Source organism: Ruegeria sp. YKSF57 (assembly GCF_059612585.1).
In genome coordinates, this window is sequence record NZ_JBXWQW010000021.1 from 1 (window position 1) to 53,977 (window position 53,977).

Consider the following 53,977-nt stretch of genomic DNA (forward strand, 5'->3'; position numbering starts at 1 on the left):
CAGCACTTCCATCGCGGCCTGGGCCTGCATCGCCGCCAGCGAGACGAAATTGAAATCCATCGCCGAGATCACCGGGAAAAAGATCGGGATCGTCAGCAGGATCATCGACAGGCTGTCCATGAGGCAACCGAAGACGAGGTAGAAACACAGGATCAGCGCCAGGACGACCCAGGGCGAAAAACCCTGACTGACCACGTAATTCGACAGTTCCTGCGGTACCTGCGTGAGGGCGAGGAAACCGTTGTAGAAGCCCGCACCCAACACGATGAAAAAGATCATCGCGGTCGAGCGGGCCGTCACCAGAAAACTGTCCGCCAGAGTCGCAAGCGTCAGGCCGCCGTTGAAAAAGGCGATGACGCCGGTGCCGAATGCGCCGACTGCCGCGCCCTCGGTCGGGGTGAACCAGCCCAGATAGATGCCGCCCACCACCAGCCCAAAGACCAGCAGGACCGGCCAGACCTGGATCAGCGCCGCGAAGCGTTCGGCATAGGGAACCGGCGGGCGGGTGCCCGCGCTTTCGGGATAGAGGCGGACGTAGACCGAGATGGCGATGACATAGCCCACAGCCGCAAGAATACCTGGAATGAAGGCGGCAAGGAACAGCTTGGCGATGTTCTGTTCGGTCAGGATCGCATAGATCACCAGCACCACGGAGGGTGGGATCAGAATGCCCAGCGTACCGCCGGCGGCCAAAGTCGCGGTGGAAAACCCGCCGGCGTAACCGTATTGCTTGAGTTCGGGCAGAGCGACGCGGCCCATGGTGGCCGCCGTTGCCAGAGACGAGCCGCAGATCGCACCGAACCCGGCGCAGGCCCCGATCGCGGCCATGGCAACGCCGCCCTTTTTGTGACCCAGCCAGCCTTCGGCCGCCTTGAACAACGCGTTGGACATGCCGCCCAGCGTTGCAAAATGCCCCATCAGCAGGAACATGGGCACGATGGTCAGCGAATAGCTGGAAAAGGTCGTGTAGGTCTCGTTCTTGAGCCGGGCAAAGGCCACCTGTGTGCCGTCGGTCACGAGAACCAGGCCGACAAACCCCACAAGAAACATCGCCAGCCCGATGGGCACGCGCAGAAAGATCAGCACCATCAGGGCGGGGAAGGAGGCAATTCCGATTTCCAGAGCAGTCAATGCAGTGCCTCCACCCCATCCCGGATCAGGATGCGGCCGGTAAAGAATTCATAGGTACGAACGCCGGCCATGTAGACGCCAACCGCCGCCGCCGCCAGCGCCGCAGCGAAACTGAGCGCATAGGCCCACCAGATCGGGAACTGAAGCAGGAAGGTTGTTTCGTGATACTCTTTCTTGCTGATCATGCCGTCGAACAGTTTCCACGCGATCAGGATCAGAACGGCGGCAAAAATGATCTCGGTCACCATGCGCAGGAAGCGGTTGAAGCCGTTGGAGAAGACGTTGGTGAGAATATCGACCGAAGCATGTCCCGAGGTGATCTGGCACAGGGGCAGAAAGCAGAAAATGGCAAAGGCGACGCCTGCCTCGACCAGTTCGAAATCGCCGTTGACCGGGCCGACGCCCATGCCGATGGCCCAGTCGGACAATCCGGGCGCGAGGCTTTGCATCATGTCGCCGTGGAAAAACCCGTTCAGCAAGCGGCCCAGAATGGACACGCAGGTCAGCAGGATCAGGAGGCTCAGGACGATCCCGCCGATGATGGCCAGCGTTCTGGCCAACCCCTTCATCAGTCTATGCATTGGACCTCGATCTTTTGCGGGGGCCATTGGATCGCGGCGCCGGGGCGCCGCGACCGGTTGCGATGGGCCGGATCAGTTGGAATAGTCCGGCGTGTATTTGTCGATCAGCATCTGCGCTTCGTCGAGCAGGGCCTGACCGTCCTTGCCTTTGGAGGCCATGTCGGCGATCCATTCGTCATAGATCGGCTGCGCCAGGGCGCGCCATTCCTCGACACCGGCCTGGTCGATGGTGATGATGTTGTTGCCCAGGTCCTCAGCGACAAGTCGAGCGGGGCCATCGGCATCAGCCTGCGTGCCACCGGCGAAGACCGAGAATTCGAGACCCGAATTGTCGTCGATCACCTTTTTCAGATCATCCGGCAGGCTGTCATATTTGGCCTTGTTCATCGCCAGAACGAAGGTCAGCGTATACAATGCGCGGCCCTCGAATTCGGTGTGGTTCTCGACCAGTTCCGGCACCTTCAGGGCGGTGGTGACTTCCCATGGGATGGTGGTGCCGTCGATCACGCCTTTGCTGAGCCCCTCGGGCACGGCGGGCACCGGCATGCCGACCGGGGTCGCGCCGAGCTTGGTCAAAAGCGAGTTGACCGAGCGCGAGCCGCCGCGGATCTTCATGCCTTGCAGGTCTTCGGGGCTTTCCACCGGTTCGGAGGTGTGGATCATGCCCGGACCATGCACCCAGGTGGCGAGGATGTGGACATCCTTGAACTCGTCATCCTTCATGTGTTTTTCGAACATTTCCCAATAGGCGCGCGACACGGCGCGTGCATTTGTCATCATGAAGGGCAGTTCGAATACTTCGGTCGAGGGGAAACGGCCCGGCGTATAGCCGACCACGGTCCACACCACATCCGCCACACCGTCGATCGCCTGATCCATCAGCTCCGGCGGCTTGCCGCCCAGCTGCATCGAGGGATAGCGTTCCACCTTGATGCGGCCACCCGAATCCTCTTCGACACTGTCGGCCCAGACATCCAGAACCAGTTTCGGCACGTTGGCCTGCGCCGGCAGGAACTGGTGCAGTTTCAGCGTCACTTCCTGGGCCAGCGCGGTAGAGGCGCTGAAGCCCGTGGCCAGCGCCGCAACGGCCGCGCCGCCGATGACGCCCAAAAGCGTTCTCCGATAGGTCATGTTATCCTCCCTTTGACCCCTCTTTTTAGCAATATAATGCCCATATCTTTGCATAATGCAATATATTGCTCACTCTCTGTTCAGGCGAACACCGCGCCCTCGAGGCCGGTACTGCCGTACAGCCATTCGACCGCATCGTACCACTGGTCGGGGGATCTGGCGCTCATGATCGTGTTTCGCAGCGCCGCGTGTGCCCCGGCGGGGTGATAAATGTGTTCTCCGATTTCCCGAGACTGCAACTGAACGCGGGCTGTACGCAAGCGTCGTCTGTCCTGATAGGTGTTTAATATCCCCTCCACATCGCCCCCCGCCTCGAAAAGCGCGGACAGGCAAACGGCATCCTCCATCGCCATACAGGCGCCCTGGGCGAAGTATTGCAGCATCGGATGCGCGGCGTCGCCGAGCAGGGCAACGCGCCCGTCGGCCCATTCCATGACCGGGTCGCGGTCGCACAGCACCCACAGTTTCCAGTCCCGTCCCTTGTCGATCACCTTTTGCGCCCTGGGGCTGACATGTTCGAATCCCCGGCGCACCTCGTCATGGGCGACCGGTTTGCCCGCGACCGGCTCCGGCGCGTCGTTGTGATAGGTCACCACGAGGTTGAAGCTTTTCCAGCCCGACAGCGGATAGTGCACGATATGGCACTTGGGACCGGCCCACAGCGTCGCGGCGTTCCAGCGCAGATCCTCGGGCATGTCCTCGACCGGGATCACCGACCGATAGGTGGTGTGCCCGGACACGCGCGGCGGCCCGTCGTCGCGCATCTGCGCGCGCACTTTTGACCAAAGACCATCAGCGCCGATCAGCGCCTTGCCTGCGGCGCGGGTTCCGTCATGAAGGATCGCGGTAACCGAAGTACCGTCCTGTTCGTATCCCTGAACCGCGCTGTTGGTGCGCAATTCGACCAGCGGGTGATCCTGACAGGCCCTGAGGAACACGCCGTGCAATTCACCACGATGCACGACCGCATAAGGGTTGCCCATGCGCGTGCGAAAGGCGTCATCCAGCGGGATGCGGGTGATCTCGTCGCCGGTCAGGGCATCCATCAGCCGCAGGTTGTCGATATAGACCGCCATCGCCCGCGCCGCGTCACCGACGCCCAGATAGTCAAAGGCGTGGAAGGCGTTCGGACCCAGCTGGATTCCCGCCCCGATTTCGCCGAACTGACCGGCTTTTTCCAGCACCAGAACCCGCTGCCCCCGCTGGGCGAGGCCAATGGCGGCCGCCAGCCCCCCGATCCCGCCGCCCGCGATGACGATCCGGTCTGACATGGGTCATTCGGCCTCGGTCAGGTTCAATTCGATCGGGTCGAGCCCGTCAATGCTGCCGGTGATCAGGTCGCCGGCGATCACCGGCCCCACGCCCGCCGGCGTGCCGGTCATGATCAGGTCGCCGGGGCGCAGATGATAAAAGCCGGACAGATGGCTGACGATTTCGTCGATCTTCCAGATCAGCTCGGACAGCGTGGCATCCTGACGGGATTCGCCATTCACCTGAAGATGGATGCGTTTGCCGTCATCCGGCGACCAGTCGCCCGCCTTGGTCAGCGGCGCAAAAACGGCGGCGTTTTCCACATCCTTGCCCAGATCCCAGGGGCGCTGTTTGTTGCGTTCGCGGATTTGCAGGTCGCGCCGGGTCATGTCGAGCGCGCAGCCATAGGCATAGACGGCCGCCCAGGCCTCGTCCCGGCTGGCGCGGAACACCGGCCTGCCAATGGCAAATGCAAGTTCCATTTCATAGTGATAGTTCTCGGTCCCCGGCGGATAGGGCACCGACGCGCCTGTCAGGATGGCGTTGGGGGCGGATTTGGTGAAGTAGAACGGCGCTTCGCGATCCACTTCGTTGCCCATCTCGGCCGCGTGCGCGGCATAGTTGCGGCCCACGCAGAAAATCCGCCCGATAGGGTAGGTCGCGGATTCGCCCCTGACCGGGATGCCCGGAACAGGGGGAAGGGTGAACAGGCTGTCGCTCATCTCGGGCGCTCCTCGTAATAGCCAAGCTTGTCCTGCAGGGGACGGTCGTGAATGCGGATCAGGAAGGCCTCGGTCCCGGCCTTGTGGGCAATGTCGGCAAAGACCGGGGCGGTAAACGTGTCTTTCGGCCCCCAGAGGATGGTCTTGCCGTTGATGGTGGTTTCGCCCTCGCCGCCGATGACATGAAAGGCGCAGGAGGCGGAGCGGAAAGGCGGCGCGTGGCGTTCGCCCTTTTTCAGCATCATCGCGGTGAAACCCAGAGTTGGCAGCACGTCGTTGCCGGTTTCAGGGTTGATGTAGTCGAGTTCGGTGACGCCTTCGCCATAGATTGCCATCTGGCGCAAGGCCGCTTCGGTTTCGGACCAGGGATAGCGCATCATCGGGTAACGGCGGGCGGTCTGGCGCGGGCGCCGGGATGGTGCAAGACCCGCAGCGCGGTATTCGACCTGACTGGCATCGGGGCGGTTGCGCTGTGCCTGCAACTCTCCCTCGATGGCGTATGAGCCCTCGAGATAGACGAAAAGCGGCAAGTCCAAAGCGTCGAGCCAGACGACGGGGCCGTCGCCGTCGTGACCGTGGTCGTGCCATTCCCCGCCCGGGGTCAGCACGAGATCACCCGCGTCCATCGGCAGCCGTTCGCCATCGACCACGGTATAACCACCAGTGCCTTCGACCACGATCCTGACGGCAGAGGGGGTGTGGCGGTGCGCTGGCGCCTGTTCTCCGGGCAACAGCAGCTGCAGGCCCAGATAGATGGTCGAGGTCGCCTGCATCGCGCCGACGCCGCGGCCGGGATCGGACAGGACCAGCACCCGGCGCTCGGCCTTTTCGACCGGCGTCAGCTCTCCGGCGCGCAGCAGAAGGGGGCGAACCGTGTCGTAGTTCCAATAGCCCGGGCGGGTGACCGGCTGCGGTTCGCCATGCGGCAGGACGTTGCGCATCATCGGCCACAAGGGGGCGACGCCCGCGCGTTCCATGTCGTCTCGGTAATCCTGCGGCAGGTCTTCCAGCGTTCCCAGTTTCTGTGACAAGACACCCTCCCCCCATGCGCAGTGCACCGGGTTGTATCTTATGGGGCATTTGGTTTGACGCAAGGTTGAGCCGTCAGGAAGGGCCGAGTCGCCGGTTGAATGGAATCACCGGGCTGCACGCGCCAGTTTCTGCCGACAACCGATGGTTGCAGTGGCGCGAATTCGCGCAGATTCGGTTTCGTCCGATTTCCTGTCCGCCGATTGGACGGATTCGGAGTATTGGTGGGACACGTCCCGCTTTGGAGGAAACACCCGGAACAAACGCAAACGTGATCAATGATTTTTCGCGCTGCAGCCTTGGCGGCAAGGATGCGCGCGCTAATTTCAACCTAAAGGTGGAGCCTTGCGGCTTTGTTTCCTGCCATGATGCTCGGTAGGGCAGGAACTGCGCCAGGTCCACCAAGAATTGGGGTAGCAAAACCCAGTCAGACCTTTTTCGGGACATGAAGGAACACGGCCACTCACGCAAGTGACGGCGCAGGAATGCTACAGGGCACACCCACCAGAGAACCCGCACCCAAGCTTCTCTGTGAAATGGGCGGTCTCATTTCAGGCCACGCATGCCTTGTTGCTAAAGGCCGGATGTCCGGTTTCGACCAGGACCTCCCGGCCTGTGGTCAGGTCAAGTAACCTGTATCATCCTGGCCACCCCGCCGGGGATAGCCCCCCTTATTCCCGGCGGGACAATTCGGGGCTGCTGGAGATCGTTCGCGGACGTGTTCCCCGGTCACTCGTCTATGTCATGCAGTTCGTTGAGCAGATCCAGCAGGGTTTCGTAACGCTCGGGTCCCATCTGCGCACGAATGCGCTCGGCGGCGCGGATGCTGGTGCTGAGGTTCCGGCTGATGATCTGGCGACCGCCGTCGCGAATGCTGATGACCTGTTTTCGGCGGTCATGGGCGTCGGGGCGGCGTTCGATCAGTTCCTTTTCCTCGAGCTTTTGCAGAATGCGTGTGAGGCTGGGCAGCAGCAGGCAGGCCCGGTCGGCGATGCGTGTGGGGTCTTGCGGGCCCTCTTCCTGAAGCACCCGCAGCACGCGCCATTGCTGTTCCGTGATACCGACATCGGCCAGCATCGCCCGGATCGGCCCCATCACCCGTTCACGCGCGCGCAGCAGCGCGATGGGAAGGGATCTTGAGGTCAGTGGCAGGTCTTGGCTCATGAAAGAATCTTTGCTCAATTCCTGTTGGTTAGCAACCAGTGAGTGATTGCCGGGGCTGGTCAAATCACCACACTTGATTGACTTGTTAAGTATTTTTTGTGACTGTGGCAACCAGATTGGCACTAAGGTGCGGACGAATACCGGACCCGGCAGAGCGGAGTGGGCGATGAAGTGGCACGAATTCGGCGCATGGGGCCGCAAGGTGGCGGACTGGGCGCAGACCTATCATCTGAGTGTCGCGGATCGCCCGGTGCGCGCCCGGACAGAGCCGGGCGCGGTGTTGGACGCCCTGCCCGCGTCACCGCCGGAAAGCTCAGAACGGATCGAAGCGATCTTTGAAGACTTCGAAGAGATCGTGATGCCGGGCATCACCCATTGGCAGCACCCCCGGTTCTTTGCCTATTTCAACGCAAATGCCTCGGCCCCTTCGGTTCTGGCCGAGTTCCTGACCAGCGCCATCGCGCCGCAGTGCATGTTGTGGCAGACCTCACCCGCCGCAACCGAGATGGAAACGCGGATGATGGACTGGCTGCGGCAGGCGCTGGATCTGCCCGAGGGATTTGCCGGTGTCATTCAGGATTCCGCCTCCTCCGCGACGCTGGCGGCGGTGCTGACCATGCGTGAAAAGGCGCTGGCCTGGCAGGGCAACCGGCACGGGCTGTTCGGGCAGAAGCCGCTGCGCGTCTATTGTTCGTCCGAGGTTCATACTTCGATCGACCGGGCGATCTGGGTTGCGGGGATCGGACAGGACAACCTGGTCCGCATTCCGATCAAGGGCGACTGGCGCGGGATGGACCCCGAGGCATTGGAGGCGTCGATACGGGCTGATCTTGCAGCCGGGCTGCACCCGGCAGGCGTGATCCTGTGCGTGGGCGGCACCGGCACCGGGGCGACGGACCCGGTGGACCGATGCCTGGAGATCGCAACGAAATACGGGCTTTATTCGCATGTCGATGCCGCCTGGGCGGGTTCGGCAATGATTTGTCCCGACTATCGCCACTATTGGACCGGCGTCGAAAAGGCCGACAGCATTGTGTTCAACCCGCACAAATGGCTGGGAGTACAATTCGATTGTTGCGCGCATTTCCTGAAAAACCCCGACGATCTGGTGCAGACGCTGGCGATCAGCCCGGAATACCTCAAGACGCATGGACGGGACGGGATCATCAACTATTCCGAATGGTCGGTGCCATTGGGTCGCCGGTTCCGGGCACTGAAGCTGTGGTTCGTGATCCGCGCCTATGGGCTGGAGGGGCTGCGCCAGCGGCTGCGAAACCATATCGAATGGTCGCGCAAGCTGCATGACCAGCTGGCGGCGGAACCGGATTTCGAAATCGTGACACCGCCGATGTGGTCATTGTGGACCTTCCGCTTTGCGCCGGATGGTGCGGACGATCTGGACGATCTGAACCTGCGGCTGGTGAATGCGATCAACGATGATGGCCGCATCTATCTGACACAGACCCGAGTCGATGGCGATCTGGTGATCCGGTTTCAGGCGGGACAGTTCGAAACCACCGAGGACGACGTGAGGATGGCCTTTGAGGTGATCACCGAAATCGCGCGATCGCTGTCCCCTGATGGACTTGCGCCCGGAAAGGCGTAGCTTGTCCGCAAACCCCAGATACTGAGAGGCCCACATGCCCGCACCAAAAAACAGTTTCAAACAGGCCCTATTGCGCGGCGATCGCCTGATCGGTTGCTGGATGAGCTTTGCCGAGGCCTCCACCGCCGAGATCATGGGCACAACCGGGTTCGACTGGCTGGTGATCGACGGCGAACACAGCCCCAACGATATCCGATCGATCCGCGATCAGCTGGTGGCGCTGGCGGCCAGCCCGTCGCATCCGGTGGTGCGGGTGCCCATCGGCGAGACCTGGATCATCAAGCAGGTGCTGGACGCGGGTGCGCAAACGGTTCTGGTGCCCATGGTGGAAAGCGCCGAGCAGGCCAGGGAACTGGTGCGCGCCTGTCACTATCCGCCAACAGGTACGCGCGGTGTGGGCGCCACGGCGACGCGGGCCACCATGTTCGGAACGATTGGCGAGTATATCCAGACCGCCGATGACGAGGTCTGTCTTTTGGTGCAGGTCGAGAACCGCGCCGGTATCGCCGCGCTGGATGACATCCTTGCGGTCGAGGGTATCGACGGCGTGTTCATCGGCCCGGCTGATCTGTCGACGGACATGGGCTTTCAGGGCAACAGCGCCGCGCCCGAAGTGCGCGCGGTCATCGAGGCCGCGATCACCCGGATCAAGGATGCGGGCAAAGCACCGGGCATCCTTGGTACCAGCGAAGAGGCGGCACAGGCCTATCTGGATATGGGCGCACAATTTCTGGCGGTGGGCATCGACGTGCTGGTACTGGCCCAGAGCGCGCGCGCTTTGTCGGCCAAGTGGAAGGCGAAATAGGCCGGATCAGCCGCGCATCGCGGCGGCGGCCCTGGCATAGCCGCCCGAAGCCCCGTCGATGAAATGCATGTGGTCATCGCGCGTGGCCGACGGCACGATGCAGGTCATCATCGCCTCGTCCTGGGCGTGCAGGCCATAGCGGATCTTTCCCTGCGCCCGGGCCTCTTCCAGAAGCATCCCGATCGTGTCGAGCGATGCCTGATCGCAGTCGAGCGTCATTTTAAGCCCGTCGTCGAATTTGCGGAAATCGGTGTTCTGCGTGACCATGCGCCGATAATGGCCCGGATCGAACGAACCGAGATGCCGGCCAGACTTGAACAGAAGCCAGATCAACAGGTTTTGTCCCAGCACCAGTAATTTTCTGAACGCCAGATTGCTGCCGGCACGAGAAACATGGGCATCAATGCTCAGCCCCGGCGGGGGCCAGCGGAGCGGCGGACCGGAGGCGGCAACCGGGTGGCCGCCACGCTCCAGCCCGGCCACGGCCTGAACCACCCGCCGCGCCAGGTCGGCAAAGTCACGATCCGACGCGCGGGCGATTGGCTGAATGACGATGGACACGATCTGTCCATGTTTTGCCCGGCTGTTGGCCCAACGGCAGGACAAACCGGTCAGGTCCGGTTGTGCGCCCGGAGCAGCGGGCGGGATTTCATAGGCGCCGGATTTCATCCGCGACTCGGCCCAGCTGACCCCTCCGCCTGAAAACATGGCGTAATCGACGCCGTCCGATGCTGCGTGTCGGGCAACGCGAACATCGCTGCCCATGGCGCGGATGTCGCTCAGCGGCACCAGGGCGGCGCGAAGCGAGATCGAGAATTCCTCCTTGGCCCAACACCGAAGGTTTGCCAGCACCTGATGCGCGCGGGCAGCCAGTGAGCCCGGAACCGCAAAGGCCGCGCCGTCACCCCCGAAGACAAAGGGAAACGGCTGTTCGGACACTTCGTTCATCATGGCCGAGATCACGGCGGCACCAACCATGTTGACGGTCTTGTATCGCCCGCGTTCGATCTCGCCGGTGGAATCGACGATATCGGCCACACCAACCACCCAATCCGGCGGCAGCGGGGTGAACCGCGCGGGCTCGGCCAGCTCGGCGAAATCGCGCACGGGCGCAAGCGTGGCATAAAACCCGCCCTGCTCGCCGATCATTGCCCTTGTCCCCTGCATAGACGTCAAAGTAGCACGAATGCGGTGATGACCAGCAATCACGCAACCAGACACACGCTTGTGCAATGTGGCGGGACGTGTCAACCATCCTTAACAAGACAGGTATCGGAGCGGATCATGCGGGCTGGATTGGTTGTATTGTGTCTGGCCTATGTGCTGAGCCAGTTCTTTCGCGCCTTTCTGGCGGTGCTGACCGCCGATCTTGGCCGCGACATTGGCGCGGCACCAGACGATCTGGCCGCCGCTTCGGGGTTTTGGTTCCTGACTTTCGCCGCGATGCAAATTCCGGTCGGCTGGTCGCTGGACCGGATCGGGCCGCGACGGACGGCAGCGGTGTTGCTGCTGCTGGGCGGTGGCGGCGGCGCGGCCCTGTTTGCGGCGGCAACCGCGCCGGTTCACGTGAGTCTTGCCATGGTGCTGATCGGCGTCGGGTGCTCGCCGGTTCTGATGGCGTCCTATTACATTTTCGCGCGCGAGTTTGCCCCGGCCAGATTCGCCACGCTGGCGGCGGTGATGCTTGGCGTGGGTTCGGTTGGCAATCTTGTCGCCTCGTACCCGACCGCGCTGGCGGTGGAGCTGATGGGCTGGCGTGCGACGCTGGCCGGGCTGGCCGCAATCTCGTCGGCTGTGGCGGTTGGAATCTGGATGACGGTGCATGATCCTGAACGGATTGATTCCGAGCAAAAGGGATCGGTTCTGGATCTTCTGAGAGAACCGCGGCTGTGGGCCATTCTGCCGCTGATGCTGGTGGCCTATGCGCCCTCGGCGGCGCTGCGGGGGCTTTGGGCAGGGCCGTATTTGCGGGACGTTTTCGATCTGACCACCTCGCAGATCGGGCAGGTGACGCTGATCATGGGGGCGGCGATGATTGCCGGAACCTTCAGCTATGGCCCGCTGGACCGGATCCTGGACACCCGGAAATGGGTGATCTTCGGGGGCAACGTATTGGGCGCCGTCGCGTTGGGCCTCCTGTGCCTGTGGATCGATCACGCGGTCTGGTCCTCGGTCGTGCTGATGGCGGTGATCGGGTTCATGGGGGCATCCTTCCCGGTGATCATGGCGCATGGACGCGCCTTCATTCCGGCACATCTGGTCGGGCGAGGTGTGACGCTGTTGAACCTGTTCGGCATCGGTGGCGTCGGGATCATGCAGTTTCTGACCGGACGGATGCACGCGGCAACCGTGGAGGCGGGCGCGACTGCGCCTTACGTGCTGATTTTTGGCTTTTTTGCGGTCGCGCTTGGCCTTGGTTGCGCGGTATACCTGTTCAGCCGCGACAGCGTCGACTGACCTGAAACCACCGGAACAGGAGCATCAATTGCAAGACGTGCGTGTCATCGCCCCAAATCTGAAACGCAGGCTTTCCGGCGTGACGGCGACTATTGCGCGGTTGGTTCCTCTGCAGGCCCAAAAGATCGGCATTGTCGCCACCGGCCCCGGATTGCCCGATGACATCCCGCATATACCGCTGGCAAAGGTACCGTTCCTGCCGCGCCGACCTCTCAGGGTCTGGCATGCACGGCGGAACACGGAAATGCTGTTGGGTCTGATCTTGCGGGGGGTGTTCCGGATGCGCCTGAAGCTGCTGTTCACCAGCGCCTCGCAGCGGCGGCACACGGGTTATACCAAGTGGCTGATCTCGAAGATGGACGCGGTGGTGGCGACCTCGCGCAAGACCGCCGGGTATCTGGACCGGGACGCGCGCGTGATCATGCACGGGATCAACCTGCAGGATTTCACCCCGCCCAAGGATCGCGCCGCCGTGCGGGCGCAACTGGGGCTGCCCGACGGGATATTGCTGGGCTGTTATGGCCGCATCCGGCACCAGAAAGGCACGGATGCCTTTGTCGATGCGATGATCGATCTGTGTGGGCGGTTCGACGATGTATCGGGCATTGTCATGGGCCGGGCGACCGAGCAGCACACCGGCTTTCTGAACGATCTGAAACAGAAGGTCGCAGACGCCGGGCTGGCCCACCGCATCCTGTTCAAGCCCGAGGTCACCGTGGACCGGATCGCGGAATGGTATCAGGTGCTGGACCTGTTCATCGCCCCCCAGCGATGGGAAGGGTTCGGCCTGACCCCGCTGGAGGCGATGGCCTGCGGTGTGCCGGTGGTGGCCACCGATGTGGGCGCGTTTTCCGAAATCGTGACCGACCCGTCGCTGGGCCGCGTCGTGGCCCCGAACAACATCCAGGCGCTGGCCGGCGCGGCGGCGGAGATGCTGGCGGACCGCGATTCTCTGGCCCGGTCCGGAGTGGCGGCCCGCACCCATGTAGAGACGCATTTTGATATCGAAGGCGAAGCAAATGCGCTGGTCGAGGTCTATGAGGGCCTTCTGGCCGGGGGCTGAGACACAGCGCCACGCCTCAAATTGACGTCAGGGACGCAAATACGCCGCCTGCCCCCTTTCTTCTGCGACAAAGGGTGCTATGAACGCGCGTCCTTAACTCAGGAGACAAGACATGGGCTATCGCGTCGTCGTCGTCGGCGCCACGGGCAACGTGGGCCGCGAAATGCTGAACATCCTGGCCGAGCGCCAGTTCCCCGTGGACGAAATTGCCGCTTTGGCAAGCCGTCGTTCGCTGGGCACCGAAGTCAGCTTTGGCGACAAGACGATCAAGACCCAGGACTTGGCCACCTTTGACTTTACCGGCTGGGACATGGCGCTGTTTGCCGTGGGTTCGGCCGCGACCAAGGATTACGCGCCCAAGGCGGCAGCGGCGGGCTGTGTCGTGATCGACAACTCGTCGCTCTATCGCTATGACCCGGACATTCCGCTGATCGTGCCGGAAGTGAACCCGCAGGCGATCCACGACTATTCCAAGAAGAATATCATCGCGAACCCCAACTGCTCGACCGCGCAGATGGTGGTTGCGCTGAAACCGCTGCATGACCGTGCCAGGATCAAGCGCGTCGTGGTGTCGACCTATCAGTCGGTGTCGGGAGCGGGCAAGGAAGGCATGGACGAGCTGTGGGATCAGACCAAGGCCGTCTACAACCCGATCACCGAGGTCGAGCCGAAGAAGTTCCAGAAGCAGATCGCCTTCAACGTCATTCCGCATATCGACGTCTTCATGGAGGATGGCTCGACCAAGGAAGAGTGGAAGATGGTCGCCGAAACCAAGAAAATCGTCGACCCCAAGATCAAGGTTACCGCGACCTGCGTCCGCGTTCCGGTCTTTGTCGGCCATTCCGAGGCGGTGAACATCGAGTTCGAGGAGTTCCTGGACGAAGACGAGGCGCGCGATATCCTGCGCGAGGCACCCGGCATCATGGTGATCGACAAGCGCGAGGCCGGTGGCTATGTCACCCCGGTGGAATGCGTCGGCGATTTCGCCACCTTCATCAGCCGCATTCGCCAGGATTCGACCATCGAGAACGGCATCAACCTGTGGTGCGTCAGCGACAACCTGCGCAAGGGCGCGGCGCTGAACGCGGTGCAGATCGCCGAGCTGCTGGGACGGGAAGTTCTGAAGAAGGGGTGAAGCTCCTTCGGATTGGGAATGTCAGGGGCGCGTAAACCGTGCCCCTTTTTCGTTGACCTGCCTGCGTGACCGAGTAATGTCCGGCCACCTTTCGGTGCCCGCCCGTGCGGGAGAATCGGGAACGCGGTGCAAACCCGCGACGTGCCCAACGCTGTAAGGGGGACTGTGCGGACATGAACCACTGGCCTTGGCCGGGAAGGGGTTCGCGCGGGAAGATCCCGAGTCAGAAGACCGGCCGGAAGGGATGGCGCAGCCTGCGTGGACGGCGGGCGGCGCGGGACCATCCAAGGGGACTCCGATGGCCATTACCACCGAACCGGCGCTGATGGCGCCCGACGCCTTTGACAAGGCGAGCCGCGAAGCGGTTTATCGAACTATCCTCAACCGCCGCGACACTCGCGGGGATTTCCTGCCGGACGCGATACCCGAAGACCGGTTGAGCCGTGTCCTTTTGGCGGCGCATCACGCGCCATCGGTGGGATTCATGCAGCCGTGGGATTTCCTGATCCTGCAGGACCGTGATATGCGCCGGCAGGTGCATGAGCTGTTTGCCAAGGCCCATGCTGAGGCCGCGCTGATGTTCCCGGTCGAGCAGCGCGACACTTATCGCAAGCTCAAGCTGGAAGGTATCCTCGAGGCGCCGATCAACATCTGCATCACTTGCGACCGCAGCCGCTCCGGGCCGGTGGTGATCGGTCGCACTCATATACCGGTGATGGACATGTTCTCGTCGGTCTGTGCGGTACAGAATTTCTGGCTGGCGGCACGAGCCGAGGGGCTGGGGGTGGGCTGGGTGTCGATCCTTGACAATGGCGCGCTGAAAGAGGTGCTGAACCTGCCTGCCGAGGTTGTACCCGTCGCATATCTTTGTGTCGGGCTGGTCCGTGGTTTTCACGACAGGCCGGAACTTGAAAAGGCCGGTTGGCTGCCGCGCCGCGCGATCACCGACCACGTGCACTTTGGTCAATGGGGGCAAACCGGCGGTGATGCAAAGCTGACCGGGCGCTTGCGCGCGGACCAGGCATCAATCGCAGACGGAACGTTCCTGTCGCGGCGGCTGGGCTGATTTCCAGAAGCGGTTCGGGCGCCGAAGGTCGGCGCCCGGGTCACTCAGACCGGTTCGAACTTTCCTTTCGCAGGATCATAGCTCTGCAATCCGCCTGCGCCGATGTCGGTCCACAGGCCGTGAATGCTGAGGCTTTTGGCCTCGACGGCGGAGGCGACGAACGGGAAGGTCATCAGGTTTTCCAGCGAGGCCACCACGGCCTGTTTCTCGAACTGGCGGGCCTGTTCGATGTTGTCCTTGAGATCGGCAACCAGATCGTATTTCGGTTTCAGGATATCCATCCAGCGCCCGACGAAGCTTTCCTTGGCCTCAAGCTGTGGCGCCTGCCCCTTGCACATGTCGATACAGCCCTGAACGCCACCGCATTGCGAATGGCCCAGCACGATCAGATGCGCGACCTTCAGCGCGGTGACCGCATATTCGATGGCCGCGCTGGTGCCGTGGTGATCGCCATCGGGCGCATAGGGCGGTACCAGATTGGCAATGTTGCGGTGGATAAAGAATTCGCCCTGATCGGCGCCGAAGATAGATGTGACGTGCACCCGGCTGTCGCAGCAGGAGATCACCATGGCGCGCGGATGCTGCCCTTCGTTGGCCAATGTGCGGTACCAGGCCTCGTTCTCGGCATAGGTCGTGGCTTTCCAGCCATGGTAGCGCTTGACCAGATAATTCGGCAGAGGTTTAGCGAAGTCCATTCCAGTAAATCCCCAAGGTTTTCTGTGCTGCAGCGTGATCTAATCCGAATTGAAACAAAATTCGAGACATTATCCACTTTTGCCGAAACCTTTTGCCAACCACTGTGGCGCGAGGATGCGACCGTGCCGTGGGGGTGCGACTTTATTGGGGTGAACGTGGTGGAGAAAGTGATCACACTCGTTCAGAGGGAAACCGTGCGACTGGATCCGGACCCTCTGGGAAATCTTTACGATCAGCTGGGCGATTCGGGCGCCGAGGATGTGGTATGCCGCGCCATCGAAGAGCTGGCCCTGCGGCTGTCGCGATGCGAACTCATGTGGCGACAACGGGATTGGCTGGGTCTGCGCAAGGCCGCACGCTCGCTGGTGGCGATTGCCGAACAGGTCGGCATGACGGCGCTGACCCGCGTGGCGGGAGATGTGTCAGACGCCGTGGATGCCGGAGACCACGTCGCCGCCAGCGCCACCCTGTTCCGCCTGATCCGGGTCGGCGAGCAGTCGTTGGTTGCGGTTTGGGACCAACGGCATCTTTCGATCTGAAATGGCTTGCAGGTGCCCCGGCGCAAGGTAGTCTGGCCGCACCTCAACCAAGCGAGCCGTTCATGCCCCTGTCTTTTGCCCCTCCCTCCGACCACGCCCTGCACCTGCATGTAATCGAACAGGCCGCGCTTGATGCCTGGCTGGATGCGCAGGACAGCGAGGTTCGGGGTTGGGTAGCGTCCAACGGGTTCACCGGCGCACTGGGACAGGCGCTGTTGGTGCCGGGCCGCGAAGGCGCGGTGCGATTTGCGCTGGCCGGGTACGGCGACGCGACCAAGCGCGCGCGCAAGCGGTTTCCGCTGGCCGCCGCCGCCGAAAAGCTGCCCAAAGGCAGTTATCGGATCGTCTCGGGGCTGGCCGATCAGGATACCGCCAACGAGGCGCTTGGATGGCTGCTGACCGGATACGCCTTTGACCGTTATGCCGCGCAATCGCCGGCCAAGGCCACGCTTGTCGCCCCCGAAGGCGTTGACGCCACCCGGATCGAGGCCATTGCCAATGCCGAAACCCTGATCCGCGATCTGATCAACACCCCGGCATCCGACATGGGGCCGGACCACCTGCAATCAGCGGCCGAGGGGCTGGCGGCCGAGTTCGGGGCGCGGTGCGAGACCATCATCGGCGACGACCTGTTGGCCCGGAATTTTCCCATGATCCATACCGTAGGGCGCGCCGCCGGGCAGGCCCCGAGGCTGATCGAGATGACCTGGGGCGACAGCGGACCCAGCCTGACGCTGGTCGGCAAAGGGGTCTGTTTCGACACCGGCGGGCTGGACCTGAAACCTGCTTCGGCCATGGGGTTGATGAAAAAGGACATGGGCGGGGCGGCCAATGTGCTGGGGCTGGCGCGAATGATCATGGCGCTGGCCCTGCCGATCCGGCTGCGGGTGCTGATCCCGGCGGTGGAAAATTCGGTGGCCGGAAACGCATTTCGCCCCGGCGATATCCTGACCTCGCGCAAGGGGTTGACGGTCGAGATCAACAACACCGACGCCGAAGGGCGGCTGGTGCTGGCCGACGCGCTTGCGCTGGCGGACGAGGGCCAGCCGGATCTGGTGATCTCGATGGCGACGCTGACGGGTGCGGCGCGCGTGGCAGTCGGGGCAGACCTGGCCCCGTTTTATACCGACGACGACGAGGCGGCGCAGGTGCTGGCGCAGGCCGCGTCAAAGGTGGCCGACCCGGTGTGGCGGATGCCGTTTCATGACCCTTATGAAGAACTGATCGAACCGGGCATCGCTGATCTGGACAACGCACCGTCGGGCGGGTTTGCCGGATCGATCACGGCAGCGCTGTTCCTGCGGCGGTTCGTGACCGCCAGCCGGTACATGCATTTCGACATTTTCGCCTGGCAGAAATCCAAGGCTCCGGGGCGCAGCAAGGGAGGGTTCGGGCAAGGCCCCCGCGCCCTGCTGGAGGCGCTGCCAGACCTGCTGAAATCATGAGCGTGCAAGGCATCCATGTTCCGGTCACCGATTTGCTTCGCCGCCCCGACGGCCCGCGCGACCGCCAGTTGCTGTATGGCGATGTGGTGACGGTCAAAGAGGTCACCGGCGACTGGAGCCGGATATTATCGGAAAAGGACGGCTATCCCGGCTGGGTCCGGTCGGAGGTGCTGGGTGATGCGCAACAACCCACGCACTGGGTCGCGGCACCGGCCACGCATGCCTATTCGCGGCCCGATATGAAAAGCGCTGAACGTGTTTGCCTGAGTTTCGGAAGCAGGCTGGCGGCCCGCTCGGAAACCAATGGTTTTATCGAAACCGACGCGGGGTTTGTGCCTGCGGTTCATCTGGTCGGGATCGGCACGAAATTCGACGATCCGGTTTCGGTCGCAGCGCTGTTTCTGGGTACGCCCTACCTTTGGGGCGGCAACAGCCGGGCGGGCATCGACTGTTCGGGGCTGGTGCAGGCGGCCTTGCTGGCGTGCGGCATCCCCTGCCCCGGCGACAGCGGCGATCAGGAACGCGCCCTGGGTACGGCCCTGCCCGCCGGAACCGCACACCGGCGCGGCGATCTGTTGTTCTGGAAAGGCCATGTCGCCTGGATGGCCGATCCTGAGACCTTGCTGCACGCGAATGCGCATCACATGGCGGTGCAGTACGAACCACTGGATACGGCAATTGCCCGAATCGAAGCGCAGGGCGACGGCCCGGTCACGGCCCACAAAAGGCTTTAGTCGGTATCGATCGCCCGGATCAGCTTGCGTTCCAGCACCCGCAGAACCGTGCGCAAATCATGGCCGCGTTTCAGGATGCGCCCGTCCATTCCCACCACCGAATACAATCCCTGCCGCTGGCGCATACGGGGATGTTTCTCTACGCGATAGATCGGATGTTCGGCAGTGCGCCGAAAGATCGAGAAGACGGCCATGTCACGCAGGTTCGAGATGCCGTAGTCACGCCACTCTCCCGCAGCCACCATCCGGCCATAGACAGAGAGGATCAAAGACATTTCGCGCCGGTCGAACGCGACCTGCATCTGGGCCGGACCCGCAGCAAACGGGCTTGGAGGCTGCATGTTCATAAACTCAGCCTTGCCAAATTTTTTCGCCAAATCAAGTCTGCAAAGCGGCAATCCCGGTCTGTTGAGGCGGCGAGAGCACGTTGCCGACATGGGCGATCAACTGCTTTTGGGCTAGAATGCAGGTTGGAATGCCGTCCGCCCCGAGCGATCTTGCGCGCCGGTTGCAAAGGCTGTTTTCTGGAGTCCACGCCAGCACACGAGGTCTCGGCCAAATGGCAAATAATGAGGAAAACGAATCCCGGCTGCTGGTGATCGTCACGCCGAGTTTCAACATGGCTGCAACGATGAGTTTCGTGGACCCGTTTCGCGCGGCTAACTACTTGGAAGAAAAAACCTATTTCAGACAACTGTGTTGCACGGATCGTTTCATCAGCGTGGCCAGTTTCTTGGTTTAACGACGGGATGGCGCCGAGCGACATGCGCAAGGTGGCGCTGCGGCCTGCAGACTAGAAGTTCTCGACCCAGGGCCGGATATCCAGCTCGTTCGACCATGCGGAGCGGTCCTGATCAATCAGGTGCATGTATTCGCGGGCAATGGCGTCGGGGTTCAGCATGCTGTCAGGGGCGTCCGCCGGTTCGGCCCGCGCGGCGCTGCGGATCGCACCGTCGATGTTGACCCAGACCACATGGATGCCCTTTGGATGCAACTCGCGCGCCATGGATTGCGCAAGGCCCCGCTGGGCAAACTTGCCCATCGCAAACGGGACCGAGTGGGGAAACCCCTTGACCCCGGCCGAGGCGCCGGTGAACAGGATCGTGCCCCGCCGGCCATCCGACAAGCCTTGCATCAGCATGCGTTTCGCCGCGAAGTGACCCAGAAGGAAGGCACCAAAGGCCGTCACCTCGATCGCCTTGCGCACGGCCTTGGGTTCGAGGTCGGCAATCGGCCCGCGCTGGCGGGCAGAGGGGTTGTAACAGGCGACGCGCAACTGCCCCGGAATGGACTCGACCAGTTCGGCGACACCGTCGGCATTCGTGCCGTCCAGTTCGTGTGTTCTGGCATGGATTTCGTACGCCAAGTCCTTGAGATCGGACGTATCCCGCGCGGCCAGATGCACCGCGTAACCGGCATGGGCCAGTTCCCGGGCAAAAGACGCGGACAGGCCGGTACCGGCGCCGATGATGAGTGCAGAGGATTTGGACGAAGGTTTTGCCATGGCGGATTCTCCTGCTCTCACCATGACAGGTCGCCCGTGCCTGCGCAAAGCAAATGCAGCGGGTCAGCCGCCCAGCATGACCGCTTCGACCCGGCGGTTGCGGTCGCGGCCTTCGGGCGTCTGGTTCGAGGTCAGCGGCGCGAGATAGCCGGCGCCTTCGGCCTCGAGCCGTTCGGCATCTACGCCATGATCCGCCACCAGCCGGTCGCGCACCGCCTGGGCGCGGCGCTTGCTGAGGGCGGTGTTGCCCTCAAGGGTGCCGACATCGTCGGTATGACCGACCAGTGCGATGCGCAGCTTGGGGTTTTCTGCCAGCAGAGCTGCCAGTGTTTTCAGTGACGCATAAGGCCCCGGCCCCAGCGCATCGGCGCCGGTCTGGAAATCCAGATCTTCCAGGATCGCGTGACCATTCAGGCGCAGATCGGCCAGCAACCCTTCGGAGCTGTCCTCGGTTTCGTAAACGACAAACGGAGCTTCGGCCTGAATATCGGCCGGCCCCACGCTGATCACCTGCAGATAGGCGTCAGGGGGATTGCGGCTGATCAGCAGGCTGAGCGCCTCGTCCCCGCGCACCGCCGAGACAAAGCGATAGTCGCGCAAGGCCACGTACATGTCCGGGTTCGGAACCACCTCGGTGCCAAAGCGGAAATCGAAGCCGCCGCATTGGGACGATTGGCAATCGAGCACGATCTCATAATCCTGCGCCCTGATTTGATCCCGCATCGGCGTGAGGATCTGCAGCGTGGTCCGTGACCCCGAGCGAACACGCCAGGTACGGCGATCAACCCTGCCCTCGAACGTGCGGGATGGCACGGTGTTGCCGTCAAACACCCCGACAGGCAGATCATAGCTGTCCAGAGCACTGATCCGTTCGGTCAGTTGCTGCGCGCCGCTGGGCAACGTCAGTTCCTGAGCGGAGACCGGAGCAGCCATCAGGGCAAGACAAAGGGCGAAAGGGCGGATCATCTGAATTGCGAATGATACTCGTCATTGGGCACCATCGCAGTTGCGCTGGCGACGCGGTTGGACATGTTGAAGAAACCCGCCACGTTGGCGATGTCCCAGATATCGCGGTCGGAGAAACCGACATCGCGCAGGCGCTGGCGGTCGGGTTCCTCGATCTCGGCGCTGGCGGTGGTCATCTTGGCGGCGAAATCCAGCATGGCGCGCTGGCGCGCATCCAGAGGCGCGACGCGATAGTTCATCACCAGCATCTCGCCCAGCTTCGGATCGCCGGACAACTGGCGCACCGCCGCGCCATGGGCCACGAGGCAGTAGAAGCACTTGTTGATCGAGGACACGACGACCGCGATCATCTCACGTTCAAGCTTGGAAAGCCCGCTGTCGGCCAGCATCAGGTCGTTATACATCGCCGTGAACGCGTTGAGCTTGGCGATGTCGAACGCGTTGGCCCTGAGTACGTTGGGCACCATGCCCAGCTTTTCCACGCAGATGTCGAAGTATTTCTGCGTCTCGGGCGGCAGCGGGTCCACCATCGGCAGGTCAAGCGCGGTGGGTTGGTTCGGATCGGTCACGATTGTCTTTCTCCCCTCAGACAAGCTGGCGATAGTGATACTCTGCGACAAGGTTCATGCCGAGAGAGCGGTAGAGGGCGTTGGCCCCTTCGTTCGCCTTGGTGCAGATCACGCTAAGGGTCTGTGCGCCGTTGTCCATCGCCCAAAAGGCCGCGCCACGCATGGCCCATTGGCCCAGGCCCTGCCGGCGCTGGTGCGGCAGGATTTCCAGGGCATGCACCATTGCGGTTCCATCATGAATGGCGACAAAGCCGGTGCCGCCGGGCTTGTCGCGGTGGCGCATCAGCAGGCCGGTCTTTGGCCCTTTGGCGCGGTCCATCACGGCCAGCCGCGCGGGTCCGATGCCACCCTGCGCCCAGATCTCACGCATGATCGCCAGCGGTTCCCACAGGGTGAAGACGGTGACGCGGGGGATGGGGATATCGGTGAGGTGTTCGACCGGACAGGCATAGATATTGACCGGATCGAACTTTTCATAGCCGCGCGACGCCAGTTGCGCATCCAGCGCCTCGTCACCGGGACGCAGACAGAACAGGCGTTTTTGACCCAAAGTCTGCATCGCCGCCTCGGCTGCGTCGATATCGGCCTCGGTGACTTCGCCGATCCTGCTGGCCGCGGACACGCGCGAACCGGCCCCCTGCGCCTCGCGAAGCATGAATGGCCCCGACCGCGTGAATCGGACAGCGGGCCAGGTGCCGTCGACGACCTCCGCCCAGTTGATGCTCAAAGCTCAAGCTCCTGCGCCAGACGGGTCATCGCCGCGTCGACGCGTGCACCGTCGGTGCCCCGGATCACGATATTGGCGCCAAAGGCCCCGTTCACCTGGAACGGATAGCAGCCGATGGTCAGGTCGCCAAAGGCGTTGGCCAGTTGCGACAGCGTTTCGGCAATGTCGCCTTCGCCCCGGTCCACCCGCAGGGTCTGCGACAAGAGCGGCGCGCCACCGGTCAGCGTGGGCAGGACGCTGGCCACCATGGCCTGAAACACCAGCGGCACGCCCGCCATCACATGCACGTTGCCCAGCGTGAACCCCGGCGCGGTCGAAACCGGGTTGGCGATCAGCTCTGCCGTGTCCGGGATGCGCGCCATGCGCATGCGTGCGGCGTTGAGTTCCAGCCCGGTCTTTTCGTAATGCGCCTCAAGCAGGGCGCGGGCGTCGTCGCGCACATCGATGCCGACACCAAAGGCGCGGGCGATGCAATCGGCGGTGATATCGTCGTGGGTCGGGCCGATGCCACCGCTGGTGAAGACGTGGTCGAAGCTTTGCGACAACTGTTTGACGGCGGTTTCAATAGCTGCAGGGTCATCGCTGACCACACGCACCTCCTTCAGGTCGATGCCATGTTTTGTGAGTTCACCCGCCAGATAATGCATGTTGGCGTCGCGGGTGCGGCCCGACAAGATCTCGTCTCCGATCACGAGCATTGCAGCGGTTGGGTTGGGCATGGCACCCTCTCCTCTTGAATGACCTTCAGCGCAGGTATAGGCCCGGACCCATGCGCTTTGAAACCCCTCTTGTGCCCGCCCGCCTGATCCGCCGCTACAAACGCTTTCTGGCAGATTGCACGCTAGAGGACGGGCGCGAGGTGACCGCGCATTGCGCCAATCCAGGTTCGATGATGGGGCTGGCCGAGCCGGGCGTTAAGATCTGGCTGGAGCCGAATGACGATCCGAAAAAGAAGCTGAAGTTCGGCTGGCGGCTGGTCGATCACGAGAACGGGCATTTCACCGGGGTCGATACTTCGGTGCCGAACCGGGCGCTGAGGGCCGCGCTGGAAAGCGGTAGGGTGGCGGAACTGGCAGACTACCGCACAGTGCGGGCCGAGGTGAAATATGGGCAAAACAGCCGCATCGACTTTCTGCTGAGCCAGCCGGGTCTGCCAGACGCCTATGTCGAGGTCAAAAGCGTGACCCTGTCGCGCCATCCGCGACTGGCGGAGTTTCCCGACAGCGTGACCCAGCGCGGCACCAAACATCTGGGAGAGCTCGCGGCGATGGCGGCGCAGGGTCATCGCGCCGTGATGCTGTATTTGGTGCAACGCACCGATTGCGACAGCTTTGCTTTGGCGGCGGATATCGATCCGGCTTATGCGGCGACATTCGAGGCGGCGCGGGCGACCGGGGTCGAGCGGCTGGTATACGGCACCGAGATTTCTCCAAAAGGTGTCAGGGTGACCGATGCCTTGACCGGTTTGAGCGGACTTGCCTGAACCGAAAGGCGGTGCCGACGATGAGAAATTGGGTATAACAAATTTTGAAAAGCGGGTATATATAAGCTATCCAATTGCAGCTAGCATGGCGCCGATCCGACAACTCGTGCCCTCCGAAACCGGAGTGTCCAGCCAAGAGCGACGCCATGACCAAGATCGAAGATTATGCATTCCCCAAGGGGCTTGACCTGCTGCGCCGCTGGCAGGCGGAAGACCCGGACGCCAAGGCCGAAATGAAAAGGGTTTTTGATGCCGCGATTGCCGGGGACTTCGACGAGAACTTTGCCATCAAGGCCGATCCCGGCCGTGTCAACTGTGTCGCTTCGGTTCATATGCTGGCGCTGGCGGTTCTGAACGACCTCTATGGCATCGAAACCCGCGAATACTATCACGAAGACCCCTATCGTTACGTGCGCGCCAATCTTGCCGTGACCCGGCTGATGGGGGTGAACAAGTTCTACATCACCTGGGCGCTTTACGCCTGGACCTGCGAGCCGCTGGGCCAGACCATGATGTATCCCGACAAGTTCCCGCCGGGGGCCGATCCGGATGACATGCTGATCAACAAGGAAAACTGGCGTGATCTGAAAACGCCGGATTTCACCACGGGCGCGCCGCTGGCGATCACCAACATCCTGCGGGTGTTCCAGGAACTGACCGGGCTGCCACCGCTGCTGCAGATCTCGGCACCATACAGCCTTGCCGCGGACATTTACGGACAGGAGCCACTGCTGGCCGATGTGGTGCACGACCCCGATGAGGTGAACGCGCTGCTGGATCATCTGGGCGATGTGGTGCTGGGGCCGTGGATGGACCACCACGTTGCAACGTTTCCGACCGGCTGGATCGAGCTGTCCGATGCGTCGGGTTCGCCGTTTTTCATCGGGCCGGAGAATTGCAAGAACATGTCAATCCGGTCGATCCGGCACATGCTGCGCGACAAACCTTATGCGAACCGCGTGTTCGACAACAACTATCGCGGCGACCATGTGGCGATGGCGAAAAAGAAAGACCGCAGTTCGCGCCGCCGGGGTGGACGGGGTGGCGGCGACTCCGCAGCTCCCGAACTGGCCCCATCGGAGAATCCGGCGTTGCTGGACCTGACCGAAGCCAAGGTCAGCGTGAACCCGGTTTTCATCATGCGGCTGGCGGCGGATTTGGTCGACATCTCGTTCTATGAACAACAGGCGATCCAGCGGAACATGCCGCTGACCTCGGGTGTCGGCTCGCCACAGATCGACGCCAACAGCATCGAGGATCTGGACGCGGCCAAGCGGAACGCTCGCGAAATGGCGCGTTCGCATGTGGCGGCGATCCGGAATGTCTGCGCCAACGTGGATCTGCCAGAGGACAACCACGTCGGGCAGGCCTGGCCCAGCCATATCTATTTCGAGGACGTGAACCTGCATTCCCAGTTCGATCTGGTCGAGATCATTCTTGATGAGGTTTATGACTCGGAACCGATCAGGCGGCGCGAAGTCGCACCTGTCTGAGCGGTTCCCGACAGAGTTTTCCAAGGTTGAGCGGCGGGGCCGGTGAGGTTCCTCCCCTGAATGTTGCGCGAATTGTGTCAGGTCAAACGGACGCTAGGCTCAGTGGATGAGATAGCTTTGACCTGACGCTGGTTCGGGCGCTCTGGCGCGGGGGCGAACCGGGTCCCTCGTATCCGGACGGAGAGTGTGCAATCCGCCTGGTTGTCTCCTGATTGTCGCGAGACGCGGATTACACCGGGCGCAGATGGCCCCATTTTGCGGAAAACATTGCGACCCCGCGCCCTCTGGCACTTTCTGCGTAAGCAGCGTAAAGAGGGTTTCGCGTGCAACAATTGGAGCCCCGCACCGATGAAGGAACACCGTGGCCGCCTGACCAAGGATGGTATCCGTATCTATGAGACGTCCGACTTTGCCGGCATGCATGCGGCAGGGGCGGTTGCGGCCGGGATACTGGATGACATTGCCGCGCATGTCTTTCCCGGTCAGACCACGGGTGAAATCGACCGGGTCATTACCGAGATGGTCGAGAACGTCGGCGCGAAATCGGCCACCATCGGCTATAAGGGCTATCAGCACGCAAGCTGCATTTCGGTCAATCACGTGGTCTGCCACGGCATCCCCGGCGACAAGAAGCTCAAGGACGGCGATATTCTGAACATCGACGTGACCGTCATCGTGGATGGCTGGTTTGGCGACACCTCGCGCATGTATGTGGCCGGCAAACTGCCCCGCAAGGCGGAACGTTTGATCCAGGTGACCCATGATGCGCTGTTCAAGGGTATCGAGATGGTCCGACCGGGCAACACCTTTGGCGATATCGGCCATGCCATCCAGTCCTTTGTCGAGGCACACCGGATGAGCGTGGTTCGGGATTTCTGCGGTCACGGTCTGGGACAGGTGTTTCACGCGCCGCCGAACGTGCTGCATTATGGCCGCCCGGGCACCGGCGCCAAACTTGAAGAGGGCATGTTCTTCACCATCGAACCGATGGTCAATCTGGGCCGCCCCGAGACCAAGACACTGGCCGATGACTGGACAGCCGTCACCCGCGACAAGTCACTGTCGGCACAATTCGAACATTCGGTGGGTGTGACCGCCACCGGGGTCGAGATTTTCACCCTGTCACCGGGCGGCAAGTTCCACCCGACCTATTCGTCCAATTCGACGGCTTGATCGCGCAACAGTTTCAGCAGCATCGTTTCACGCCCCCACGGGGTGACGGCATCGTGGATGAACACGGATGAGCGCAGCGGTTTGCGCTCGGGTCCTTGGGTGGTCTCTGCATCCTGATTGAGTGCCCAGAACGGGGCGGTCAAGGCGTGGTCCATGAGGGCAATCTAGCACAATCGGTTCAAAAACCCAAAAGTGCAGGCACGTCGGCCATGTCATGGAAAACTTCGGCCCCCAATGCCGCAAGCGCTTTACCGTCGTCATGAGGCGCGAAGCCAAGGCAGCGCATGCCGGCGCGCGCGGCTGCGGTTACGCCGCTGCCGCTGTCCTCAATCACCACGCACTCATCTGCCTGCATCTGGAAACGGCTGGCTGCGGCCAGAAACAACCCAGGCTCCGGCTTCGAGACACCTAGTGTATGAGCCGAAAACATCGCGTCGGGATGAAATCGATCCCACAACCCGTTTTGGCCAAGGGTGATGCGCATCTTGTCCTCGCAGCCGTTGGAGGCAACGCAGCAAGAAATGTTGGCGGTATCCAAATATGCCAGCAGATCCGGGATGCCTGTGACCAGCGGCACTCCTTGGCGCAGGAAGGCATATTCCTGGGCATAGACTTGTTCGATCCAGTCCTCAGGCAGAATTGCGCCTAGGCTGAGGGCCTTTTCCTTCACACCGGCCATTGATAAGCCGACAAACATATCCATCGACTGTTCAGCCGTCATGGGTAATCCATGCCGTGTCAGATTGTCCGCCATAATCTGGTTCGAGGCAGGTTCGCTATCCACCAAAACACCATCGCAATCGAAAATCACAAGTTTATGCATTGCTTGTTCCCTTTTATCCCGTCTCGGGCGTAACAGCTGGGAGATCAGGTGCAATCGAACCGCGGGCGAAAAACCGCCCTGACTGTTTCAGGTTGAAATATCCTTCCACATCAACGTGATATGGGTATCTCCGTATTTCCGCGCGTCATGCAGTGTGAAGCCCTCGCGGGCCGTCATGGGCGCGTTTTCTTCCCAGACGACCAGTGCGCCATCGGCGATCCACCCCCCGACGACCGCGGCGGCAAGCGCCTTTTGGCCCAGCGCCTTGCCATAGGGCGGGTCGAGAAAGATCAGGTCATAAGGATCGCCCGGATTTTCCTGTAACCGGGTCGCATCGCGGCGGATCAGGTCGGTGCGGTCAGCGCTGCGGGTCAGGTCAATGTTCTTCCGGATCAGACCCTGTGCCACACGTCCATCATCTACGAAAGTCACATGCGCCGCGCCGCGCGACAGCGCCTCAAGCCCCAGTGCGCCGGTGCCTGCAAACAGGTCCAACACGCGCAGGCCGTCGAAATCAATCTGATGGGACAGCACGTTGAACAGGCTTTCGCGCACCCGGTCGGTGGTGGGGCGCAGATGCGCGCCCGCGTCGCCCTTGCCGACCGAGGCCAGTGCGCGGCCCCGGAATTCTCCGGCGATGATCCTCACGCTTTCAGAAGCGCTTTGAGGTCGGTTTCAGGGTCGGATACGGCAGCCGGATCGGCATTCTTGCCCATGTCGATCAGCCGCTTGCCGACCATATAGGCGCGCGGATCGTTCATCGCGTCCACGGCCACCAGTTGCCCGCCCTTGTAGTACCAGAACGAAGTGGTCAGCCCCTCGCCCTTGCGGGTCACCACCTGATCATAGCCGGTATTCAGCCCGGCAATCTGCAGTTTGACGTCGTATTGGTCCGACCAGAACCATGGCTGCGCGACATAGCCCTTGCCCGCGCCCAGCATGTTCTGGGCCACGACCTCGGCCTGATCGATGGCGTTGGGCACGCTTTCCAACCGGATGCGCTGCCCCTTGTAGGGAAACGAGGCGCAATCGCCCGCCGCCCAGATCGACGGATCGGAGGTGCGGCCCTGCGTGTCGGTCCTGATGCCGTTCTCGATCTCCAGCCCTGCCATTTCGGCCAGTTGCGTCGAGGGCGTGATGCCGACGCCAACAACCACGAAATCCACCACCAGCTCGGTCCCGTCACTGAGCACCGCGCCGGTCACGTTGCCACCTTCGCCGGTGATCCGCTCAAGCCCGACGCCTTCGCGGATATCAACGCCGTGACCACCATGCAGGGCGCGGAAATAGTCGCTGGTTTCCGGGGCCGCCACACGCTGCAGGATGCGGTCGGCCATTTCGACCAGTGTCACGCTGACCCCGCGCTTGGCGCAGACGGCCGCCGCCTCAAGCCCGATATAACCGCCGCCGACGATCAGCGCCCGTTTGCCCTGGATCACGGACGGGGCCATGGCATCGACATCGCCCAGATCGCGCACGACATGCACCCCCTGCAGATCGCCGCCGATGGCGGCGGGCAGGCGGCGCGGGTCAGAGCCGGTCGTCAGCGCCAACTGGTCGTACGAGATCACCTCGTCCCCAAGCGTCACGGTCTTGGCATTCGGGTCGATTCCGGTGACACGCTCGCCAAGGCGCAGGGTGATGTTTTGTTCGGCATAAAAACTTTCGGGCCGCAGGAACAACCGTTCCAGCTCCATCTCGCCCAGAAGATAGGCCTTGCTGAGCGGCGGGCGTTGATAGGGCAGGACCGGTTCGGCGCCGATCAGGGTGATTTCGCCGTCAAAACCCTGTTTGCGCAGCATTGCCACAAGGGACGATCCGGCCTGCCCCGCTCCGATCACTACAAAATGGCTCATGATCCTCCCGCCTTGTCGAATTTCCGTGGTCACATCTGGTTGCCCAGCTATATGCCTTTAGGGAACAATCCGTAAATCCATCAGATAGGAAACCGCAAGATGATTTCAGTTGGGGATACGCTTCCGGGCGCAAAACTCATCCATATGACCGACAAGGGGCCGCAAGAAGTCCAGCTTGCCGAAAAGCTGTCGGGGCGCAAGGTGGTGATCGTTGCGGTGCCTGCCGCGTTTTCGGGGCTGTGCGATCAGGTTCATCTGCCCAGCTTCATCCGGACCAAGGCGCAATTCGACGACAGGGGTGTGGATGAAATCATCTGCCTGGCGGTCAACGATCCGTTCGTGATGAAGGCGTGGGGAGAGTCCACCGGCGCGAGTGAAGCCGGGATCACCATGCTGGCCGATGCCGATGGCGGTTTTACCAAGGCGATCGGGATGGATTTCGACGCTCCGGTGGTGGGTCTGTATGGCCGGTCGACCCGCTATGCCATGCTGGTCGAAGATGGAACTGTTCGGGTGCTCAACACCGAATCCGAACACGGTGTCTGCGACCGTACGGCGGGCGAAGGGTTGCTCGAAGCGATCTGAGCGTTGCGGCCCCTGCCAATCGCCGGGGCCAATCTTTGCCTGTTATCTGCAAACCCCTCAAATTGCTTGAGACCGTCCCGAAATGCTCCGATACTCGGGTTAGCGACATCGGGAGCTGAACTCATGAAAACAAAGTTATTTGTCACGGCCATTTTAACCGGCGGGCTTGTAGCCGCCTGCGCACCCGCGCCCACGCCTCAGGCTCAGGCCGCCCGGCAGCACGAGATCGCCTGCCTGAGCGGAACGCTGGGCGGCGCGCTGATCGGTGGTGCCATCGGCAATCAGTTCGGAGGTGGCTCGGGCAAGACCATCCTGACCGCAGCGGGCGCTGCAGCCGGCGGCGCATCCGGGCAAAGATACTCGTGCTGAGGAGAGATTTGAGATGAAACAGGGATTTGCAGCCTTGGTGGCCCTGATGCTGGCGTCAACCGCGATGGCGGATCAGGTGGCCGAACTCAACGAGGCCGAACTGAACGCGATAGACGCAAACAACGACGGGTTTCTGTCAAAGGATGAGTTCAACGCTTTTGCGGACTATGCCTTTCAGGCGATGGACGAAAACCGCGATGGCACGCTGACGGCAGCGGAAACGCGGCCGCATTTCGCGATCGGGCATTTTTCTGCCATGGACAAGAACGGCGACAACTTGGTGTCCTCGGGCGAGTTTTCGGATCAGATGTCACAGGATTTCCTGTCTGCGGATCAGGATCAGAACGGCAGCCTTGACTGACGGCGGCGAGCGGCGGCACGAGAGGTCTCGCCGCCATGTGATTTCGATGTGATCGGGTTCGCCCTATCTGATGGTTTAGAGAAACCAATCAGGGTGCATCATGACATATCGTATTTCAAAAATCGCCGCCGCCGCGCTTGTGGCAATGACGCCGTTGATGGCCGATGTCGCCCATGCGGATGCCAAAGGCATCTTGCCAGTCGATGGCAACAAAATCTGTCAGGGCAACCAGTGCCTGCGTGTCGATGCCAACACCGGGCGCATGCAGCTGGCCGGGCGCAAGTCGGTCGCCATTCCGGCGGGCATCGACGTCAGCAGCGGCAATGTCACGCAAGCGGAGTTCCGGCAGATGCTGCAGGTCGCAGGCCTTGCATCCGGTTACGGCGCTGGCCGCCGCTGATACTTACAGCAGGGCGTCCATTTTCCGGGCAAGCTTGGCGTCGAGGGAGCTAAGTCCCTCGACATCATGTGTCGACAGAACCACCTCGACCGTTTTGTAGACATTCCGCCATTCGGGGTGGTGATTCCATTTCTCGGCCCAGATCGCGGCACGCGTCATCCAGCCGAATGCCTCGACAAAATTGTCGAAGATGAACGTCTTGGTGATCGCGTCGCGATCTTCGGTCATGGTCCAGCCGTTCTTGAACAGCGGATCCAACAGCGGGCCTCGGGCTTCTTTGGACAAAAGTTCGGTCATTGCTGTTCCTCCGGGTTCGACTTCCTGAACGGGCCATAGTCGGTCAGGATCTCGATCTCTTCGCCGACCGCCTCGCTTTCCGCCTCAAGATACCGGTCCACGGCTTTTGCGAAACCGGGATCTGCAATCCAGTGCAGACTGTGCGTCCGGGTCGGCAGATATCCGCGCGCAAGCTTGTGTTCGCCCTGCGCGCCGGCCTCGACCCGTTTCAGCCGATTGGCGATGGCGAAATCGATGGCCCTATAATAGCACAGTTCGAAATGCAGAAAGGGATGATGTTCGGTACAGCCCCAGTAGCGGCCGAACAGGGTGTCGCGGCCAACGAAATTCAGCGCTGCCGCCACGGGGTACCCGTTGCGCTCGGCCAGAACCAAGGCGACATCATCTGTCATCGTGTCTTGCACGTGATCGAAAAAGGTGCGCGTCAGATAGGGCGAACCCCACTTGCGTGACCCGGTATCCTGATAGAAGGTCCAGAAGGCATCCCAGTGCTCCGGGCGCAAATCCGGGCCGGTCAGAGTTCGGATCGTGCCGCCGAATTCGCAGGCCTGTGCGCGCTCCTTGCGGATATTCTTGCGTTTGCGTGACGATAGCGCGGCAAGAAACTCGTCAAAGTCCCCGTAATCGTCATTCAGCCAGTGAAACTGTTGCGACATCCGATGCATGAGCCCCATTTCGGTGCCGGCCTCGGCCTCGGTTTTGGTGCAAAAGGTGACATGCAGGGACGAGACCCGATTTTCGGCGGCCAGTTGAACCGCGCCCTGCACCAGCGCCGACATTCCGATCGTGTCGTATCCCGGACGGACAAGGAACCTGCGACCCGTGGCCGGGGTAAACGGCACCGCGATCTGAAGCTTGGGGTAATAGTGACCCCCCGCCCGCTCGTAAGCATGCGCCCAGCTGTGGTCGAAGATGTATTCTCCCTGGCTGTGCGACTTGGCATACATCGGCGCGGCACCGATCATCATGCCGTCGAGATGGGCGGTCAGGTATTGCGGCTGCCAGCCGGTGCCACGCCCGACAGAGCCGCTTTGTTCCAGCGCCAGAAGGAAACGATGCGTAGTGAACGGATCGACCGGGCGGCCGCCATCGGTGGTTTCAGGACAGGCGCAGCTATCCCATTCATGGGCCGCAATCTGGGTCAGTGACCCGAGAACCCGAACTTCGATCTGTGCCTGATCCATAGAACCTCCGCCCCTTTGTTATCTGTGGTCGTGCGGCAGGGGATCAAGCAGGATGTTCGGCCAGGTACCCTTCGAAGGTGATATTGTCGACAACCTTGCGCGCCTCGGCCTCTTGCTCTGCCGAGCGCACCGTCCAGCACAGGATCGGCACGCCCTGAGCCTTCAACTCGGCCACGCGCGCGCGGCTCAGGTCTTCGACCTCGTGGCTGATGAATGATGCGCGTACTCGGTCGAAATCCGGGATATCTCGCAAATGGTTGCAGATCTGTTCCGACAGCGGCCAGTCGGCCGGATCATAGGCGCTGGTGACGATGCCGCGGGGAATCCTGGGGGCAAGACGCGCCAGTTCCGCCACGCTGTTGGGGTTGAACGACATCAGCGCCACCGGGCCGTCATAAGTGGCCAGCGCCCGAACCGCCGCCTGTTCCAGCGGGCCGATGCCGGTGCCCATGGCCCCGTCCTGATCCTTGAACTCGATCAGCAGCGGCACCCGCCCCGCGACGATTTCCAGCACTTCGGCCAGTGAAGGGATGCCTTCGCCCTCGGAGTGCAGCAATCGCACGTCTGACGCCTGGGACGCCGTGAGTTGCCGGATCGGGCCGGGCTGACCGGTCAACCGGCGCAGGTCATAGTCGTGAAATACCATCGCCTGACCGTCAGATGTCATCTGCAGGTCGATTTCGATTCCGTATCCGGCCTTGATCGCTGCCCGGATGGCGGCGCGGCTGTTTTCGGGGCGAGCGTTGGTCGAATCATGAAGCGCCCGATGTGCGATCGGGCGCTTGAGAAAATCAGGCGGCAAGGATGGCGTCATCGAATTTCGAAGATTCCTTCGATTTCGACGGCAACACCCAGCGGCAGGGCGGCGGCGCCCACAGCAGAGCGGGAATGACGCCCTGCTTCGCCCAGCGCTTCGCCCAAGAAATCCGAGGCGCCGTTGATCACCTGCGGTTGCGCGGTGAAATCGCCGGTCGAATTCACGAATCCGGTCAGCTTGACCACTCGCACCAGACGCTCGATATCGCCGTCGCAGGCGGCCTTGACCTGCGCCAGCAGGTTGATGGCACAGACCTTGGCTGCTGCTGCCCCGGCCTCGATTTCCATGTCGGCACCCAGCTTTCCGGTGATCAGCCCGTTTTCGTCCTTGGAAATCTGCCCCGATACGTAAAGCAGATTGTCCACCCGCACGAACGGCACATAGTTGGCCGCCGGAGCGGGCGCGTCGGGCAGAGAAACGCCCAGGCTTTCGAGTTTTGCTGCGATGCTCATGAATCGCTTCCTCCAGTTTCCGAGTCCGGCGGACGCTAACCGGGAACATCCAGCACGAAAAGCCCGAAACTCGCCTTCTTGCGGTCCAATTGCGCCAATACCATGCATTGCGCAGCGGGCGATACGCCGAAAACCACCCAATTCCCAAGCAAACGTGACCGACACTTTACGTTCCGCTGTACCGGCGCTAGATGCTTTGATGTTTCAATTCCGTGCCGTGTCCACTATGTGTCACCCAAATTGCGTCGCTCAGGTTGACGACCGTTTGAAAAACCAGTTTTGCCAGGCCTCGCCGTCGTGGAGTACAGAATAACCGTGTTGACCCGCCTGATTTCCAAATTCCCGTTTATTCTCGTGGCGGCAGTCGGTCTGACGGCCTGTGCCAAGGCGCCGGACGAGGCTGCGACGCGCAATGGCATTCATGATCCGTACGAAAATACCAACAGGTCGATTCATGAATTCAACCGGGGTGTCGACAGGTTCTTTTTCCGCCCGGCATCCAAGGGCTATGTCACGATCATACCCGAGCCGATGGTGACCAGCTTCAACTCGTTTGCGGAAAACCTGTCGATGCCGAGCAACGCGGTGGATTTCCTGCTGCAGGGCAAACCCAAGGAATCCGGCATCGCGTTGTTGCGGTTCCTGATCAACTCGACCGTGGGTTTCGCGGGTCTGGCCGACCCTGCCAGCGATTTCAAGATCCCGCGTGTGGACACCGATTTTGGCGAAACCCTGCATGTCTGGGGCTTTGGCGAGGGTGCTTACGTTGAACTGCCGCTTTATGGCCCCTCGACAACACGCGACGCGGTGGGCGTGGTGGTCAACCTGTTCACCAACCCGATTGATTTCGCGCCGACCCGGCCCGCCGACAATCTTGGGCTATATGCCGAGGTGGTCCGCCGCATGGGGGATCGCGGGCGGTATTCGGACACGGTCGACTCGATCCTGTATGAAAGCGCGGACAGCTATGCGCAGGCGCGCCTGATTTATCTGCAGAACCGCCGCTTCGAACTGGCAACCGACGACGAAGATGCCTATCTGGGCCTTTACACCGATCCCTATTCCGAAATCGGGCCAGACCCGTCGGACCCGACACTGGACCCTTATGAGGACCCCTATGCCGAATAACTGGATGAACCGCCGCGCTTTCCTCACGTCCGCCGTCGCAGGCCTTGGAATGGCCGCGATGCCGCTGCCCGCATTGGCCCTGACCGAAGCGGGGGCAATGCAGTTGGTCAACAGCGTCGTGACCGAAATCAACAGCGTGATCGACTCGGGCAAGTCCGAGCAGGCGATGCTGCGCGATTTCGAGAAGATCTTTGTGCAATATGGCGACGTGCCGATCATGGCGCGCTATGCGCTGGGGGCAGATGCGCGCAGCGCAAGCCCGGCGCAGCTGAAAAAGTTCACCCAGGCGTTTCAGGGCTATATCTCGCGCAAATACGGTCGCCGCTTCCGCGAATTCATCGGCGGTGAAGTGACCGTCAAGAGCGCCCGCAAGATCAAGGCGGGATACGAGGTGCGCAGCACCGTCAAGCTGCGGGGCGAAGCGCCGTTCGAGGTGACGTTCCTTGTCTCGGACAAATCGGGGCGCGACAAGTTCTTCAACATGTTCATCGAGGGCGTCAACGTTCTGTTGACCGAACGCACCGAGATCGGTGCGATGCTGGATGCGCGCAAGGGCAATCTGGATCAACTGATCCGGGATCTGAATTCCGCCGGATAAGGGCAATCCAATCCGAAAAGCCCGAAACCCCGCGCGCCTGGTCAGGCCGTGATCCGGTTTTCAGACCCTGATCGAAACCATTGCACACAACCCCCAGCCGACCTCGCCCCGAGACGGCCTATCTCGTCGATGAAACCAGTGTGAACGCGTAGGTGCCAACGAATTTAGTCTGCGAGTCACACAACCAACTCTGACAGTTTCCGGCGCAATCCAAACACCAAATCAGGATTTCGATTGACAGCCGCGCACAAGAAAAACCCGCGCCATTGGCGCGGGCTGCCGAAGTTTCCGGGAGGGAGACATTACCAGTCCATAGGACCTTTTTCGGCGAAGGCGTCGACGAGGAAGTCGATGAAGGCCCGCACTTTCGGCTGCGTGAACCGGCCGGGCGGGTAGACGGCGTAAATCCCCTGCACCTCATCGGGCAGCGAGGGCATGGCATCCTCGACCAGCCCCTGTTTCAGCGCGTCCGAATACAGGTAGCTGGGCAGATAGGCGATCCCCAGCCCCGAAATCGCGGCATTCAATAGCGACTGACCGTCGTTCACACTCAGCCACCCTGCGGTGCGAACCTGCCGTTTTTCCCCCGACGGCGCGGTCAGTTTCCAGACATTGCCTGACGACTGGCTGGAATAATGCAAAAGTTTGTGTTCGTTCAGATCGTCGATCTTGGCGGGGCGGCCATATTGTTCGATATACCTTGGCGACGCGACCATGCGCTTGGTGGTTTCGGTCAGCTTGCGCGCCCGCAGCGTGCTGTCTTCCAGCTCTCCGATCCGAACCGCAACGTCGAACCCTTCCGAGATCAGTTCGACATAGCGGTTGTTCAGCACCATGTTGACGGTGATGTCCGGAAAGCTGGCCAGAAAACTCGACAATACCGGCGACAGGTGATTGACACCGAAATCCGTCGCCACGCTGATCCGCAGCAACCCCGAAGGCGCCGACTGCATCGACGTGACCAGCGCATCGGCCTCGCCCGCATCGTTCAGAACCCGGCGGGCGCGGTCATAATAGGCCAGCCCGATTTCCGTCGGCGACACCCGGCGCGTGGTTCGGTTCAACAGCCGCGCGCCCAGCCGCGCTTCCAGGCTGGAGACATGTTTGGAAACAGCCGATTTGGAGATGCCCATTTTCTTGGCGGCATCGGTAAATCCCCCCTGATCCACCACATTGGCAAAAGCTTCCATTTCGGTGAGTCGATCCATACCGCTACCCCAAGTCTTCGTTCTTTCGTTCCGTTCTGACGCCAAATCTGGGCGAGATCAGGGCGACGAAGGGATAATATCGCGAATTTCACACGGATCGTCGTGAATGCGGAAACCCTCGAATTTGACGGATCACATCCGGTTTCACGGAAAATTCAGAACGATTGTGGCTGTTTTGCGGCTGAAACGGTCTATCTGCTGGCTTGTTTTGATTTTGAGCCCAAGAGGTAAACCATGAAGCTCCTTGTTGCGTCCATTTCGGCCGGTCTGATGGCAACTGCAGTACTTGCCGGCGGCGACACGCCGTCAAACCCTGATGCGTCGGTCTATTTCGCGAACCTGTCCGACGGCGATGCTGTAACCTCTCCGGTCACGGTCGTTTTCGGCCTGAACGGCATGGGCGTCGCCCCGGCCGGAACCGAGGCCGACAATACCGGCCACCACCACCTGCTGATCGACCGCCCGCGTTTTGGCGAGGGCGAGGACGGGGCCGAGGAACTGACCTATGGCCTTCCGGTTGATGATCACCACCGCCATTTCGGCGGCGGCCAGACCCAGGTGACCATCGACCTGCCACCGGGGGACCACACCCTGCAACTGGTGCTAGGCGACCACTCTCACGTCCCCCACGCCACCCCGATCATGTCCGAGGTCATCACCATCACGGTCGAATAACCGGTAGAATCGCCAGCTTTCCTTGACGCTGGGAATGCCCGGTTCCAAACAACGCATCCGGGCTTTGCCCTGACCTCTCCGGCGCATGGATAAGTGAGGTTCCGCTGTGCCGGGCGGAGCAGTTGTTGAAATTGTCAATCTCGATGTCCGCTTTTTTCAAGTCGTCAACTCATAGGCCCATGACAGTACCAGCTATATGCACCAAAGAGACTAACCACCTTCAAGCATGTTGTGTCGTAGGTAATCGTCTCGATTCTGTCGGGTTTCGTCATGTAACTCCCCAGTCACCAGCCGATAGAACAGCCCTTTCAGTGTGGCATTCAGGGGCCAAATATCACCTATGCTGAAGAACGGTATTGGTTCCGCGCCGTACTTGCTATCAGTGTGAAAGTTGCGCACTCGGTCAGAGTAGTAATCCTCAAAGAATTTTCGCTGGGTGTACGGCACACCATAAATCTCATCCATGTACGCTTGGGCATCATACGAACTAGGGTTTTTGGCCCCCAAGGTTTTCAGTTGCCGCAATATCCTGCTGTAAGCCGCGTCCAATGCAATCGTGCGCGGCGGCAGAGCGTGGAAAATCCGAAACGGGAACGTCGGTCTGCATGAGCCGCAGCAAACTGCGGACAAAGCCCTGCGTTTGGCGAAGGGGTAAGCCGAACACGACGCGCAGGGTCAGGCAGGTCTCAATTGCCAGATCAGAGTAGTGTCGCTGACCACCACGTTTCCCTGACCTTGGCGCGCACCACCCGGATACCGCATCCTCGCTGAACCAGACCGTATCATCACCACGCTGGCGAAGCGCCTCGTTGTACTCAGGCCAATTCGTGACCCGGTACTTGGCCTTCTCAAATTTATCCCGCCGCGACGCATTGAATTTGAAAGGCATCCCGCCATCCCGTCGTTAAACCAAGAAACTGGCTACGCTGATGAAACGATCCGTGCAACACAGTCGTTCGCAAGGAAGTGCCCGGCCATGTTGCCGATCGCCCGCAGGCCGCGATCTGGCGCGAGGCGATTAGCCTGGTCGTCTCGGGCGTTGCCTCGGTCGAGGATGTGGACAAGGCGGTCTGGGCCAGGCCGGGACTAAGATGGGCGGCGATGGGGCCGACCATGCTGTTCAACCTTGGCTCCGGCGAGGGCGGCCTCAGATCGTTCTGCGACCATTTCGCGGACACGTTCAACGGTTGGTGGGATGATCTGGGCCAGATCTATCTGACGCAGGACGTAGCCCGGCAATTGACCGAAGGTGTCGAAGCCGAAGCCCGGGGCATGACACCTGCCGAGCTGTCGCAACAGCGGGATGCGTTGATCGTCGCCATGCAAAAGGCCATCGCGGGGTTGCGCTGAAAAACCGGCGGCGCTTGCCTGATCGTCACGCAAAGCTCCCCTGACAGAACCAGCCCGGAGACATGGCTCCGCCGTGGCCATAGAACAGCCACAGCCGGTCGCCCTGTTCGGTCACCACCACCCAATAGTCGCGCACGCCGCTACGCCAATCGGGGTCGTCCAGCCACCATTCCGGCGCGATGCGCTCGGGGCCGGTGGCCTGAGCCAGTTGCCAGTCCCGCCCGCGCCAACGAAACCGGTCGGGTATGGTGGGGCCGTCCGGGGCCGTCACCGGTTCGGGGCGCCACATCAGCAGGGGGCGCGGGCGCGGGGGGGAGGGCCAGTCGCGCGCGGGTTCGGACCAGGCCGCAGCAAGGATCTGGGCGGATTTCTCGGGGATGTGGGACGAGGCAGGGTGGCGGCGGGTGATCGTCTCCAGCCCCACCCGCGCGCCCAGCTTGGCCGTAAGGTCATCGACTGCGGTGTTGCCCGCCAGCCGGTCGCGCACGGCGCGGTTGGCCTCGGCATGGCCGGTGACGGTGCGGGCATGGACCGGTTCGGTCTGGACCGCCTCTAGCCGCAGCATGTCGATGCCATACCCCGCGTCGATCCGATCGACCTTCATCTCGAGCAGGGGGCGGATACGGTGCGGGTCGAAACCGGGCCGCGCCAGCCCGATCTCGACGATTTCGGCGGCCTGATCGGTGCGGTGCGCCTCGAGCCGCAGACCACGCAGGCCGCGCCCCTTTTCCTCGAGCCGGGTGCAGAGCACAGGCAGCATCCGGTCGATGGCGGCCATGACATCCTCGTGCAGCCCGATCGGATTGGGCAGGGTCATCCGCACCGCGAAATGATGCGCCGGACGGGCGGGCGAGACCGGTTCGGGCGCGCTGCCCATGGCCTGATCCAGCCGCAGCACCAGCCCCCGCCCGAACCGCCGCGCAAGGCTGGCGCGGGGCTGGCCCAGCAGATCGCCGATCCGGCGCAGGCCCAGACGGTTCAGTTGGGCGACGGTCTGATCCTCCAGCCTGAGCGCGGCCACCGGCAACGGGCTGAGCGCACCATAACTTTGCCCCGGCGGCGCGATCCGGGCACCGCCGCTTGACGCCGACACCTGCGGCGCGGCGCCACCGCGCGTCCAGTGCCGCCGTTTTCCGGCGCGGGCGCGGGTGGCGCGGGCCTCCTGGCTGATGGCGTCGCCGTTGCGGTTCGACGCGACCTGCTGCCCCGCATACCGCGCCAGAGCCCAGGCCGCGCCCAGCGTGTCGGCGATACCCGTTTGTACACCCAGCCCCATATCGGCGCAGTCGGTTTCGATGACGTCCAGCAGCGCCTGTTCACCTCCGAACAGTTGCGCACAGCCCGACAGGTCGATGACCAGCCCGTCGGGCGGTTCTTCGGCCACCCAGGGGCTGAACTTTCCCGCCCAGCGCCGGAGCGCGGCCAGAAACGCGGCCTCGGCGGGCGCATTGCGGGGGCGGGTGATCAGGACCGCGCACATGGCATGGGCGTCACGCACCGGCTGTCCCACATGCAGACCGGCGGCCTGCCCTTCGGCATTGAGCGAGGTGATGACCTGCATGTTCGCCTGTTCGGCCACCACGGCCAAGGGGCCGGATTGCAGACCGCGCGCGGCGCGCACCAGCCGTTCCGCCCCAAGGCGGGGGAACCAAAGCGAAAGTATTCGGCGTCTGGACATCCGGGCAACAACAAATGTTCTTTATTTGTTCTTATCCGGGAATCACCCACCGAGTCGAGAGGGGCCTAGCCGCAGGTCAGCCGCTGAATGATACCGCTGTCATCCACAAAAACATTCAACCGGTCGATGCGGTAATCCTGCGTGGCGATGCTGTCGGGCTCCAGCACCCGCGCCTTGTCCGGCAGGCTGGCCTGAATGCCGGATACCGGTTGCCCTACGGCGCCGGCAAAAGCTTCCCCGTCGCAAAAGGTCAAATCGACCGGGGCCGGTTCTGGTGCAGGGCCGGGGTCACCCGTATCCACGGGTTCGGTTCCTCCGCACGCGGCCAGCAGAGGTAAAACCATGAGAAATCGGTACATTGGCGCTCCTTCACGCGGTGATGTCGGTTCTGTGTGATCTTATTGCAAACCGGCCTGCGATGAAACGAGTGTTGAAGAATCCCTGTAATTGACGCAGGGTCGTGCGAAATTAACAGGGAGAAATTGCATCATGCGTACCCGTGCCGCTGTTGCCCTTCAGGCGGGCAAACCCTTGGAAGTGATGGACGTGAACCTCGAAGGACCCAAAGCGGGCGAGGTACTGGTCGAAATCAAGGCCACCGGCATCTGCCACACCGACGAGTTCACCCTGTCGGGCGCTGACCCCGAAGGCCTGTTCCCGGCCATTCTGGGCCACGAAGGCGCGGGCGTGGTGGTCGAGGTCGGCCCAGGCGTGACCAGCCTGAAGCCGGGCGATCACGTGATCCCGCTTTACACGCCGGAATGTCGCGAGTGCGAATACTGCCTGCATCCCAAGACCAACCTGTGTCAGGCGATCCGGACGACCCAGGGTCAGGGCCTGATGCCCGACGGCACCTCGCGCTTTTCGACGCTGGATGGCGATCCGATCCTGCATTACATGGGCTGCTCGACCTTCTCGAACCACACGGTGCTGCCTGAAATCGCGCTGGCCAAGGTGCGCGAGGACGCGCCGTTCGACAAGATCTGCTATATCGGCTGCGGCGTGACCACCGGCATCGGCGCGGTAATCAACACGGCCAAGGTGGAAATCGGCAGCCGCGCCATCGTGTTCGGTCTGGGCGGGATCGGCCTGAACGTCATTCAGGGCCTGCGTCTGGCCGGAGCAGACCAGATCGTCGGCGTCGACCTGAACCCCGCCAAGGTGGAAATGGCCACCAAATTCGGCATGACCGACTTTGTGAACCCGTCCGAGGTTGAAGGTGATCTGGTGCCCTATCTGGTCAACCTGACCAAGGGCGGTGCGGATTATACGTTTGATGCCACCGGCAACGTTGGTGTGATGCGCGCGGCGCTCGAGTCTGCGCACAAGGGCTGGGGTGAATCGATCATCATCGGCGTGGCGCCTGCGGGGGCCGAAATCTCGACCCGCCCGTTCCAGCTGGTCACCGGCCGTTCGTGGCGCGGCACCGCGTTCGGCGGCGCGCGAGGCCGTACCGACGTGCCCAAGATCGTCGACTGGTACATGGAAGGCAAGATCGAGATCGACCCGATGATTACCCACACCATGGGTCTGGACGACATCAACAAGGGCTTTGATCTGATGCATGCCGGCGAAAGCATCCGGAGTGTCGTGATTTATTGATCCCGCTTCGGGCGGGTGGTGAGGCGGGCGGAAACTTTCGCCCGCCTCTATTAATGGGAAAAATCACTCTTAACTCTAAACCATTGGTTGATCTGGGGAATTGAAGTGATTGAAAAACGAAGTGACCGACTGGCTGTACTGATAGACGCCGACAACATCGCCGCTAAACACGCGCAAGCCATCTTTGACGAGGTCGCTTCCCTCGGCGAAGCCAGCATCCGACGGATTTATGGAGATTTCTCCAACGGATCGCCACAGGGTTGGGACAAGGAAACGCTGGCGCAGCATGCCATCGTTCCACACCAGCAGTTCGCCAATACGACTGGCAAGAATTCCAGCGACATCGCACTCGTCATTGATGCGATGGACATATTGCACTCTGCCCGATTTGACGGTTTTGTGCTGATCTCTTCCGACAGCGATTTCACTCGCTTGGCGAGCCGCATCCGGGAACAAGGTCTGAGTGTCATCGGAATAGGAATGAGGAAGACGCCCGCAGCATTTGTCGCGGCATGCAAACGCTTCATCTATATCGAGAACCTGGAGCCAAATGTCGCGCCCGAGGCCGCAAACGATAAATCTTTGGCGCAGAAACCGGACTTGAACAAAGCTTATCAACTTATACGAAATGTCGTGCTCAACACGAAGGAGCCGGATGGTTGGGCAAGTCTGAGCTATGTCGGCAGCGAGCTGGGCAAGCGCTATCCCGATTTCGACGCGCGCACCTTTGGTTTCAAAAGATTAAGCGACCTAGTACGCGCAATCGGTCGTTTCCAGGAAACTGGGGACAACGGTGGTTTCAAAATCAAGACGCGCGATGACTGACGCTCTTTGTCCAAGCGCACGCCTCAAGACAGCGTAATCGACAAGATCCCCAGCGCGATCAGGCTGGCCCAGCCGATGCGGTGCAGAAAGCGGGGCTCTTTCAGGATTACAGCGGCAAGGACCACCGAAACCGGAATCGACGCCTGCCGTACCGCGCTGACCGACGCGGCCTCGGCCCCAAGCTGAAAGGCGGTCAGGATGAACAGGTAGGACAGATAGGACGCGATCCCGGCAAAAATGATACGTCCCGGCGCCAGCGTCCAGCCGCGCACGACCCCCAGAAACGGGGCCGACAGGCGGCGATCTTCCCACGCCCTGATACCGGCAAGCAGTGGCGTCACCAGAACATAGGTATAAAACAGGAAAGGCGCCGGGTCGGCCTGTCGCATTGCATTGGCATCGCTCAACGAATAGGCCGCAGAACCCAGCATCGCCATGACCGCCAGCGCGAACGCCTTGTGATCGTGCAGCAAACCGCCCGGCGATTTCTGGATCATCAGGCTGCCCAGCAGAACCAGCGCGATCCCCAGCAGGGTAAGCCACGAGTATTGCTGATCCAGCGCCAGCCAGCTGAAAGCGACAATGGCGATCGGCGAGGATCGGATGATCGGGTAATAGACCGACAGGTTTCCACGCCGCAGGGCCGACAGGGTGCCGTAGTAATACAATGTCAGCCCAAGGGCCGAAATCACCACAAAGGGCCAGGTTTCGCGCGGCAGACTCAGGTCTTGCCCGGTCGCAAGCGTATGAACCGCCGCCAGGATCACCCACGTCGACGACACCCCGACATAGCACGACACCGGATGCGCCGCCCCCTTCAGTGTCAGGTCCCGCAGCGGGTGAGTCACCGCCGAGATCAGGACAAGGGCAATCAAGTACAGCTCCATACCTCAGGTCTGGTGCAGGGGGTTGCGCTGCAGGAAAGTGTTGAAATGCACCGTCAACTGGTCATCCCCGATCTGCACCACACCATAGGCCGGAGGCTCGTCACAGAATGCACCGTCGACGCTGGCCGCGTTCAGCGGGATCTGGTGGTTGAGGCTGGGCAAGCTGGTGAATGGGATACCACGCCAGTTCACATAGGTCATGCGATGCACATGGCCAAAAAACACGTGCCGGATGTTGCGCCCGTGCTTAAGGGTTTCGGCAAACGCGTCGGCCTCGACCAGCCGGATTTCGTCCACAAAAGGGATGCCAATGTCGAAGGGCGGGTGATGCAGGAACAGATAGGTGGGTTTGTTCCCGGCTTGGGCAAGTTGCGCCTTCAGCCAGTCCAGACGGTCGGGGCAAAGCTGCCCTTCATGCACGCCCTGCCCGTTCTTGGTGGAGTCGAGGAACAGGAAAACACCCTGGTCTGTCTCGTGCCGGTGCTGGACAAAGCCGTTGGCGTCCTTGGGATGGTCGGGGAAAACCGATTGGAACACAGCCCGATCGTCATGATTGCCGATCAGCAGAAAGCAGGGCAGCGGGAAAGCAGCCAAACGCGCCTTGAGCGCCTCATAGGCCTCGGCCTCGGCAAATTCGGCCAGGTCGCCCGAAATCACGCAAAAGGCAGCATCGGCGTGCCACTGTTCGATGTCGTTTAGACAGGCGTCCAGCCGTTCGGAAGGCACACCGCCGTTCAACGGGCCGTCCCCGCGAACAAGATGGATGTCCGTGATATGAATGAACTTCATCCGCATATTTCCCTATGATCTGCATACTGGACATTGACGATATCCAACTGTCGCACAAGGCTTGACAACCAGTTCGGTGACCTTCTCGCCTGAACGCGACATGTTTCACGGGTTCGGTTTGGCTTTGACGACCGGCGTCATGTCCGGCGCGACCGAGAGAACACCTGAGGTATCTGGTTCTCGATGATAGAATGGCCGCTCAGACCATTACCTTTTACAGTGAGAATGCTGGAAGCGGAGGTCGAAATCGCGGCGAAGATGCATACGATCTTTCCAAGCCTCCACGGATCAAAAGCTAAACAGGCGGGATTGACCAACTGGTAATGCAGATCAATTGAGGATGGCGACGTATTTCAAGACGCTTTTTTCGCCCCATACCGAGCCATGAAGGTATCGACAGCCTGCAGGGCTACCTCGTCGATCTCTTCCTGCGAAAAACGGCTCTGGATGCCAAAGGCCGCGCGCATCCACAAGCGGGTTTTGCACAGTTCCGAAAACTGCTCGGCGGCGATCTGGACGTCGTCGATCACCAGTTCTCCCTTGGCGACGGCCTTTTCCAGATATTCGGTCATCTGGCGTTGGCCGTTCTCGGGACCGGCCGCATAGAAAGCCTGTCCAAGCTCGGGGAAACGATCCCGTTCGGCCATGCAGATGCGGAACACCTTCTGCGCGAAATCCGACACCAGAAACCCGGTCAACTGCGTGGCCGCGATAGTCAGGACCTCGCGTGCTGGCTTTGATTCGTCGATCATCGACAGAATGCGTTCGGACATCAGGCGGCACTCGGTCTGCGCCACCTCCATGAACAAAAGCCGCTTGTCGGGGAAATAGCTGTAAAGCGTCGCCTTGGAAACGCCCGCCACGCGCGCAATGTCATCTACGCTGGCGCCTTCGAACCCGTCCGCCATGAAAACCTCGCGCGCGCCTTGCAGGACCTGATCGAATTTTCGACCGGTGCGAAGGATTGCGGCGCTCTGAGTCATGGTGTCCCCTGCGATATTCGGTCTATCAAATGTATAAACCGTTCAGTTCAGTTTCAACGATTCGCGGAAGCAGTTGCATGATCTAGCGCAATTACTATCTTAGAACCGTTCTAATAATGAGGCAGGCAATGCGATTTCTTACTCAGCGCAAACACTTCCGCGACCTGTCCGAGCAAGAGGTCATCGCGCTGGCCATTTCGTCGGAAGAGGACGATGCGCGCATCTATCGATCCTATGCCGAGATGCTGCGCGGCGACTATCCGGCGACCGCCAAGATATTCGACGGGATGGCGGCGGAGGAAGACCAGCACCGTGCCCGCCTGATCGCCCTGCATGAGTCGCGGTTCGGCCCGGTAATCCCGCTGATCCGGCGTGAACACGTGGCGGGATATTATGCGCGCCGCCCCGTCTGGCTGGTAGAGAATTTGGGTATCGACCGTATCCGGACCGAGGCCGAAGCGATGGAGCGTGACGCCGAGCGGTTCTATCTGGCTGCGGCAAAACGCACGTCGGATGCCGCAACCCGCAAGCTTCTGGGCGATCTGGCGGCGGCAGAGGCCGGGCACCAGGCCACCGCGTCGGAACTGGAGCAAACGCATCTGGATGACGAAATCCGCGCAACCGAGGATGCAACCGCGCACCGGCAATTCGTTCTGACCTGGGTGCAGCCGGGTTTGGCCGGGTTGATGGACGGGTCTGTGTCGACGCTGGCCCCCATCTTTGCCACCGCGTTTGCCACCCAGGATACGTGGACCACGTTTCTGGTCGGCGTCGCTGCCTCGGTCGGGGCGGGTATTTCGATGGGCTTTACCGAAGCAGCCTCGGACGATGGGGAATTGTCGGGGCGCGGGTCTCCGGTGAAACGCGGCCTTGCCTCGGGCGTCATGACCACGTTGGGCGGATTGGGTCACGCTCTGCCCTATCTGATTCCCGAATTCTGGACCGCGACAACCATCGCTGTGATTATCGTGTTCTTTGAGCTGTGGGCAATTGCGTGGATTCAGAACAGGTATATGGAAACGCCTTTCTTCCGTGCGGCGTTCCAGGTGGTTCTGGGTGGTGCACTGGTTCTGGCCGCCGGTATCCTGATCGGCAGCGGGTGACGCACGGACTTGTTAATCGGTAAAATCATGTTACCAATTTCACCATGGTCGAGATATTCCTGCGCACATTACCCTTCTTTGCGATCATCGGCCTGGGATACTGGGCCGGGCGCAGCCGATTCTTTACCGAAGACGCCACGGCCTATCTGACCAAATTCGTGTTCTATTTCGCCCTGTCGGCGATGCTGTTCCGGTTCTCGGCCACCCTGCCCTTTGCCGAGATTTTCGATGGCCGGCTGATAATTGGCTATCTGATCGGCACCGCCGGCGTTTATGCGCTGGCGACGCTGGTGGCCTATCTGCGCGGGCTTGATGTGCCGACAGCGGCGGTCGAGGCGCAATGCGCCGCCATCGGCAACGTGGGTTTTCTGGGGCTTCCCATGATGGCCCTGTTGTTCACCGAAGCCGCGATCGGGCCGATGATGCTGGTCCTGACAGTCGATCTGGTGGTGTTTTCGTCGCTCATCGTCATCCTGATCAACGGCGGGCGGGACGGGAAACTGACACTGGGTACCCTGCGGCTGATCGGGGTCGGCCTGCTTAAAAACCCGATGATCGTGTCGATCAGCATCGGCCTTCTTTGGTCTGCCATCCGGCTGCCGGTTCCGGCGCCGCTGGAAAACTTCCTGACCATTCTGGGTGGCGCGGCGACGCCCGGCGCGCTGTTCGCCATCGGCGCGTCACTTGCCAGCAAGTCGGCCGAGCGGGTTCAGATCGCGGGCTGGCTCAGTTTCTGTAAACTGGCCGTCCATCCCGCATTGGTCGCGGTTGCGCTGTTGTGGCTGATCCCGGTCGATCCATTCGCCGCCACCGTCGCCATCGCCGCCGCCGCGCTGCCGGTGGCGGGCAATGTCTATATGCTGGCGGCGCATTATGGTGTCGCGCCGCATCGGGCCTCAGCCGCCATCCTGATCTCGACGGTGCTGTCGATCCTGACGGTCCCGGCGGTAATCGCCTGGATCACCTGAGGTCAAAAACGGATCACATAATCCTTGCGTGTGGTTTCGATCACCTCCCAAGTGCCCCTGAAACCGGGGCGCAGGATGAAACTGTCGCCGGCTTGCAGCGGATATTCTGTCCCGTCATCGCCGGTGATGATCGAGCGGCCCTCCAGAATGCGGCAATACTCCCATTCGTCATAGGATATCCGCCATTTGCCGGGCGTTGACTGCCAGATGCCACAGTACAGGCCATCGATTTCTTCCGCGTTCCATGTGGTGAAAACGGGATCGCCAAAGATCACCTTTTCGGGAGCCGGACGTTCGGTTTCCGGTTCCACAGCATCGGTCGTCAGTTTCAGAAAAGTGCTCATGTTCGCGGCCCCTTGCGGTCAACTTGAATTGTTTCACCGTTTTTTTGGCGCATGTCCAGCGCGGCAGCGCTTGCCATGTGGGACAGTTTACCCGGGTTTCTGCCGCAAAAAACGGCAATCCTGCCGCGCACCCGCTGGACCCTGCGGCCATCAAAGGGTAGCGATAGGCCAACTGAATAAGGAGCCCGATTATGGAAACCGTTTCCGAGAACAAGGCCTTTGGCGGCGTGCAGGGTGTGTACCGGCATGCAAGCGCCGCGACCAGTTGCGACATGACCTTTGGCTTGTTTCTGCCCGCCGAAGCCAAGGATGGGCCAGTTCCGGTTCTGTGGTATCTGTCGGGCCTGACCTGCACTCACGAAAACGCCATGACAAAGGCGGGCGCGCAAAGCTGGGCCGCCGAACAGGGGATCGCGTTGGTGTTTCCCGACACCTCGCCACGCGGCGAAGGCGTGGCCGATCATGAAGACTACGATCTGGGCCAGGGGGCAGGTTTTTATGTCAACGCCACGCAAAAGCCCTGGGCGCCGCACTTCAATATGTGGACCTATGTGGCCGAGGAACTGCCCGCGCTGCTGACCGAGCATTTCGCCATCGACGGCGATCGGCAGGCAATCACCGGGCATTCGATGGGCGGGCATGGCGCTCTGACCCTGGCGATGAACCTGCCCGGGCGGTTTCGCTCGGTCTCGGCTTTTGCGCCAATCTCGAACCCGACGGGCAGCAACTGGGGCCGCAAGCAACTGAGCGCCTATCTGGGGGATGATGAGGCCGCGTGGGCGAAACACGACTCTAGCCTGTTGATGAAGGAAAAGGGCTTTGACGGGCCGATCCTGATCGACACCGGCACCAGCGACCAGTTCATTGACCTGCTGCGCCCAGAGGCGCTGGCCCATGCCATCGCCGAACGCCGCCAGCAGGCCACCAATCGCTTGCAGCCCGGATACGACCATTCCTATTTCTTCGTGTCGACCTTCATGGAAGATCACATCTCATTCCACGCCGAAGCGCTGTATGGGGAGTGAGCCATGAGCAAGTTCGACTATGATCTGATCATCATCGGCTCTGGCCCCTCGGGGAAATCCGCGGCGATCCAAGCGGGCAAGCTGAAGCGCAAGGTTCTGGTCATCGACCGCAAGGACCGGCTGGGCGGGGTATCAGTGCACACCGGAACCATTCCGTCCAAGACCCTGCGCGAAACGGTACTGAATCTGTCGGGCTGGCGCGAGCGCAGCTTTTACGGGCTGGCCTATCGCGTCAAGGATCAGATCAGCGCCGACGATCTGAAGGGACGTCTGCACAAGACGCTCGATTATCAGGTCGACGTGCTGGAACACCAGTTCAACCGGAACCACGTGGAAACGCTGAACGGACTGGCGAAATTCATCGGCCCGCACGAGATCGAGGTGACTGCGGACACTGGCGAGACGGCCCGGTTGACCGCCGCCAAGTTCCTGATCGCGACCGGAACCCAAACCTATCGGCCCGACTATGTTCCGTTCAACGGCAAGACCGTCGTGGACGGCGATGAATTTCTTGAAATGGATGAGATCCCCCGCTCGCTGGTTGTCATCGGCGCGGGTGTGATCGGGGTGGAATATGCCACCATGTTCTCGGCATTGGATGTCCGGGTGACGCTGATCGAACCGCGCGAGACCTTCCTGGATTTCATCGACCGAACCCTCATTCAGGAGTTCACCCACCAGATCCGCGAAAACGGTGTCGATCTACGGCTGGGTTCAGCGGTTGAAAAGATCGAGGATGCGGGCACCCATGTCGAAGTCAGTCTGGCCAACGGCCGCCACGTGCGCGCGGAAATGCTGCTGTTTGCCGCCGGGCGCATGGGTGCGACCTCGGCCCTGAACCTCAAGGCTGTGGGGCTGGAAACCGACCACCGCAACCGGTTGGATGTGGACCGCAAGACCTATCAGACCGCCGTGCCGCATATCTATGCCACTGGCGATGTGATCGGGCACCCCTCGCTGGCCTCGACCTCGCTGCAGCAGGGGCGCGTTGCCGCCTGCCACGCGCTGGAGACACCGACCCTGCCAGAAAGCCCCTGGTACCCTTACGGCATTTACTCGGTCCCCGAGATGTCGACCTGCGGCATGTCCGAAGAGGAATTGCAGGAACGCGGTATCCCCTATGAAGTGGGCGTTGCACGGTTCCGAGAAACCTCGCGCGGGCATATCATGGGATTGGAACACGGCATGCTGAAAATGCTGTTTTCGCTCAAGACCCGGCGGGTGCTGGGGGTGCAGATCGTGGGCGAAGGCGCAACCGAGTTGATCCACATCGCTCAAGCGGTGCTGAACCTGAAAGGGACGGTGGATTACTTCGTGCAGAACACCTTTAACTATCCGACCCTGGCCGAGGCTTATAAGATCGCCGGTCTCGACGCTTTCAACCGCATGCCGATCCCGGACGAGTTCAAGGTGCGCAAGAAGCCGGTCGCGGTCAAAACCGAATCCGAGGTGGCGGAGAAAAAGGCCAAAAAGGCGTGACGCTTTACGTCGATGCCGACGCCTGCCCCGTCAAGGCCGAGGCCGAGCGGGTCGCGACGCGGCATCGGTTGCCCATGATGCTGGTATCGAATGGCGGGCTGCGCCCATCGCCAAACCCGCTGGTGCAGGTTGTGATCGTAGCCGAAGGCGCGGACGAGGCGGACAAGTGGATCGCCGAGCGCTGCGGCAAGGGGGATGTGGTGGTAACCTCTGACATTCCGTTGGCGGCAAAATGCGTCGAGACGGGGGCGCGGGTTCTGCGCCCCAATGGCGAGGCGTTCACAGCCGCCAATATCGGCCAGCAACTGGCGATGCGCGACCTGATGGCCGATCTGCGCGCCGCCAACCCACTTGGGGCTGGCGGCGGCGGCAAGGCGTTTTCCAAGGCCGACCGGTCTCGGTTTCTGGACGCGCTGGAACGGGAAATCAGGACAGCGCAGCGGAGCTAGGCAACCATTCCACAGACTTAATGTTCGGGGTCATTTGGTGGCACGTCCAACCCGGCCTTTTCCAACCCGTCCATCAGGCGCTCGATAAAGTCACCCGGCATTCCGCGCGCGCGGTAGGGTGCCCGGGGGTCATCCAGGAACTCGGTGTGTTGATCTGTCAGGACAGCCGCCGTCTCTCTGGCTTTTTCGTCTTCTCCGTTCATTGCATAAATGGCCGTCAACGTGGTCAGGCTCATCGGCCCACTTGGCGTTCCCATGCTCAAAAGATGATTGCGAGCCGCTTCGTAATCACCTTGGGCATAGGCATGCAGCACCCAAGCGTTGTCATATCCGGGATGGAGCTTGGGGTTGAGTTCGCGCGCGCGTGAAATCCAATCTTTGCCCGTCTCCCACTCTCCGGAATAGGCCAGAAAGATCCCGAGATCGGCCAAAATCCAGGAATCATTGGGGTTCAGTTCGATGGCCCTGTTTGCATGGTTCAGGAAGACGGCTTTGTCATCACCGACCATCTGACTCAAAATCGCCAGCGCGTAATAGGCATCGGGGTTGTCGCGGTCTACTTCCAGCGCCCGGTTGGCTGCATCGCGTGCCAGCTGCGCCCAATTCGGAGCGGTATCAAGGGACCGTTTCTTGGATTCCAGATGATTGAAAGCCAGTCGCGACCACCCCAAGGAGAACCCGGGCTCTTCTTCGACGGTTCGCAACAAACAGTCACGCGCCTTGCGGTGCGCCTCCAGGCTGAATGTCTGGTAGAACCAGAAAGCCAGCAGATAGCATTAATACGCTTCAAGGTTTTCCGGCGCCTTGTCGCGGATCGCCTGCTGGACGCTGGCCTGAAACAGCGGCGCGTCGCTTGAACCGACCTGCGCCGCAACCTTGCTGGCAATCTCGATCTGTATGTCCAGCAGGTCCTGCACACTCAAATCCCGGTCAAACGGACCGGGCGCAGGCAACTGACGGCATGTCTTTGCATCTGTAAAAGTTGTGGTGATCCTCAGGTGATCATTCGACCGGCGAACCGTGCCTCCCAGGATATAGTCGGCACCCAGCTCATCCCGGATCACGTCGCAGCTTGGGTCGTCGCGATATGCGCTGCTCGCTTCTGGCGCAATCACGAACAGGTTCGATGATTTGGACAGCATCGCATTCAGGTCGCGGGTCAGCCCCTGGCCAAAGAAAGCTTCCTCAGGCGCGCCTCCGACATCTTCAAAGGGAAGGATCGCAATCCTGGCGCCGGTGGGCAAACCGGGATTGTCTTCGTCGTCGCGCCCGAACAAGAACACCAACCCAAGCGCTGCGGCGGCCGCTGCGCCCGCAGCGATCCCCAAGCCTTTCCGCACCCTGCTGAATTTCGCTTTCCTGGCTGCCTCAGGTGGCCACGTCCAGACCTCAACAGGCTGGGAAATGTTCTTCAGCACATGACTGCCAAAATTGCCAAATGTGACATCCACCTTGCCTGCAATCTGCTCTGCGACCGGCTTCGAGATGCAGATGCCACCGGACGGGGCCATAGTTTCGAGCCGGGCGGCAATGTTTACCCCGTCGCCCAAAAGGTTGTCGCCATCCGCCATGACGTCACCAAGGTGAATGCCCATGCGAAGGCACATTCGCTTTTCTTCGATCAAAGTGTCGTTCCGGTTACCGATTGCGGCTTGTACCCCCACGGCGCAACGAACCGCTTCGACCGGGCTGGCGAATTCGGCAATGACACTGTAGCCAGCGCTTCCGAATATGCGGCCACCATGTCTGGTTACCTGTTCGCCAACAAGGCGCTGGACGGATTTCAAGGCGCTGACCGTACCTTCCTCGTCGCTTCCCATTAGGCGCGAGTATCCAACAACATCCGCGGCCAAGATGGCTGCCAGCCGGCGTTCCATTCAATCCCCCCTGAAATGAAGCTTATACTGAAACTACTCCCCCTCAAAACTTGACTGACATAGACGGCAAAGCCGTTGGCAGTTGGCGCTTGCACATCCACTTGCGAATTGGTTCATTCGCCCTGCCCCGTTTCTGACAACCCGACAGGATGAACCCGATGCCCGTAAACGCCGTCATCTTCGACATTGGCAACGTCCTGATCGAGTGGCAGCCCGAACGATACTATGACCGTGTGATCGGCGAAGCCCGGCGCAAGGCGATGTTTGCCGAAGTCGATCTGCATGGCATGAACGATCTGGTCGATCAGGGGCATCATTTTACCGAAACGATCTATGGCTGGGCCGAGAAATACCCCGGCTGGCGCGACGAAATCCGCATGTGGCATGACAAGTGGATTGAACTGGCCGCGCCGGAAATCCCGCATTCGGTCCGGCTGCAACGGGCGCTGCGGGCCAAGGGCGTACCGGTGTTCGCGTTGACCAATTTCGGAGTGCAGAATTTCGACTATTCCTGCACGGTTTATCCTTTTCTCAACGAGTTCGACCGGCACTATGTCTCGGGCCGGATGCAAAGAGTGAAACCGCATGCGCCGATCTATGAAATGGTCGAACGGGACTGCGGTTTGCCGCCCGAAACCCTGCTGTTCGCAGACGACCGCATCGACAATATCGAAACTGCCCGCGCCCGCGGCTGGCAGACGCACCATTTCACCGACCCGCAGCGATGGGCCGAGCGTCTGGTGGCCGAGGGGCTATTGACCGAAAGCGAGGCCACATGACCATCACACAGATCCCTTTTGCCGAAGGCGAGGCCAATCTCGACTGGTTGGAACTGACCGAAGCCTTGGCCGCCGGCCACAGACTGCCAAAGGCAGAGATTGGCGATACGCTGCTTTATCGTGATCCCGACACCCTATTGTCGCGGGCGGCCTGGATTGACGGGCTGGGCATGGCGGTAAAGACCGCGAACATCTTTCCCCGCAACCCCGACCGTGGAGAGCCGCTGATCAACGGTGCCGTCAATGTCTATAGCGACCATGACGGCTCCCTGTCGGCGCTGGTCGATTTTCATCTGGTCACCAAGTGGAAGACCGCTGGCGACAGCCTGTTGGGGGCGCTGCGTCTGGCCAATCCGGACAGCCGTGAAATCCTGATCGTCGGCGTCGGCGTCGTGGGGCAATCCCTGTGCGAAGCCTTTGGCGCCGCCTATCCAAGGGCCCGGCTGCGGCTGTGGAACCGGACCTTGTCCAAGGCCGAGGAACTGGCGGCATCGCTGGGCGGCGTCGATGTGGCCGCGGATCTGGCCGAAGCGGTGAACCGGGCCGATATCGTGATTTCGGCCACGATGTCCTCGGACCCGGTGATCCAGGGAGAATGGCTGCGCCCCGGGCAGCA

General features: G+C 61.4%; 62 protein-coding genes, 1 pseudogene and 1 riboswitch (1 of these 64 cut by a window edge). Of the genes and pseudogenes, 30 read left to right on the plus strand and 33 right to left on the minus strand.

The genetic code is table 11. From position 1 onward, the window contains the following. The 7 genes from AC2FLX_RS10450 to hpaR all read right to left on the minus strand — a co-directional run. Positions 1-1,131, minus strand: a 1,131-nt coding sequence (locus AC2FLX_RS10450) for a TRAP transporter large permease (RefSeq protein ID WP_496875424.1), incomplete at its 3' end; no start/stop codon positions are given. Then, positions 1,128-1,712, minus strand: coding sequence for a TRAP transporter small permease (locus AC2FLX_RS10455; RefSeq protein WP_496748643.1), 585 nt, complete (start codon positions 1,710-1,712; stop codon positions 1,128-1,130). The genes AC2FLX_RS10455 and AC2FLX_RS10450, both read right to left, overlap by 4 nt. Positions 1,713-1,784: 72 nt before the next feature. After that, positions 1,785-2,843, minus strand: a complete 1,059-nt coding sequence (locus AC2FLX_RS10460; RefSeq protein WP_480748517.1) for a TRAP transporter substrate-binding protein — start codon at positions 2,841-2,843, stop codon at positions 1,785-1,787. Between the two features lie 80 nt (positions 2,844-2,923). Beyond that, positions 2,924-4,114 (minus strand): 3-hydroxybenzoate 6-monooxygenase, encoded by a 1,191-nt coding sequence (locus tag AC2FLX_RS10465; protein WP_496811321.1) that lies wholly within the window; start codon positions 4,112-4,114, stop codon positions 2,924-2,926. A 3-nt stretch (positions 4,115-4,117) separates the two neighbouring features. Further along, on the minus strand, positions 4,118-4,816 hold the full coding sequence (locus AC2FLX_RS10470) for a fumarylacetoacetate hydrolase family protein (protein ID WP_480748515.1): 699 nt from the start codon (positions 4,814-4,816) through the stop codon (positions 4,118-4,120). Then, the gene (locus AC2FLX_RS10475) at positions 4,813-5,847 is read right to left on the minus strand and encodes a cupin domain-containing protein (RefSeq protein WP_480748514.1); all 1,035 of its coding nucleotides are present in this window, start codon (positions 5,845-5,847) and stop codon (positions 4,813-4,815) included. The genes AC2FLX_RS10470 and AC2FLX_RS10475 overlap by 4 nt, the downstream gene beginning before the upstream one ends. Positions 5,848-6,574: 727 nt before the next feature. Further along, positions 6,575-7,009 (minus strand): homoprotocatechuate degradation operon regulator HpaR, encoded by a 435-nt coding sequence (hpaR, locus tag AC2FLX_RS10480; protein ID WP_480748513.1) that lies wholly within the window; start codon positions 7,007-7,009, stop codon positions 6,575-6,577. A gap of 166 nt (positions 7,010-7,175) precedes the next feature. Here hpaR and AC2FLX_RS10485 point away from each other — a divergent pair, with 166 nt between their 5' ends. Further along, positions 7,176-8,615: a pyridoxal phosphate-dependent decarboxylase family protein gene (locus AC2FLX_RS10485; RefSeq protein ID WP_496811322.1), complete on the plus strand. Its 1,440-nt coding sequence runs from the start codon at positions 7,176-7,178 to the stop codon at positions 8,613-8,615. Between the two features lie 34 nt (positions 8,616-8,649). Beyond that, positions 8,650-9,420, plus strand: coding sequence for an HpcH/HpaI aldolase family protein (locus tag AC2FLX_RS10490; RefSeq protein WP_496744355.1), 771 nt, complete (start codon positions 8,650-8,652; stop codon positions 9,418-9,420). Between the two features lie 6 nt (positions 9,421-9,426). On the opposite strand, the gene AC2FLX_RS10495 is transcribed toward AC2FLX_RS10490, so the two are convergent. After that, entirely contained in the window at positions 9,427-10,569 is a 1,143-nt protein-coding gene (locus AC2FLX_RS10495; protein WP_496811323.1) for a DUF3095 domain-containing protein, read from the minus strand. Between the two features lie 135 nt (positions 10,570-10,704). Between AC2FLX_RS10495 and AC2FLX_RS10500 the strand changes: the two genes are divergently transcribed. From AC2FLX_RS10500 to bluB, 4 genes are all read left to right on the plus strand, one after another. After that, positions 10,705-11,877, plus strand: a complete 1,173-nt coding sequence (locus tag AC2FLX_RS10500; protein ID WP_496811324.1) for an MFS transporter — start codon at positions 10,705-10,707, stop codon at positions 11,875-11,877. Positions 11,878-11,905: 28 nt separating this feature from the next. Continuing rightward, on the plus strand, positions 11,906-12,940 hold the full coding sequence (locus tag AC2FLX_RS10505) for a glycosyltransferase family 4 protein (protein WP_496875425.1): 1,035 nt from the start codon (positions 11,906-11,908) through the stop codon (positions 12,938-12,940). A 112-nt stretch (positions 12,941-13,052) separates the two neighbouring features. Further along, a complete protein-coding gene (locus tag AC2FLX_RS10510) occupies positions 13,053-14,075 on the plus strand; it encodes an aspartate-semialdehyde dehydrogenase (protein WP_480748507.1) in 1,023 nt (340 codons plus the stop codon). Between the two features lie 75 nt (positions 14,076-14,150). Then, a riboswitch (cobalamin riboswitch) is annotated at positions 14,151-14,329 on the plus strand. A 44-nt stretch (positions 14,330-14,373) separates the two neighbouring features. Further along, positions 14,374-15,141, plus strand: a complete 768-nt coding sequence (bluB, locus tag AC2FLX_RS10515) for a 5,6-dimethylbenzimidazole synthase (RefSeq protein ID WP_496811098.1) — start codon at positions 14,374-14,376, stop codon at positions 15,139-15,141. A 44-nt stretch (positions 15,142-15,185) separates the two neighbouring features. Here bluB and AC2FLX_RS10520 read toward each other — a convergent pair whose 3' ends face one another. After that, positions 15,186-15,836: a carbonic anhydrase gene (locus tag AC2FLX_RS10520; RefSeq protein WP_480748505.1), complete on the minus strand. Its 651-nt coding sequence runs from the start codon at positions 15,834-15,836 to the stop codon at positions 15,186-15,188. 150 nt (positions 15,837-15,986) lie between these two features. Here AC2FLX_RS10520 and AC2FLX_RS10525 point away from each other — a divergent pair, with 150 nt between their 5' ends. The 3 genes from AC2FLX_RS10525 to AC2FLX_RS10535 all read left to right on the plus strand — a co-directional run bounded on the left by AC2FLX_RS10525 (position 15,987) and on the right by AC2FLX_RS10535 (position 18,555). Continuing rightward, positions 15,987-16,376, plus strand: coding sequence for a hypothetical protein (locus AC2FLX_RS10525; protein ID WP_496811101.1), 390 nt, complete (start codon positions 15,987-15,989; stop codon positions 16,374-16,376). Positions 16,377-16,438: 62 nt separating this feature from the next. After that, positions 16,439-17,821 carry a leucyl aminopeptidase family protein gene (locus AC2FLX_RS10530; protein ID WP_496744346.1) on the plus strand — a complete coding sequence of 461 codons (1,383 nt, stop codon included), beginning with the start codon at positions 16,439-16,441 and terminating at the stop codon, positions 17,819-17,821. Continuing rightward, positions 17,818-18,555, plus strand: coding sequence for a C40 family peptidase (locus AC2FLX_RS10535; RefSeq protein ID WP_496811097.1), 738 nt, complete (start codon positions 17,818-17,820; stop codon positions 18,553-18,555). Before AC2FLX_RS10530 ends, AC2FLX_RS10535 begins: the two co-directional genes overlap by 4 nt. Here AC2FLX_RS10535 and AC2FLX_RS10540 read toward each other — a convergent pair. After that, positions 18,552-18,902: a DUF2794 domain-containing protein gene (locus AC2FLX_RS10540; RefSeq protein WP_480748502.1), complete on the minus strand. Its 351-nt coding sequence runs from the start codon at positions 18,900-18,902 to the stop codon at positions 18,552-18,554. The two genes, AC2FLX_RS10535 and AC2FLX_RS10540, sit on opposite strands and share 4 nt — an antisense overlap. Before the next feature lie 128 nt (positions 18,903-19,030). On the opposite strand from AC2FLX_RS10540, the gene AC2FLX_RS10545 reads away from it, so the two are divergent. Further along, positions 19,031-19,297, plus strand: a complete 267-nt coding sequence (locus AC2FLX_RS10545) for a hypothetical protein (protein ID WP_496811096.1) — start codon at positions 19,031-19,033, stop codon at positions 19,295-19,297. 51 nt (positions 19,298-19,348) lie between these two features. On the opposite strand, the gene AC2FLX_RS10550 is transcribed toward AC2FLX_RS10545, so the two are convergent. The 5 genes from AC2FLX_RS10550 to AC2FLX_RS10570 form a co-directional block, all read right to left on the minus strand. Further along, positions 19,349-20,059 carry an SDR family NAD(P)-dependent oxidoreductase gene (locus AC2FLX_RS10550; protein ID WP_496811095.1) on the minus strand — a complete coding sequence of 237 codons (711 nt, stop codon included), beginning with the start codon at positions 20,057-20,059 and terminating at the stop codon, positions 19,349-19,351. Between the two features lie 63 nt (positions 20,060-20,122). Beyond that, positions 20,123-21,025, minus strand: coding sequence for an OmpA family protein (locus tag AC2FLX_RS10555; protein WP_480748499.1), 903 nt, complete (start codon positions 21,023-21,025; stop codon positions 20,123-20,125). Beyond that, on the minus strand, positions 21,022-21,594 hold the full coding sequence (locus AC2FLX_RS10560; RefSeq protein WP_480748498.1) for a peroxidase-related enzyme: 573 nt from the start codon (positions 21,592-21,594) through the stop codon (positions 21,022-21,024). Before AC2FLX_RS10560 ends, AC2FLX_RS10555 begins: the two co-directional genes overlap by 4 nt. Before the next feature lie 16 nt (positions 21,595-21,610). Then, a complete protein-coding gene (locus AC2FLX_RS10565; protein WP_480748497.1) occupies positions 21,611-22,321 on the minus strand; it encodes a GNAT family N-acetyltransferase in 711 nt (236 codons plus the stop codon). Further along, complete coding sequence (locus tag AC2FLX_RS10570; RefSeq protein WP_480748496.1) at positions 22,318-23,040, minus strand: competence/damage-inducible protein A; 723 nt, start codon at positions 23,038-23,040, stop codon at positions 22,318-22,320. The genes AC2FLX_RS10565 and AC2FLX_RS10570 overlap by 4 nt, the downstream gene beginning before the upstream one ends. Before the next feature lie 50 nt (positions 23,041-23,090). Between AC2FLX_RS10570 and sfsA the strand changes: the two genes are divergently transcribed. The 3 genes from sfsA (at position 23,091) to map (ending at position 26,470) form a co-directional block, all read left to right on the plus strand. Beyond that, positions 23,091-23,804, plus strand: a complete 714-nt coding sequence (sfsA, locus tag AC2FLX_RS10575) for a DNA/RNA nuclease SfsA (RefSeq protein WP_480748495.1) — start codon at positions 23,091-23,093, stop codon at positions 23,802-23,804. 146 nt (positions 23,805-23,950) lie between these two features. After that, the gene (locus AC2FLX_RS10580; RefSeq protein ID WP_496811094.1) at positions 23,951-25,297 is read left to right on the plus strand and encodes a uroporphyrinogen decarboxylase family protein; all 1,347 of its coding nucleotides are present in this window, start codon (positions 23,951-23,953) and stop codon (positions 25,295-25,297) included. A gap of 348 nt (positions 25,298-25,645) precedes the next feature. Next, a complete protein-coding gene (gene map / locus AC2FLX_RS10585) occupies positions 25,646-26,470 on the plus strand; it encodes a type I methionyl aminopeptidase (RefSeq protein WP_480748493.1) in 825 nt (274 codons plus the stop codon). Here the strand turns inward: map and AC2FLX_RS10590 are convergent. The 4 genes from AC2FLX_RS10590 to AC2FLX_RS10605 all read right to left on the minus strand — a co-directional run bounded on the left by AC2FLX_RS10590 (position 26,446) and on the right by AC2FLX_RS10605 (position 29,149). Next, on the minus strand, positions 26,446-26,625 hold the full coding sequence (locus tag AC2FLX_RS10590; protein WP_480748492.1) for a hypothetical protein: 180 nt from the start codon (positions 26,623-26,625) through the stop codon (positions 26,446-26,448). The two genes, map and AC2FLX_RS10590, sit on opposite strands and share 25 nt — an antisense overlap. A gap of 23 nt (positions 26,626-26,648) precedes the next feature. Beyond that, positions 26,649-27,293 (minus strand): HAD family hydrolase, encoded by a 645-nt coding sequence (locus AC2FLX_RS10595; protein WP_496811093.1) that lies wholly within the window; start codon positions 27,291-27,293, stop codon positions 26,649-26,651. A gap of 87 nt (positions 27,294-27,380) precedes the next feature. Further along, on the minus strand, positions 27,381-27,941 hold the full coding sequence (gene rsmD, locus AC2FLX_RS10600; protein ID WP_496811092.1) for a 16S rRNA (guanine(966)-N(2))-methyltransferase RsmD: 561 nt from the start codon (positions 27,939-27,941) through the stop codon (positions 27,381-27,383). After that, the gene (locus AC2FLX_RS10605; protein ID WP_496811091.1) at positions 27,938-29,149 is read right to left on the minus strand and encodes an NAD(P)/FAD-dependent oxidoreductase; all 1,212 of its coding nucleotides are present in this window, start codon (positions 29,147-29,149) and stop codon (positions 27,938-27,940) included. The genes rsmD and AC2FLX_RS10605 overlap by 4 nt, the downstream gene beginning before the upstream one ends. Before the next feature lie 99 nt (positions 29,150-29,248). On the opposite strand from AC2FLX_RS10605, the gene AC2FLX_RS10610 reads away from it, so the two are divergent. The 4 genes from AC2FLX_RS10610 to AC2FLX_RS10625 all read left to right on the plus strand — a co-directional run bounded on the left by AC2FLX_RS10610 (position 29,249) and on the right by AC2FLX_RS10625 (position 30,864). Continuing rightward, the gene (locus AC2FLX_RS10610) at positions 29,249-29,734 is read left to right on the plus strand and encodes a peroxiredoxin (protein ID WP_480748488.1); all 486 of its coding nucleotides are present in this window, start codon (positions 29,249-29,251) and stop codon (positions 29,732-29,734) included. A gap of 123 nt (positions 29,735-29,857) precedes the next feature. Then, positions 29,858-30,103, plus strand: a complete 246-nt coding sequence (locus tag AC2FLX_RS10615; protein WP_480748487.1) for a glycine zipper 2TM domain-containing protein — start codon at positions 29,858-29,860, stop codon at positions 30,101-30,103. 13 nt (positions 30,104-30,116) lie between these two features. Further along, positions 30,117-30,464: an EF-hand domain-containing protein gene (locus AC2FLX_RS10620; RefSeq protein WP_496811090.1), complete on the plus strand. Its 348-nt coding sequence runs from the start codon at positions 30,117-30,119 to the stop codon at positions 30,462-30,464. 100 nt (positions 30,465-30,564) lie between these two features. Next, positions 30,565-30,864 carry a hypothetical protein gene (locus AC2FLX_RS10625; RefSeq protein WP_496811089.1) on the plus strand — a complete coding sequence of 100 codons (300 nt, stop codon included), beginning with the start codon at positions 30,565-30,567 and terminating at the stop codon, positions 30,862-30,864. Positions 30,865-30,867: 3 nt separating this feature from the next. Here the strand turns inward: AC2FLX_RS10625 and AC2FLX_RS10630 are convergent, their stop codons facing one another. The 4 genes from AC2FLX_RS10630 to AC2FLX_RS10645 are packed head-to-tail and all read right to left on the minus strand — an operon-like array spanning position 30,868 to position 33,614. Then, on the minus strand, positions 30,868-31,161 hold the full coding sequence (locus tag AC2FLX_RS10630) for a 4a-hydroxytetrahydrobiopterin dehydratase (protein WP_480748484.1): 294 nt from the start codon (positions 31,159-31,161) through the stop codon (positions 30,868-30,870). Further along, the gene (locus AC2FLX_RS10635) at positions 31,158-32,345 is read right to left on the minus strand and encodes a GNAT family N-acetyltransferase (protein ID WP_480748483.1); all 1,188 of its coding nucleotides are present in this window, start codon (positions 32,343-32,345) and stop codon (positions 31,158-31,160) included. Before AC2FLX_RS10635 ends, AC2FLX_RS10630 begins: the two co-directional genes overlap by 4 nt. A 43-nt stretch (positions 32,346-32,388) precedes the next feature. Beyond that, entirely contained in the window at positions 32,389-33,159 is a 771-nt protein-coding gene (locus tag AC2FLX_RS10640; RefSeq protein WP_496744315.1) for a glycerophosphodiester phosphodiesterase family protein, read from the minus strand. After that, a complete protein-coding gene (locus AC2FLX_RS10645; RefSeq protein ID WP_480748481.1) occupies positions 33,156-33,614 on the minus strand; it encodes a RidA family protein in 459 nt (152 codons plus the stop codon). The genes AC2FLX_RS10640 and AC2FLX_RS10645 overlap by 4 nt, the downstream gene beginning before the upstream one ends. A 318-nt stretch (positions 33,615-33,932) precedes the next feature. Between AC2FLX_RS10645 and AC2FLX_RS10650 the strand changes: the two genes are divergently transcribed. Both AC2FLX_RS10650 and AC2FLX_RS10655 read left to right on the plus strand, forming a co-directional pair. Continuing rightward, complete coding sequence (locus AC2FLX_RS10650; protein WP_480748480.1) at positions 33,933-34,742, plus strand: MlaA family lipoprotein; 810 nt, start codon at positions 33,933-33,935, stop codon at positions 34,740-34,742. Further along, the gene (locus AC2FLX_RS10655; RefSeq protein WP_480748479.1) at positions 34,732-35,340 is read left to right on the plus strand and encodes an MlaC/ttg2D family ABC transporter substrate-binding protein; all 609 of its coding nucleotides are present in this window, start codon (positions 34,732-34,734) and stop codon (positions 35,338-35,340) included. Before AC2FLX_RS10650 ends, AC2FLX_RS10655 begins: the two co-directional genes overlap by 11 nt. Before the next feature lie 302 nt (positions 35,341-35,642). On the opposite strand, the gene AC2FLX_RS10660 is transcribed toward AC2FLX_RS10655, so the two are convergent. Then, positions 35,643-36,548: a LysR family transcriptional regulator gene (locus AC2FLX_RS10660; protein ID WP_496811088.1), complete on the minus strand. Its 906-nt coding sequence runs from the start codon at positions 36,546-36,548 to the stop codon at positions 35,643-35,645. Positions 36,549-36,782: 234 nt separating this feature from the next. On the opposite strand from AC2FLX_RS10660, the gene AC2FLX_RS10665 reads away from it, so the two are divergent. Next, complete coding sequence (locus AC2FLX_RS10665) at positions 36,783-37,223, plus strand: DUF4399 domain-containing protein (protein WP_496744312.1); 441 nt, start codon at positions 36,783-36,785, stop codon at positions 37,221-37,223. A 551-nt stretch (positions 37,224-37,774) separates the two neighbouring features. Here the strand turns inward: AC2FLX_RS10665 and AC2FLX_RS10670 are convergent. After that, positions 37,775-38,112, minus strand: a pseudogene (locus AC2FLX_RS10670) (transposase); the annotation flags it as partial. Between the two features lie 77 nt (positions 38,113-38,189). Here AC2FLX_RS10670 and AC2FLX_RS10675 point away from each other — a divergent pair. After that, a complete protein-coding gene (locus tag AC2FLX_RS10675) occupies positions 38,190-38,573 on the plus strand; it encodes a 3-hydroxyacyl-CoA dehydrogenase family protein (protein WP_496811087.1) in 384 nt (127 codons plus the stop codon). A 25-nt stretch (positions 38,574-38,598) separates the two neighbouring features. Here AC2FLX_RS10675 and AC2FLX_RS10680 read toward each other — a convergent pair whose 3' ends face one another. Together AC2FLX_RS10680 and AC2FLX_RS10685 are read right to left on the minus strand one after the other, a co-directional pair. Further along, the gene (locus AC2FLX_RS10680; RefSeq protein ID WP_496811086.1) at positions 38,599-40,251 is read right to left on the minus strand and encodes a Y-family DNA polymerase; all 1,653 of its coding nucleotides are present in this window, start codon (positions 40,249-40,251) and stop codon (positions 38,599-38,601) included. A 65-nt stretch (positions 40,252-40,316) separates the two neighbouring features. Continuing rightward, entirely contained in the window at positions 40,317-40,610 is a 294-nt protein-coding gene (locus tag AC2FLX_RS10685; RefSeq protein WP_496811085.1) for an I78 family peptidase inhibitor, read from the minus strand. Positions 40,611-40,740: 130 nt separating this feature from the next. On the opposite strand from AC2FLX_RS10685, the gene AC2FLX_RS10690 reads away from it, so the two are divergent. Further along, positions 40,741-41,853: an S-(hydroxymethyl)glutathione dehydrogenase/class III alcohol dehydrogenase gene (locus tag AC2FLX_RS10690; protein ID WP_480748472.1), complete on the plus strand. Its 1,113-nt coding sequence runs from the start codon at positions 40,741-40,743 to the stop codon at positions 41,851-41,853. 108 nt (positions 41,854-41,961) lie between these two features. Then, positions 41,962-42,678, plus strand: a complete 717-nt coding sequence (locus AC2FLX_RS10695; RefSeq protein WP_496744358.1) for an NYN domain-containing protein — start codon at positions 41,962-41,964, stop codon at positions 42,676-42,678. Positions 42,679-42,701: 23 nt separating this feature from the next. Here the strand turns inward: AC2FLX_RS10695 and AC2FLX_RS10700 are convergent, their stop codons facing one another. The 3 genes from AC2FLX_RS10700 to AC2FLX_RS10710 form a co-directional block, all read right to left on the minus strand. Further along, on the minus strand, positions 42,702-43,565 hold the full coding sequence (locus tag AC2FLX_RS10700) for an EamA family transporter (protein WP_496811168.1): 864 nt from the start codon (positions 43,563-43,565) through the stop codon (positions 42,702-42,704). Between the two features lie 3 nt (positions 43,566-43,568). Next, on the minus strand, positions 43,569-44,354 hold the full coding sequence (locus tag AC2FLX_RS10705) for a phosphodiesterase (RefSeq protein WP_496811169.1): 786 nt from the start codon (positions 44,352-44,354) through the stop codon (positions 43,569-43,571). Between the two features lie 353 nt (positions 44,355-44,707). Continuing rightward, positions 44,708-45,337 carry a TetR/AcrR family transcriptional regulator gene (locus AC2FLX_RS10710; RefSeq protein WP_480748469.1) on the minus strand — a complete coding sequence of 210 codons (630 nt, stop codon included), beginning with the start codon at positions 45,335-45,337 and terminating at the stop codon, positions 44,708-44,710. A gap of 128 nt (positions 45,338-45,465) precedes the next feature. On the opposite strand from AC2FLX_RS10710, the gene mbfA reads away from it, so the two are divergent. After that, entirely contained in the window at positions 45,466-46,440 is a 975-nt protein-coding gene (gene mbfA, locus AC2FLX_RS10715) for an iron exporter MbfA (protein ID WP_480748468.1), read from the plus strand. Between the two features lie 44 nt (positions 46,441-46,484). After that, entirely contained in the window at positions 46,485-47,408 is a 924-nt protein-coding gene (locus AC2FLX_RS10720) for an AEC family transporter (protein WP_480748467.1), read from the plus strand. A 2-nt stretch (positions 47,409-47,410) separates the two neighbouring features. Here the strand turns inward: AC2FLX_RS10720 and AC2FLX_RS10725 are convergent, their stop codons facing one another. Next, positions 47,411-47,752, minus strand: coding sequence for a cupin domain-containing protein (locus AC2FLX_RS10725; RefSeq protein ID WP_480748466.1), 342 nt, complete (start codon positions 47,750-47,752; stop codon positions 47,411-47,413). 191 nt (positions 47,753-47,943) lie between these two features. On the opposite strand from AC2FLX_RS10725, the gene fghA reads away from it, so the two are divergent. From fghA to AC2FLX_RS10740, 3 genes are read left to right on the plus strand one after another with little or no spacing between them, the layout of a single operon-like run. After that, the gene (gene fghA, locus AC2FLX_RS10730; RefSeq protein ID WP_480748465.1) at positions 47,944-48,777 is read left to right on the plus strand and encodes an S-formylglutathione hydrolase; all 834 of its coding nucleotides are present in this window, start codon (positions 47,944-47,946) and stop codon (positions 48,775-48,777) included. Between the two features lie 3 nt (positions 48,778-48,780). Further along, complete coding sequence (sthA, locus tag AC2FLX_RS10735) at positions 48,781-50,256, plus strand: Si-specific NAD(P)(+) transhydrogenase (RefSeq protein ID WP_496811170.1); 1,476 nt, start codon at positions 48,781-48,783, stop codon at positions 50,254-50,256. Then, on the plus strand, positions 50,253-50,705 hold the full coding sequence (locus AC2FLX_RS10740) for a YaiI/YqxD family protein (protein WP_480748463.1): 453 nt from the start codon (positions 50,253-50,255) through the stop codon (positions 50,703-50,705). Before sthA ends, AC2FLX_RS10740 begins: the two co-directional genes overlap by 4 nt. Positions 50,706-50,722: 17 nt before the next feature. Here AC2FLX_RS10740 and AC2FLX_RS10745 read toward each other — a convergent pair whose 3' ends face one another. Next, on the minus strand, positions 50,723-51,409 hold the full coding sequence (locus tag AC2FLX_RS10745) for a tetratricopeptide repeat protein (RefSeq protein WP_496811171.1): 687 nt from the start codon (positions 51,407-51,409) through the stop codon (positions 50,723-50,725). 72 nt (positions 51,410-51,481) lie between these two features. Beyond that, positions 51,482-52,582 (minus strand): adenylate/guanylate cyclase domain-containing protein, encoded by a 1,101-nt coding sequence (locus AC2FLX_RS10750; RefSeq protein WP_496811172.1) that lies wholly within the window; start codon positions 52,580-52,582, stop codon positions 51,482-51,484. Between the two features lie 158 nt (positions 52,583-52,740). Here AC2FLX_RS10750 and AC2FLX_RS10755 point away from each other — a divergent pair, with 158 nt between their 5' ends. Further along, positions 52,741-53,361 (plus strand): HAD family hydrolase, encoded by a 621-nt coding sequence (locus AC2FLX_RS10755; protein WP_496811173.1) that lies wholly within the window; start codon positions 52,741-52,743, stop codon positions 53,359-53,361. Continuing rightward, on the plus strand, positions 53,358-53,977 hold the 5' portion of the coding sequence (locus tag AC2FLX_RS10760) for an ornithine cyclodeaminase family protein (RefSeq protein ID WP_496811174.1). It continues 289 nt past the right edge of the window; the window shows 620 of its 909 coding nt (coding positions 1-620); it begins with the start codon at positions 53,358-53,360; the stop codon falls past the right edge of the window. Before AC2FLX_RS10755 ends, AC2FLX_RS10760 begins: the two co-directional genes overlap by 4 nt.

Coding starts and splice junctions, on each gene's coding strand:
- AC2FLX_RS10455 (WP_496748643.1), bottom strand. CDS start 1,712: ATGCATAGACTGATGAAGGGGTTGGCCAGAACGCTGGCCATCATCGGC.
- AC2FLX_RS10460 (WP_480748517.1), bottom strand. CDS start 2,843: ATGACCTATCGGAGAACGCTTTTGGGCGTCATCGGCGGCGCGGCCGTT.
- AC2FLX_RS10465 (WP_496811321.1), bottom strand. CDS start 4,114: ATGTCAGACCGGATCGTCATCGCGGGCGGCGGGATCGGGGGGCTGGCG.
- AC2FLX_RS10470 (WP_480748515.1), bottom strand. CDS start 4,816: ATGAGCGACAGCCTGTTCACCCTTCCCCCTGTTCCGGGCATCCCGGTC.
- hpaR (WP_480748513.1), bottom strand. CDS start 7,009: ATGAGCCAAGACCTGCCACTGACCTCAAGATCCCTTCCCATCGCGCTG.
- AC2FLX_RS10485 (WP_496811322.1), top strand. CDS start 7,176: ATGAAGTGGCACGAATTCGGCGCATGGGGCCGCAAGGTGGCGGACTGG.
- AC2FLX_RS10490 (WP_496744355.1), top strand. CDS start 8,650: ATGCCCGCACCAAAAAACAGTTTCAAACAGGCCCTATTGCGCGGCGAT.
- AC2FLX_RS10495 (WP_496811323.1), bottom strand. CDS start 10,569: ATGATCGGCGAGCAGGGCGGGTTTTATGCCACGCTTGCGCCCGTGCGC.
- AC2FLX_RS10500 (WP_496811324.1), top strand. CDS start 10,705: ATGCGGGCTGGATTGGTTGTATTGTGTCTGGCCTATGTGCTGAGCCAG.
- AC2FLX_RS10510 (WP_480748507.1), top strand. CDS start 13,053: ATGGGCTATCGCGTCGTCGTCGTCGGCGCCACGGGCAACGTGGGCCGC.
- bluB (WP_496811098.1), top strand. CDS start 14,374: ATGGCCATTACCACCGAACCGGCGCTGATGGCGCCCGACGCCTTTGAC.
- AC2FLX_RS10520 (WP_480748505.1), bottom strand. CDS start 15,836: ATGGACTTCGCTAAACCTCTGCCGAATTATCTGGTCAAGCGCTACCAT.
- AC2FLX_RS10530 (WP_496744346.1), top strand. CDS start 16,439: ATGCCCCTGTCTTTTGCCCCTCCCTCCGACCACGCCCTGCACCTGCAT.
- AC2FLX_RS10535 (WP_496811097.1), top strand. CDS start 17,818: ATGAGCGTGCAAGGCATCCATGTTCCGGTCACCGATTTGCTTCGCCGC.
- AC2FLX_RS10540 (WP_480748502.1), bottom strand. CDS start 18,902: ATGAACATGCAGCCTCCAAGCCCGTTTGCTGCGGGTCCGGCCCAGATG.
- AC2FLX_RS10545 (WP_496811096.1), top strand. CDS start 19,031: ATGCCGTCCGCCCCGAGCGATCTTGCGCGCCGGTTGCAAAGGCTGTTT.
- AC2FLX_RS10550 (WP_496811095.1), bottom strand. CDS start 20,059: ATGGCAAAACCTTCGTCCAAATCCTCTGCACTCATCATCGGCGCCGGT.
- AC2FLX_RS10555 (WP_480748499.1), bottom strand. CDS start 21,025: ATGATCCGCCCTTTCGCCCTTTGTCTTGCCCTGATGGCTGCTCCGGTC.
- AC2FLX_RS10570 (WP_480748496.1), bottom strand. CDS start 23,040: ATGCCCAACCCAACCGCTGCAATGCTCGTGATCGGAGACGAGATCTTG.
- sfsA (WP_480748495.1), top strand. CDS start 23,091: ATGCGCTTTGAAACCCCTCTTGTGCCCGCCCGCCTGATCCGCCGCTAC.
- AC2FLX_RS10580 (WP_496811094.1), top strand. CDS start 23,951: ATGACCAAGATCGAAGATTATGCATTCCCCAAGGGGCTTGACCTGCTG.
- map (WP_480748493.1), top strand. CDS start 25,646: ATGAAGGAACACCGTGGCCGCCTGACCAAGGATGGTATCCGTATCTAT.
- AC2FLX_RS10590 (WP_480748492.1), bottom strand. CDS start 26,625: ATGGACCACGCCTTGACCGCCCCGTTCTGGGCACTCAATCAGGATGCA.
- AC2FLX_RS10595 (WP_496811093.1), bottom strand. CDS start 27,293: ATGCATAAACTTGTGATTTTCGATTGCGATGGTGTTTTGGTGGATAGC.
- AC2FLX_RS10605 (WP_496811091.1), bottom strand. CDS start 29,149: ATGAGCCATTTTGTAGTGATCGGAGCGGGGCAGGCCGGATCGTCCCTT.
- AC2FLX_RS10610 (WP_480748488.1), top strand. CDS start 29,249: ATGATTTCAGTTGGGGATACGCTTCCGGGCGCAAAACTCATCCATATG.
- AC2FLX_RS10615 (WP_480748487.1), top strand. CDS start 29,858: ATGAAAACAAAGTTATTTGTCACGGCCATTTTAACCGGCGGGCTTGTA.
- AC2FLX_RS10620 (WP_496811090.1), top strand. CDS start 30,117: ATGAAACAGGGATTTGCAGCCTTGGTGGCCCTGATGCTGGCGTCAACC.
- AC2FLX_RS10625 (WP_496811089.1), top strand. CDS start 30,565: ATGACATATCGTATTTCAAAAATCGCCGCCGCCGCGCTTGTGGCAATG.
- AC2FLX_RS10630 (WP_480748484.1), bottom strand. CDS start 31,161: ATGACCGAACTTTTGTCCAAAGAAGCCCGAGGCCCGCTGTTGGATCCG.
- AC2FLX_RS10635 (WP_480748483.1), bottom strand. CDS start 32,345: ATGGATCAGGCACAGATCGAAGTTCGGGTTCTCGGGTCACTGACCCAG.
- AC2FLX_RS10640 (WP_496744315.1), bottom strand. CDS start 33,159: ATGACGCCATCCTTGCCGCCTGATTTTCTCAAGCGCCCGATCGCACAT.
- AC2FLX_RS10645 (WP_480748481.1), bottom strand. CDS start 33,614: ATGAGCATCGCAGCAAAACTCGAAAGCCTGGGCGTTTCTCTGCCCGAC.
- AC2FLX_RS10655 (WP_480748479.1), top strand. CDS start 34,732: ATGCCGAATAACTGGATGAACCGCCGCGCTTTCCTCACGTCCGCCGTC.
- AC2FLX_RS10660 (WP_496811088.1), bottom strand. CDS start 36,548: ATGGATCGACTCACCGAAATGGAAGCTTTTGCCAATGTGGTGGATCAG.
- AC2FLX_RS10665 (WP_496744312.1), top strand. CDS start 36,783: ATGAAGCTCCTTGTTGCGTCCATTTCGGCCGGTCTGATGGCAACTGCA.
- AC2FLX_RS10680 (WP_496811086.1), bottom strand. CDS start 40,251: ATGTCCAGACGCCGAATACTTTCGCTTTGGTTCCCCCGCCTTGGGGCG.
- AC2FLX_RS10685 (WP_496811085.1), bottom strand. CDS start 40,610: ATGTACCGATTTCTCATGGTTTTACCTCTGCTGGCCGCGTGCGGAGGA.
- AC2FLX_RS10690 (WP_480748472.1), top strand. CDS start 40,741: ATGCGTACCCGTGCCGCTGTTGCCCTTCAGGCGGGCAAACCCTTGGAA.
- AC2FLX_RS10700 (WP_496811168.1), bottom strand. CDS start 43,565: ATGGAGCTGTACTTGATTGCCCTTGTCCTGATCTCGGCGGTGACTCAC.
- AC2FLX_RS10705 (WP_496811169.1), bottom strand. CDS start 44,354: ATGAAGTTCATTCATATCACGGACATCCATCTTGTTCGCGGGGACGGC.
- AC2FLX_RS10710 (WP_480748469.1), bottom strand. CDS start 45,337: ATGACTCAGAGCGCCGCAATCCTTCGCACCGGTCGAAAATTCGATCAG.
- mbfA (WP_480748468.1), top strand. CDS start 45,466: ATGCGATTTCTTACTCAGCGCAAACACTTCCGCGACCTGTCCGAGCAA.
- AC2FLX_RS10720 (WP_480748467.1), top strand. CDS start 46,485: ATGGTCGAGATATTCCTGCGCACATTACCCTTCTTTGCGATCATCGGC.
- AC2FLX_RS10725 (WP_480748466.1), bottom strand. CDS start 47,752: ATGAGCACTTTTCTGAAACTGACGACCGATGCTGTGGAACCGGAAACC.
- fghA (WP_480748465.1), top strand. CDS start 47,944: ATGGAAACCGTTTCCGAGAACAAGGCCTTTGGCGGCGTGCAGGGTGTG.
- sthA (WP_496811170.1), top strand. CDS start 48,781: ATGAGCAAGTTCGACTATGATCTGATCATCATCGGCTCTGGCCCCTCG.
- AC2FLX_RS10750 (WP_496811172.1), bottom strand. CDS start 52,582: ATGGAACGCCGGCTGGCAGCCATCTTGGCCGCGGATGTTGTTGGATAC.
- AC2FLX_RS10755 (WP_496811173.1), top strand. CDS start 52,741: ATGCCCGTAAACGCCGTCATCTTCGACATTGGCAACGTCCTGATCGAG.